The sequence below is a fragment of the Cumulibacter manganitolerans genome (assembly GCF_009602465.1).
In the GTDB taxonomy this organism is placed as follows: Bacteria; Actinomycetota; Actinomycetes; order Mycobacteriales; family Antricoccaceae; genus Cumulibacter; species Cumulibacter manganitolerans.
This window is the reverse complement of the sequence record NZ_WBKP01000022.1, coordinates 1-56,109: the sequence shown is the minus strand read 5'-3', so window position 1 is coordinate 56,109 and position 56,109 is coordinate 1. Positions and strand designations below refer to the sequence as shown.

Sequence of the window (56,109 nt, the reverse complement as noted above, 5' to 3'; positions counted from 1 at the left end):
GACCCGATCAGCGGCGAGATCACGAACGCGGACGCGACCCGGCGGCGGTTCACCGGCGCCACCCGCCGCGCCATCATGGCCCGCGACCGGGACTGCCGCGGCTGCGGCGCACCCATCCGCCACCTCGACCACATCCAGCCCCACGCCGCCGGCGGACCCACCACCATCGCCAACGGGCAAGGCCTGTGCCAACGCTGCAACCAGGTCAAGGAACAACCCGGCTGGCGCACCCAGCCCCGGATCATCCAGGGCCGGCACGTCACCGTCACCACCACACCCACCGGCCACGCCTACATCAGCACCCCACCACTACCCGTCAGCGAACCGCCACCACGACAGGTCACCAGCCTCGAGCAACACCTACGCCAGCGCCTCGAGCACACCCACCCCGAGCGGGATGGGCCGGCCTCGTACGCCAGGTGCGCTGACGGTCCCCTCGAGGCGCGCATGATCGACTGCTTCGTCCCGCCCCCGGGCCTCAGCGCCGTATAGGGGTGGATCGGGTTATGTAATCCAGCACACACCTATGTCAGAGATCGGTGCAATGATGGGGCTCGTGACGACTCCGACCAGCCAAAACACTGATCCAGCGACGCTGCTCAGCCGATACGGCGAGGTACGTGCCCATACGGAGCTCCTCGCCACGCCGCTGTCGCCGGAGGACCAGACCGTGCAGTCGATGCCGGATGCCTCCCCGACGAAGTGGCATCGCGCGCACGCCACATGGTTCTTCGAGACCTTCGTGCTCGCCGAGGCAGAGAACGACTTCACGCCGTTCCAGGACAAGTACTGGTTCCTGTTCAACAGCTACTACGAGGCGGTCGGCCCGCGCTTCGCCCGCCCGATGCGCGGGGTCATCAGCCGGCCCGGGGTACACGACGTGGGCGTGTACCGGCGCAACGTGGACGAACGGATGCGAGACCTTCTCGAGGTCCTCGACGACGGGGCGATCGCGAAGATCGCCGACACCATCGAGCTGGGCTTCCACCACGAGCAGCAGCACCAGGAGCTGCTGCTGATGGATATCAAGCACGTGCTTTCGCTCAATCCGTTGCAGCCTGCCTATGTCGATACCACCGCGATCCGCGGCGAGGCCGGCCCGCTCGGCTGGCGCGAGTACGAAGGCGGACTGGTGGAGATCGGGCGCGAGGGCGACGGCTTCTGCTTCGACAACGAGCTGCCCCGGCACCAGCAATACCTTCTTCCGTACCGGCTTGCCGATCGACTGGTGACCAATGGTGAGTGGCTCGAGTTCATGGCCGACGGAGGCTACCGGCGTCCCGAGCTCTGGCTCTCGGACGGATGGGGCCGCGTGCAGGGCGAAGGCTGGTCAGCGCCCCTCTACTGGTCCGAGGTTGACGGAGTCTGGCTCGAGCACACGTTGCACGGCACCTTCCCGGCGGATCCCGGCTTGCCGGTCTGCCATGTCAGCCATTACGAGGCGGACGCCTACGCGACTTGGGCCGGCAAGCGGCTGCCGACCGAGGCCGAGTGGGAGCACGCCGCTGGGCAGACCTCGCCCCCACGCGAGCAGCCGGCTGCCGTGCAGATGTCGACCCCGTCGTGGCATCCGAGACCGGCCGGCGCGTCCACCGGCGACCTGCGACAGCTGGCCGGGGACTGCTGGCAGTGGACCTCCTCGGCCTACCTGCCTTACCCCGGGTTCCACCCGCCGAGCGGCGCGATCGGGGAATACAACGGGAAGTTCATGTCCAACCAGATGGTTCTTCGCGGCGGATGCGTGCTGACGCCACCGGGCCACGCGCGGACGTCGTACCGGAACTTCTTCCCTCCCCACGCGCGGTGGCCGGTCACCGGTGTGCGGCTCGCCGACGACGGCGGCCGGTTGCCCAGGTGACCGGCCAGACGTCAGAGGGCGCTGCCTGCCAAGGCACCGCTCCCGCGATCTCGTCGTCAGCCAGGCTGGATTCCCACCCATCAAAGGAGACTACGTATGAGGCCCACCGCTGCCCCGCCGGCTACTGACGTCGACGTCCTGCTCGAGTCCGAGGAGCAGCGCCAGATTCTCGAGCACGACGCGCGCAGCGGGTTGACCGCCTCTCCCAAGTGGCTGCCACCGAAGTACTTCTACGACGACGCGGGCAGCGTGCTCTTCGAGGAGATCACCCGGCTTCCTGAGTACTACCCGACGCGGGCCGAGCACGCGCTGCTGAACGGCGTGGCCGCCGACATCGCTGCCGCTGCCGATGCCGAGGTGCTCGTCGAGCTCGGCTCCGGCTCCAGCGAGAAGACTCGGCTGCTGCTGGATGCGATGACGGATGCCGGGGCACTCACCCAGTACGTCCCTGTGGACGTCAGCCTCGGAGCTCTGCGGGCGGCCGTCCCTCAGTTGCGGCAGTTCTATCCCGAGCTGGCCATCCGTGGCGTCGTGGCGGACTTCGACCGTCACCTGGCCCACCTGCCCGGCGAGGGCCGCCGCCTGGTGGCACTTCTGGGCAGCACCCTGGGCAACTATCCCCCGCTTCCCCGCGGCGAGTTCCTGGGCGGACTGGCGGCAACCTTGAACGACGGCGACACGCTACTGCTCGGCCTGGACCTCGTGAAGGACGCCGGTCGACTGGTCGCCGCGTACGACGATGCCGCCGCCGTGACCGCGGCGTTCAATCGCAACGTGCTGCACGTGCTCAACGGCGAGCTCGGCGCCGACTTCGACCCGATGGCTTTCGACCACGTAGCACTCTGGGATTCCGAGAACGAGTGGATCGAGATGCGCCTGCGGGCTCAGGCACCGATGACGGTGACCATTCCCGCCTTGTCCCTCACGATCGAACTTGCGGCGGGTGAGGAGATCCGTACCGAGATCTCGGCCAAGTTCCGACGGGAACGGATCGCTCGAGAGCTCGAGGCAGTCGGGCTGCGCCTCGAGGGCTGGTGGAGCGACGACGCCGGCGACTACGCGCTCGCCCTGGCGCGACGCTGAACGCCGAGCGCACACCGCATCGCCGTCCAGCCTGGTGACCTCAGCGGATCAAGGCTGGAAGCCACGGAGGCCCTCTGCGTCGAGGATCTCCACCAGGCGTCCCGGGCCGAGCCGGATCAGGCCGCGTTCGCGCATCGCTGCCAGGCGCCGGCTGATGGTCTCCGGCGTCGTCCCGAGGTACGACGCGAGGTCCTTCTTGGTGGTGGCGAGCCGGAACCGACCGCCGCCCGCGGCGACGGACTGCTCGAGCAGGTGCCTGGCCAGGCGTTCGCCCACGGAGAGTCCGGACAGCGCGGAGAGCTGGCTCTCCGCGACGTGGAGCCGGCCGGCCACCGCCTTGAGCAGGTCGAGCGCAACGTCTGGACTGCGCTCGAGCAGGGCCGTGATGTCGTCGCGGCTGATCGAGCACACCTCGCTCGGCTGGACCGCCTCCGCGAAGTCGTCGGCTTCGACGGTCGTCAGAAGGGCGGTCTCGCCGAGAAAGTCTCCAGGGCCGACGATGCGAACGAGCTGCTCGGCTCCGCTGTCGGTCAGCCGATAGAGCTTCACCTGCCCGCGGTGGACGATGTGCAGCCCGGGGTGGTCGCCGGGGGCGAAGATCCTCTGCTGCCGGTCGTAGTAGCGCGTCCGAGCCACGGCTGCGACCCGGTGCCGGTCGTCCTCCGAGAGGGTGGCGAAGATCGGCACCAGGCTGACGCAGTGGAACCGATGGTCGTGCGCCGCGGCGGCACCCGAGGGTGCACTTGGCTGCTTGCTCATGGCGGTCCTCTCAGAGCCGGATGACCCGGCCCACCAGAGCATCCTCCCGCAGATAAGGCTGTCGCCAGCTTCGGCTGTCATCGGAGATCGGCCTGTTGTCACCGAGCAGGAACAGGCTCCGCGCGGGGACGGCGTACGTCGCCGGTCGGACCGCCTGTGGGCTGTGGCGGGCATACGGCTCGGCGAGCCGACGTCCGTCGACCCACACATGGCCTCCGGCGTCTAGCACGATGTGCTCGCCCGGGAGACCGACGGCCCGCTTGACCACCACCCGCCCGAGCTCCTCCGAGCGCACCAGCACCACGTCGCCTCGGGCCACGCCCTCGACCGAACGCAGCGGGCGGACAAGGACACGTTGCCCGGGCTGAAGGGCGGGCTCCATGGAGACCGACTCGATCCGGGCGGGCGCGGCCACCCAACGCCGGAGCACCAGGCCGGCGCCGAGGCCGATCATCATCGCGGTGGCGATGAGCATGATCGTGGTCATGGCTCCTCCGGTCCGGTGCTGCGGCAGTCGCACTGCGGCGGCTCAGGCGTGCTGACCAACCGGGTGGTGGTCCGGCTCGGCGTGCCCATGACCGTGGTCATGGTCGGCGTCCCCATGACCGTGGTCGTGGCCCTCCGCCAGCTTGAAGAACCCGATGTACGCCTCGAGGTAGGCCCGGCCGGCGTCCACGTCATCTGCCGCGAACTCCTTGCGCGCCAGCACTTCGGCGAACCGCCGCTCGATCTCCGGAAGCTGCTGCGCGGGGACCAGATCGACCAGCGGCGCCAGGCTTCCGGTAGCGACAGCCTCGTCCGCGGCCCGGACGCGATCGTCTATCGGCGCACCGGCCGGCTGCAGACCGGTGTACGGCGCTCCTTCCCCGGCGCGGTGGATGCGCACGAGGTTCTCGAGGAACCACTGGTCCGCGACGAACCGGGCATCCTCACCGAGGCGTCGTGCTGCCTGCGCTTGCGAGAAGATCCGGCGCAGCTCGGCGTCACCGTCCGGCTGCACCCACTTGAGGGCGATGTGCACATCGCCGGACTCCAGAGCCAGCCGGCCGTCCCGTACTGCGGGACCGTCCATGGTGTCGCAGTGCGCGCTCGCGGTCCTCGGCCTCAGCAGCACCACGGCAGCGAGGGTGGCCAACGCGGCGACGACGCCGAGCGTGACGATGAGGGTGGCGGTCATGATGAGCTCCTCCGTGGTCGGGATGGCTCGAACGTACGTCGGGCCTGCGTACGCGGCCTTGACCCAGATCATGATTCGTGGGCGTCCTCCGGCACCGACGGCGATACCCACGTCGGCCTGCACCAATGAAGGCGAGTCGTTGACGCCGTCCCCGACCATCGCCAAGACGCGTCCCTGAGCCTGGGGCTGCTGGACCTGATGGGCCTTGTCCTCGGGCAGCACCTCAGCGATCACGTCGTCGATGCCCAGGTCCTCGGCGATCCGATCGGCCGTCGCCCGGTTGTCGCCGGTAAGCATGACCATGCGGATGCCGGCCTCGTGCAACGCTGCTACGGCGGCCACGGACGTCTCGCGGGCCGCGTCGGCGATGCCGATGACCGCCACGACCTCCCCGTCGACGCCGACGAATACCGCCGTACGACCGCCGGAGGTGACCTTGTCGCGGCGGGCTTCGAGTGCACCGATGCTGATGCCTTCGGACTCCATCAGGCGGCGGTTGCCGATCGCCACCGCATGGCCCTCGACGTCGGCGAGGGCACCGATGCCGGTGACGTTCCGGAAGCTCGTGGCTTGGAGCCGCGGCACGCCGGTTGCGTCGACGTGGCGTACGACCGCTTCGGCGAGCGGACTCACGCTCGAGGGCTTCGGCGAGCGCGAGCACCCGGTCGTGCTCGATTCCGTCGACGATGACCTCCGTGACCTCCGGCTCGCCCTTGGTCAGGGTGCCGGTCTTGTCGAAGACGACGGTGTCGATGCGGGCGGCGGTCTCGATCGCGGTCGCGTTCTTGAACAGGATCCCGCGCCCGGCGCCCAGCGCGGACCCCACCATGATGGCGGTCGGTGTGGCCAGACAGAGGGCATCGGGACAGGTGATCACGACGACGGTGACGGCGAACAGCAGCGCGGTCTGCACGCTTGCCCCTGCCGCGAGCCAGACCAGGAAGGTGCCGGCGCCGCCGCCCAGCGCGACGAGCACCAGCCAGAACGCCGCCCTGTCGGCCAACCGCTGTCCGGGAGCCTTGGAGTTCTGCGCCTGCTGGACGAGCGCGACGATCTGGGCCAACGCGGTGTCTGCGCCCACCTTGGCGGCCCGCACCCGTAGGGTGCCGCTGGTGTTGACGGTGGCGCCGATGACCGCATCGCCGGGCGACTTGTGGACCGGAAGGCCCCGCCGGGTTCGACCCGCCGGGGCAGGGCCCGGCGTGACTGCGACCGGCGATCGTCAGCGGTCGCAGCTCACTTGAGCCGCACCATGAGCTGGCCGTTCTCCGCGACCTTCGAGACCACCTGGTCGCCACGCGATTCGACGAAGGCGCGGAACGAGGAGAAGCCGAGCGACTTCTCCTTGAACGCGGGATCCATGCGCTGCATTTGGCTCTTGACGCCACCTGCGTGGACCCAGTCGTCATCACTCTTCTGCAGGCCCACCCGCGTCGCGCGGACGAGGAGATTGGTCGCCGCGACCGCCGCGGAGTTCTTGGGCGAGCGCTTCGCCGACTTCGTCGCTGCCGGCTTGTCCGCGACGTCCGGCTTCTTCGCTTCCGAGACAGGGGCCGGTGTGACACCCGGCAGATGCGCGTAGTCGATGAACTCGTTGCAGGCCGACACCAGGGCACGGCTCGTCGACCCGGTGACCCCGATGCCGACCACGTACCGGCCGAGTTGCTTGCAGCTCTGGGCCAGCGGTACGAAGTCGGAGTCGCCGGCGACCAGGACGACGTGGGTGATCTCGGGGTGGCGCATCAGGTCCTCGACCGCGTCGACCGCGAGCCTGATGTCCGCGCCGTTCTTGACGCCGGAGGCGTGGAAGAGCTGGACCAGGTGCAGCGACCGTTCGATGAGCTCGGTGCGGTACGACGCGTTGACCGGCACCGACCAGTCCGCATACGCGCGGCTCAAGGAGACGCTTCCGAACGAGGCGGCGAAGTCGATGATCGCCCCGATGTCGACCCGCGCCGCCGTCAGCTTGACGTCGATCGGGTCCTTCGAGCCTGCCGGCTGGCCGTGCTGGCGCGGATCGTCCTTGCGCCACGCCTGCTTGCCGTGCACGTCGTCATACCGCGAGATGACCACATTGTCGAAATCGATGTACACCGCGACGCGTTCACTCATGCTCGGAGACTACGGGCAGCGGCACCGCATCGGGACGGACGGGCCGACACGCCGTCCGCCAGCAACAGACGAGCCGGGCTTCGGCCTACTCCGTGGCGAGGAGCTTCTCGACCCACGTCCAGTCGATGCGCTCCTGCTCGAGGCGAACCCGCGGACCCAGGGCGTCGGTGACCAGGTCCGTGTACAGCGCGAGCTCGTCGGCGGTCAGCCGGCCGAGGGCGGCGCTCGTCGGCTTGGTATCACTTCCCCATCGCTCACGGTGGGCGACCAGCGTGGCTCGGTCCATGAGGACCGATGTCGTCTGTGGAAGCCAGGCACGAAGCTGATCGAGCATCGCGAAGCCATGCGTGTCGAGGTCGCCCCAGTACCGCACATGCGCGTCCTTCAGCCACGGAAGCCGACCTACTCGATCGACCGCGAAGCCTTCTCCCCAGATCACGACGCCGTCGGCGGGAACGTCCACGCTGAGGTAGCTGATCTCGTTCTCGATCACCAACGCCCGACGTGGCGCGATCTCCAGGAGGCGCATCTCCACAGGGCGCAGGGCGATCTCGGTCGTGTGCCGCGGCAGTCCGAGCATCGGCGCGGGGCGGATTCGTACCAGACGCGGTTTGGCCCGCAACCCGAGCTCCGCCAGGAACTTCGGCGGGCTCGGCGATACCTCGAGGATCGCGGCAAGCACTGCCCTGTGCTGCTCGGCGAACTTGGTATCGACGCCCGGCGCGCTGATCTCACGCAGGTAGCGCCCGGATCCGCGGTGCGCGTCGAGCCAGTCGTATGCCCCGACCAGCCGGGCGAACTGCTCGTGCAGGCGGAGGGCGTCGTGCGGCTTGGCCACCACCCACCGGCGCACCGCCGTCCGGTGACCCGCTCGTGCGAGGATCTCGTCGAATCGGTGTACGGCGTCGCGGACGCCGAGCAGTTGCCACACCTGGTCGGCCCGGTCGATTATCGCGCGCAAAGGAATCTCGTTACGCCCGATGGCACGACCGCCGACGGGCTGCCAGACAAGGCCGTAGCTGCCATCGTCGCGGCGGCCGGCATCCAACGCGGCGATCCAGTCACGCACCGCGGCGAGGTCGTCGCCGATCTCTGCGGGCTTCGGACCGCGTAACCGGATCTGGATGGGCTCGAAGGGCGCAGCTCCCGCGTAACGGCGCAGCAGACTGCCGTCGTCCCACCTGCGGCGCACCACGGCCGCGATGTCCCGCGGCGTCGTCCATCCACGGGTCATGCGCTGCCGCCGTCTCGACGTGCACGGTATTCCTCGATCGTCATCGTGTACAGCCGCGAGAACGTGCCGTCCGGATTGTCAACGAAGCCGATGGCCTTCACATACGGCTCGATGATGTGCACCTTCTGCAGCGGCGTCACGATCAGCAGCTGCAGTCCCAGGCGGTCGAACAGCTCCAGCGCGTAGCGGGTCGACGCGTCCGAGCCCCTCCCGAAGGCCTCGTCGATGACGGCGAACCGGAAGTCCTTCGACTTCACCGCTCCCCATTCAAGCCCGAACTGGTACGCGAGCGAAGCGGCGAGGATGGTGTAGGCGAGCTTCTCCTTCTGGCCACCGGACTTACCGTCGGAATCGCTGTAGTGCTCCCATTCGACGTGGGTATCACGATCGCGTTCGGACGCCGAGAACACGAACCAGTTGCGGACGTCGGTGACCCGTCGGGTCCACGCCTTGTCGGAGTCGGCGAAGCCGTCCCGGCCGCGGAATCGTTCGATGATCCGCTGGACGTCCAGGAATCGTTGTTCGGAGTACTGGTCGCCGTCGACACGCAGGCTGTCGTTCGTGAGGTTGCGCAGGTCGCCGCGGAACTGCGCGACCTCCTGGTTGGATGTCGGCTCCTTCTCCAGCCGGATGTACCGCCCCGGGTTGTACGGGACGGCACCGAGCGCCTCGTTGATCCGGCCGACACGCTCGTCGATGGCGGCGGCCTGGCGGCCCAGCCAGTTGTTGAAGCCGGCGAGCTCCTGGATCGCATTCTTGTTGAGCTGATGCTTGAACTCCGTCTCGAACCGCGGAAGGTCGTCGCCGGCGACGCGTTCCCGCAGCGCCACGAAGTCGCCGCGCGATTCCACCGCGGCATCGAGGTCGGCGCGCAGCTCGGGCCAGCGGCGCAGCACCTCGCCCATGTCCTGGACCAGCCGTTGCCCGAAGCCGCCGAGCTCGCGGCCCAGTCGCTCGATCCGCCCGTACAGCTCATCGCTAAGCGCCGACTCGGCCGAAGCGCAGTCGGCCGCGCGCGTCGGCCGTCTGCCGCGAAGTCGCTCGTGGAGGGCGGCGTACGCCGATCGAGCCGCGGCGCATTCGTCCTCCGGGACGGCCGAGATCAGCTCAAGGTCACGCTGCCGCTCGCGGGTGGACGAATCGGCAGCCTGCGCAGTAGTGGCCAGCCGGCCGGTCAGCTCGTCGATGCGCTGCGTGACCCCGGTTGCCTGGCGCTCGGCGGCATCGAGCTCTCGGCCGATCTCGACGAGCCGGGATGAGCCGGCTGCCAGCCGCGCCCGCTCCTGGTCGTGCGAGGTGGCGCGATCCACTGCCTCGTCCGCGTCGAGCTCTGACCACGACAGGTACCCCTCCAGGCGGGCCAATGCCTGAAGGCGTGACTGGACGGTGTCACGCTCTCCGAGGATCCGCGCGGACTCACCCGCCGCCGCGGCCAGCTCCGCGTCGAGGTTCTCGATCTCGCCACGAAGCGCCGCGATCTTTCGTTCGTTCGCCCAGCCGAGTACCCACCGCCGCGGGTCGTTGATGTCATGCCGGTCGTCCTTGTCGTGACGGTCACCGGACCGGACCTGGCCCGCACGCGTGACCGCCCGGCGCTCGGTCCGGAACTCCTCGAGAGTTCGCGCGCAGCGGTGGTCGGCGCGCTTGCCGAGCTCGCCGGAGAGGTAGGCCGTGAACGGGCCGTCCTTGATCTGGATGCAGTCGGCGAGAGCGAGTGGACCGCCCGACGCCGGCTGCAGCGCCAGCTGACGGTCAGGAACGCGGACATAGGTGAGCCGGGCGCCTATCTCACGGTCGCCGCGCCCGCGGAAGGTCAGCCGTCGGCCGTTGACCCACCCGGCGACCGCCTCGTAATGGCGCTGGGGCACGAGCAGCGACAGCGCAAACCCACGAAGTACGCGTTCGGCGGCGCCACGCCACTCGGCGTGCTCCTCACGGAGATCGAGCTGCTCACCGGCATACGGCAGCTCCTCGACGCTGAGATCGAGGTCAGCGCACAGCTGCACCCGGACGTCGACCTGCTCGATCGGCAGGTTGCTCGTGCGCTGCTGCAGGCTCTCGAGTTCCTCGTCGACCACGGCACGTCGTCGCTTGAGGTCCTTCTCACGCGCGATCGCCTCCGCAGCGTCGTTGTCGAGTGCGCGCTTGGCCTCGGTGAGCTTCGGGAGCTCGCCCGCGACGCGAGTGGTCAACGCCTCGAACCCGCCGCTGCCGGTGATGGGATCGAGCCCGGCGTCGGAGATCGCAGCATCGAACTGGTCGCGCGCGAGACGCCGCTGCGCGGCCTGCGTGCGCGCTTCGCGGGCGAGCCGTTCGAGCTCGCCGATCCGGTCACCACCCTCCCTGGCGCGTTCTTCGATGAGCGCGTCGCGGCGGTCGGCGAGCAGTCGCTGCTGGGTCTTCGCGGCGCCCAGCTCCTCGCCCCATCGCTCTTTCTCGGACTCGAGCCGGCGGACCTCCGCCTCGAGCAGACCGGCTCGGAGCTCGGCGATAAACAGCCGCACGGCCGCCCGTTCCTGCTCAACGCCGTCGCGCTGCCGCAGGGCATCGTCGTACTTCGCTGCTGTGACCGTGATCGGCGTCAGGACCTCCAGCTGCTCGCGGGCCCTCTTGACCGCGTCGTGCGCCTTGGTGAGGTCGTCGAAGTGCGCGATGATGTCGCCGACCCGGCCGCTGGAATCGCTGGGCTCCAGCATGTGGTCGCGGACGAAGTCGTTGAGATTGCCGACGGACTTCATCGAGACGGTCTGGTGGAACAGCTCCAGGGCCTGCTCCGAGCGGATCCCGAGCAGCCGCCGCAGCGAGGTGGCGTACTTGGGAAACTCGTCGAAGATGTCGGCTCCGGTGCCCCGTAACCGCTTGCGCAGGTCGCGGAGGTCGGAACCGAAGTCCGCGAAGTCCGTCGCGATCGACAGTTCCTGTCGCGCCGTGACGAAGAATCGGTACGGTTGGCCGGTGGGCTCGCGCTGCTGGAAGACCTGTGCGAGGGTGACCGTCTCGTCATAGCCGTCGTTGCCGAACACGCCGACGATCACCGAGTAGGTACGGGAGCCCGAGCGAAGCCCGATGGCACGAGATCTGCCGGAGGACTCGACGCGCTCCGACTTGTAGTGGCCCTCGACGTACGACCGCAGTGACCGCTCGCGGGTGTCTGCCCCGGCGGCCTTGTTGTACGCGATCCTGTGTGCCGGCATCAGGAGCGTCGTCACCGCGTCGACGAGCGTCGACTTGCCCGACCCGATGTCCCCGGTGAGCAGCGCCGAGTCGGACCTGGGAGCCAGCCGCCAGACGTGCTTGTCGAACGTGCCCCAGTTGAGGACCTCGATGTGGCGGAGCCGGTAGCCGGCTCGGGAGTCGTCGCCACCCGCGAGCTCGAGCCGTGAGAATAGACCGTCAGTCATCGGAAGCCTCTCCGCCGGCGTACTCGCGTAGCTTGCCGGCGAAGTCCGACAGCGTCTCGGCGTCGACGTACGCCTTGACGATGCGCCGCACCTCCCAGTGGTCGCGCTGATCGCGCAAGGGTCGGAGGAAACCGAGCTCCGCGGTCTTCTTGATCGTCGTCTCGGCTACGTCCACGAGCCGGGCCTCGTTGGTCGATTCGGCCTGGAACGTCCGCAGCATTTCCAGCAGCTGCTCGTTGCTGAGAATGAGGCGACCCTCGCCACCGCCGGTCTCGAACTCCAACAACCGCTTGCGCAGCAGCACCAGCAGCAGGCTGACGGGATAGGTGAGGCTGCGGCGACGCACCAGCCGAGGCAGGGCCTCCTCCCCGTCGGCCTCAGGACGCGACCGAAGGTAGGCGTAGCCTTCGTCTTCATCGACGACGACGTCGACTCCGATGGTCGCGAAATGATCGCGGACGCCGGCTCCAGCCGTCTCGAGGGTGAGCCACGTCGGCTCATCGGTCTCCCGATAGACCACCCCCTGCATCAGCCGGATGATCGCGCTGGCGGTGGCGTGCTGGTCGTTCACCGGCGTCGCACCGTCACCTTCGGCAGCCGCGCCCGTACGGTCCGGCTGGAATCTGTCGGGTCGGCGTAGTCGAGCACGATCTCGTCGTCGGAATCCATCTCGACCGTGATCTCTCCGTCGTCGATGGCGAGGTAGGAGATGATCTCTGCCGCTCCTTGCTCGATGGGGTACCAGGCGACGATGTCGGACAGCAGGGCGGCCGAGCGTTCGGGGAGCACCGCGCGGATGTTCTGCATCAGCCGCGTCGAGTCCACGAATGTCTGGGAGAACAGCAGATCGGGATCGACGTCCTCGACGGCCGGCGGAATCAGGCTCTCGACCTCGGCGGTCGCAGGTGGCCGGTACAGCGGTCGCGCGAACGGCAGCGCCATCGCGATTCCTGGCTCGTCGACCTCCAGGCCCACGTTCGGTGGCGTGTCGCGCATCTTCAGCGCGAGGCCTTCTACCTCGCGCACGAGGTCGAGAACCCTGCGGTTCTCCAGCCACACCTGGTCGTCGAGAAATCTGCGCAGCTGCTCAGAGATCTGCCGGACCGTCCGTTGCACCCGCTCCGCTGCCTCGGACCAGTCGTGTTGCACGTGTGTGAGTCGCCCGTCGGCCTCCACCTCGCCGAGCGCCGCCACCCGCCGGAGCAACTCGTTGAGCTCTTGCTGCCGGGTGCCGGACAGCAGGAATTCGTAGAACGCTTGGAAGCTATGGCCTTGGTCGGGCCCGGTGATGTCGGAGCGGCTGTCGACCAGCTCGGTGAGCAGCTCGCCCTTGCTGCCGACCCACCTGGCGATCTTCTCGCGTGCGGCGCGGTCAAGCCTCCGGAAGTTCTCCTCGACCTCGCGGAAGTCGGACAGCAGGTCGCGCGCCGTCGCGGTGAACTGCTGATAGCGGTCGCGGATGCCCGTCGGCCCGAGCACCGCCAGCTCGCCGGCCTCGACCGCGGCGATCTCGGAGTCGATCTCGGCGCGCTTCCTGCGCAACGTCTCGAGCCGGCTCTCGGGATCGGTGTCCGTCCCGTGAACGATCTGTCGCAACAGGTCGACTGCGATGTGCAACCGGGATTCGGTCGCGATGAACGGCCGGGCCTGCAGCGTGCCTATCCAGCCGTATGCCTTCTCGAAAGCCGGAGTGACCTCGTAGTGGACCTCGTCATCGCGGGCCGGGTAGAACCGCCGCAAGTAGCCGGCGTCCGGCGCGGCCCAGTCCTCGAGGTAGGCACGCGGCGCCTTCGGGAAGCGCAGCTCGCCGTCGGTGGAGCTCGCGTGATTCAGCCCGTAGAGGTGGTCGTCGAGCGCGGCCGCGAGCTCGCTCGCCGGGCACGCCCCGCGATTCTGCTCGACGAAGTACCCGCCGAGGAACGACAGGACGAGACCGGCGTTCCCGGCGCGCAGCAGCCGCCACGCGGCGTGGTGCTCACGCAGCGCCTCGATCGCCTCGAAATCCACCTCGCCATCGTAGGCGGGCGCCCCGACAAGGCCGACCACATCACCCACTCCGTATACCTAGCACCGCGAGGTATGGTGGTGGTGCGCTGCTGGGCAACCCGAGGACATCTCATGCACTTCGACAAAGAGCTGGTCGCCGCGTCGGCCACCCCTCTGGTCCTGGGCATCCTGGCCGAGGGCGAGTCGTACGGCTACGCGATACTGCAGCAGGTCGCCGAGCTGTCGGGCGGCCGGATCGACTGGACCGACGGCATGCTGTACCCCCTGCTACACCGGCTCGAGCGGCTCGGGAACATCACCGCATCGTGGACCACCTCCGAGCAGGGACGGCGCCGCAAGGTCTACGCGCTGACCGACCTCGGGCGGGAGTCGCTCGCCGAGCGCCGCGCCCAGTGGGTCGTCGTCAGCGACGCGCTGGACAAGGTCTGGCGACAAGCACGCTTCGTCTCCGCGCCCGGGGTCGCATGATGGACGTCGAGGCGCAGATCGAGCAGTGGCGGAGGTTTCTCGCGCGCCATCCGGCGATCACCGACGACGACGCCGAGGAGATGGAAGGCCATCTGCGCGACCAGATCGACGCCCTCAACGACGCCGGGCTGAGCCCGGACGAGGCGTTCCTCGTCTCCGTCAAGCGCATGGGCGCGCACGACGCCATTTCCCGCGAGTTCGCCCAGGAGCACTCCGAACGGCTGTGGAAGCAGCTCGTCACACCTGGCACCGCCGCGCGGGCTCACCGCCGCGGCATACCGGCGATGCTGGCGTTCGCGGTGGCGGCCGCGGTCGTCGTCCGAGCCGGAATCGCGGTCCTCGGCCAGGACCGCGCCGTCGCGAACGCGCCGCTCGCCCTCGCGCCGCTGGTCTGCTATCTCGCGTGGACCCGACGCCTGTCGCCCACCGCGTGGGTCGCGGTGGGCGGCGCAGCGGCGAGCACGGCGCTGCTGCTGAACCTCTACCCCTTCGCGGACGCCGGCGTCACCAGGGGCATCGCCGCGGCCCACGGCGCTGTCGTGATGTGGTTCGTCGTCGGCGTCGCGTACGCCGGTGGCGAGTGGCGGCCGGCCCGGAGACGGATGGACTTCATCCGGTTCACCGGCGAGTGGGTGATCTATCTGGCGCTGCTCGCGCTCGGCGGTGGCGTGCTGGTCGGACTGGCAGCCGGGGTCTTCAATGCGGTCGACGTCGACCCGGCGACGGCGCTCGGCAGCTGGATCGTGCCGATGGGCGCCGCCGGCGCCACGATCGTCGCGGCGTGGCTCGTCGAGGCCAAGCAGTCCGTCATCGAGAACATGGCGCCGGTGCTGACCCGGGTGTTCAGCCCGCTGACGGTGCTGCTGCTCGGCGCGGTGATCGTGGCGTTCGCGGTAAACGCGGCTCGCCTGGACGCCAATCGCGACCTGCTCGTCGTGATGGCACTGCTGCTGGTCCTGGTGCTCGGCCTGTGGCTGTACGCCGTCTCCGCCCGCGAGCCGCTCGCGGCGCCTGGGACGTTCGACTGGATCCTGCTCGCCCTGCTCATCGGGGCACTGATCGTCGATGCGATCGTGCTGACCTCGATGGTCTCGCGGATCGCCGAGTTCGGCTTGAGTGCCAACAAGGTATCCGCGCTGGGCCTCAACGTCGTCGTGCTGGTCAACCTCGTACGGTCGGCGTGGCTGTGCGGCGGATTCCTGCGCGGGACTCGACCGTTCGCCACGATCGAGCGGTGGCAGACCGACTACCTGCCGGTCTACGCCGCCTGGGCCGCGCTCGTCATGGTGGTCGTCCCGCCCGTCTTCGGCTTCGTCTGAGCGGTAGCGGGACGCCGCGGCCCGGGCGCCACCGCGACCTCGCCCGGTCCGGAAGACGTCGACCTTCCCGGCGTCTGGGCACCCCGGATGTCCTGCGGCCCGGATTCGCGTCGTTTTCGGAGACCACCGCCGTCCTCCCGCCGGGAGCCGGGGATGAGGTCAAGTCCACGTGGGTGGAATCTTCCGTCGAGCACGGGGATCCGAATCGCCTCGCACGACAGCACGCACGAGCCCGGCCGGCGGGTCGCCGCGACGAATCTGGTAGCGCCGCCCGGTCCTTGGTCGATGGCTCCGGCTGCTTTCGTCGGTGGCGCTGGCTACGGTGATTCCCAGGACAGCGGTCAGGGGGATACATGGGTGCGCGCGTGATCGTCACACCGTACGGGCGGTCTGCCCTCGACGCGCTGCGCAGCGTCGTCAGCGAGGCCAAGCGCGACGACCCCATGGGGCCGGTCACCGTTCTGGTGCCCAACAACATCGCCGGAATCGTCGCTCGCCGCTACCTCGCCCACGGCCTCGACGGCCGCCGCAATGGCGTGGCGGGCCTCTACCTCAGTACTCTGCCACGGCTCGCGGAACAGATCGCCAGCCCGGCTCTTCACCCTCGCCGCCCAGCGACCAGCGCGATCACCGCGTCCGCCTGGCGAGCCGCTCTCGACGCCGACCCCGGCTGCTTCGAGAAGGTCAAGGACCACCCCGCAACGGTTCGCGCCCTGGCGAACGCCCACCGGGAACTGCGCGACGTGTCGCCAGAGGCACGGGACCGCGCACGGGCATCGACCACGCTCAGCCCGGACCTGCTCCGACTGCACGAGTCGGTCACCAGCCGGCTGGCCGAGAGCTGGTACGACGCGACCGATCTCCTGCTTGCCGCAGCGGAGCTCGTCGAAAGGGAGCCGGGCCGGCTTCACGAGCAGGGCGAGATCGTCCTCTACATCCCTGAGGCCCTCAGCCAGGCAGAAGCCGCCTTCGCCCGAGCGCTCGGGCACGAACGGCTGACCGTCATTGCTGGGACGACGGGCGTGCAGCGTGCCGACAAGGCGGTGCGGCGCACGCTCACTCGTCTCGGCGCCGAAGCTCCGGACGAGATGACCAAGCCCCCGATCGCAACCCGGGTCCTCCACGCCTCCGACTCGGACGACGAGGTTCGCTGCGTCGTCCGCGAGGTGGTGTCCGCCCTCGCGGACGGCGCCCCCGCCCACCGGGTAGCCGTGCTCTACGGCGCCGCACAGCCCTACGCCCGCCTCCTGCACGAGCACCTCGGCGCCGCAGGCCTGCTCGTCAACGGCCCTGCCACTCGCGCCGTGCACGAGCGTGCCATCGCGCGCGGCTTCCTCGGGATGCTGGAACTGGCGAGCACCGGACTCCCACGCGGTGCGACTTTCACCGCGCTCGCGGAAGCGCCCACCCGTGATCTCGACGGTGGCACCGTCAAGGTCGCCCGGTGGGAGCGCGCGTCGCGGGCCGCCGGGGTCGTCGGCGGGCAGGACTGGCTCCCCAAGCTCGAGCTCTACATCGCCCACGAGCAGGCGGTGATCGACGAGCAGGCCAGCTCGGAGGACCCGTCCCTCTCGCGCACGGAGGCCGCCCAGCGGGAAATCGACTCCGCCCGCGCCCTCGCGGGTTTCGTGACCCGGCTCCAGGCCCGTCTCGACGAGGGTCTGAGCCGCACCTCCTGGCCGGACCTCAGCGCCTGGGCGCTCGGCCTCTTCCACGACCTCTACGGCACGCCGGCCGAGCTGACCAGGCTGCCCCTCGAGGAGCAGTACGCCGCCGCGGTCATCGAGAGAACGGTCCAGGGGCTCGCGGGTCTCGCGGCATTCGAGTCGACCACGAGCCTGAGCCAGCTGGTCGGCGTGCTCGTCCTCGAGCTCGAGTCCGCGCTGCCCCGCGTCGGCCGGTTCGGCGAAGGGGTCTTCGTCGGCCCGATCTCGGCAGCGCTCGGCCTGGACCTCGACGCGGCCTTCGTCGTCGGCCTCGCCGAGGACGGGTTCCCCGGCCGGTTGCACGAGGACGCTTTGCTCAACGAGCGCCTCCGCAGCGCCACGGAGGGCGAGCTCGAGGAGATCCGCGACCGGCTCGACGCCAAGCAGCGCCACCTGCTCGCCGCCTTCTCCAGCGCGCCGCGCGTCACCGCCAGCTTCCCCCGCGGCGACTTGCGCCGGAGCACCGAGCGCCTGCCTAGCTGTACCCGGCCAGGACGTTGGTAGCAGCGTGCCTGCTTGAACGAGCGAGAACCTCCGTGTGGGATGTGGCTTGTCTAAGGCCCACTCTCACCCGGAGGTTCTCGTGTCCCACGGTAGTGCCCGGCTGACCGTTCATGGTCGCCGCCTGATCGTTCAGCGTCATCAAGCCGGCTGGCCTCAAGCCCATATCGCTGCCGCAATGGGCGTGTCGCGCAAGTGCGTGCGGACCTGGATCGACCGGTACGCCGCTGAAGGTGAGGACGGGTTGGTGACGCGGTCCTCGCGCCCCCACACAGTGCCCACCAAGACCAGTGACGACATCGAGAGGAAGGTCCTGGCCGCCCGCACCCAGCACCGGGAGGGGCCCGACGTGCTGGGCCCGAAGGTGGGTGTGCCGGCCCGGACGGTGTCTCGGATCCTGCGCCGCCACCGGGTGCCCTATCTGCGCGAGTGCGATCCGATGACCGGTGAGCTCATCCGGTCCTCGAAACAGGCCGCGGTGCGCTACGAGCGCGAGCGGCCGGGCGAGCTGGTGCACATGGACGTCAAGAAGATCGGCCGCATCCCTGATGGCGGTGGCTGGCGTGCTCTGGGCCGAGGGTCCGGTTCCATCCAACGCGACCGCTCGATGAAGGTCGGGTTCGAGTACGTGCACTCACTAGTCGATGACCACTCCCGGCTGGCTTACAGCGAGGTCTTGCCCGATGAGAAGGGCACGACCTGCGCCGCGTTCCTTCAGCGGGCGATCGCGTACTTCGCGGTTCACGGCATCACGCGGATCGAGCGGCTGATGACCGACAACGCATGGGCCTACCGCTGGTCGCTGCGCGCCGTGTGTGCTGAGCACGGCATCGTCCAGAGGTTCATCAAGCCGCACTGCCCCTGGCAGAACGGCAAGGTCGAGCGCCTCAACCGCACCCTGGCCACCGAGTGGGCCTATCGGCAGGCCTTTACCACCAACGACCAGCGCGCCGCTGCCCTTGCGCCGTGGCTGGAGTACTACAACACTGAACGCCGCCACAGCGCACTCGGAGGCAACCCGCCGATCAGCCGACTGCTACCAACCTGATGGCCGGGTACACCTAGCCGCTTTCTACTGCCCACCCTGCGCGAGATCACCGGCAACCGCGACCTGGCCGCGACGGAGTGGGACCAGGCCTCCGAGCACTCCCGCGACACGACCGACCTGCTCATCAGCAGCGAGTCCTTCGCCGACACCCTGCGCCGCACCGACCGGCCGGCGTCCGAGCAGGAGTGGCGGGTGCGGGCCGCCTGCAGCGGTGTGGACCTCGCCGAGGATGCCGTCGCGGCCGCTCGCGTCCTGATCCAGGCCCGGGAATCGATGGAGTTCACGCGCTTCGACGGCAACCTGGGCAACGTCTCCGGGCTTCCCGACTACGCCGCCGGGAAGCTGGTCGTCTCCCCCACCGCCCTGGAGGCGTTCGCGACGTGTCCGCAGCGCTACTTCGTCGAACGGCTGCTCCGGGTGGAGCCGCTGCAGGACCCCGAGGAGATCATCCAGATCCGGGCAGTGGACATCGGCACGCTGATCCACGAGGCGATGGACGCGCTCATCACGGAAGCCGAGCGTGACGGCACGCTCCCGACGTACGGCGAACCGTGGAGCATCGATCATCACCGGCGGCTGCGCGAGATCGCGCTCGAGAAGGCCGAGGAGTTCACCAGACGAGGCGTCACCGGACACCCGCGGCTGTGGCAGGCCGATCGCGCCCAGATCCTCGTGGACCTCGAGCGCATGCTCGCCGACGACGACGCCTGGCGAGCCGAGCGCCGGGCCGCCGTCCTCGGCAGTGAGCTGATCTTCGGCATGAAGGGCGCGCCCCCAGTCACCGTGCCCATCGACGGAGGCGAGGTCCTGATGCGCGGCAGCGCGGACAAGGTCGACCAGGCCCTCGACGGCACGCTGCTCGTCACCGACATCAAGTCCGGACGAGCCGACAAGTTCAGGCCACTCAAGGACGACCCCGTGGTGGCGGGCACGAAGCTGCAGCTCCCGGTCTACGCCTACGCCGCGCGCAGGGAGTTCCATGGCGACGCCGTGGAGGCGCAGTACTGGTTCGTCCGCCGCGGCGATGCCGGCAGGCGGATCCCTGTCGTGCTCGACGCCGGGCTCGAGCGACAGTACGCCGCGACGTTGTCGACCTTGGTCACTTCGATCGCGCGCGGGATGTTCGTCGGCAAGCCGAGCGAGAAGCCCGGCTACGGGTACGTCGACTGCCCGTACTGCACTCCCGACGGGATCGGCCACGAGGAGGCCCGATTGCGCTACGTCCGCAAGCGAACCGCACCTGTCCTCGAGCCGCTCATCGCGCTCGTCGACCCCGACGCCCTGGCCGGTGATACCGAGTGAACCGGAGCCTCGCCGACGACGCCGCGCGCCGGCGCATCGCTTGCGAAACCAACGAAAACCTCTTCGTGGACGCCGGTGCCGGCTCCGGGAAGACGAGATCCCTGGTGAACCGCGTGCGGACGCTGGCCCTTCGCGACGGCGTCCGGCTGGCGAACATTGCCGCCGTCACCTTCACGGAGAAGGCGGGCGCCGAGCTGCGCGACCGGCTTCGCGGCGAGTTCGAGGCCGTCTGGCGAAACAAGGACACGTCGGAGCCCGAGCGCCGGCGTGCGGCGGAGGCGCTCGAGGACCTGGACTCCGCGGCGATCGGTACCCTCCACTCCTTCGCCCAGCGGATCCTCACGCTGCACCCGATCGAGGCCGGTCTCCCGCCGCTGCTCGAGGTACTCGACGAGGTGGCCTCGTCGGTCGCCTTCGAGGAGCGCTGGTCGGTGCTGCAGCGCGAGCTGCTCGACGACCCCGACATGGCCGATAAGGTGGCCCTCGCGCTGTCCGCCGGCGTCAAGCTCGATCATTTGCGCTCGGTGACGCGGGCTTTCGGCGCCGACTGGGATCTGATCGAGGACCGGGTGCTTCCCGGTGGGCCGCCCGCGCTCCGCCCACCGGACGTCGTACACCTGGCGGAGGAGGCGGCACGGCTCGCCGCGCGGGCGGCTGAGTGTCGAGACGACGACGACAAGTTCCTGCCCAACCTCGCCGAGCTCGGCAAGTGGGGCGAGCGGCTGACGGCTGCCGCAGACGACCGTGAGACCTACGCCGCCCTGCTCGCTGCCAGCACGTTGAAGTTCCTCTATGGGCGTAGGGCCAATTGGCGCGACCTGGACGACGTCAAGACCGCCTGCAGGGGCCTTCAATCGCGCGCCACGCAGGCGGCGGCCGAGTTCACGGAAGCCACGCTGCGCCCGCTCGCATACTGGATCGCCGAGCGCGTCGTACGCGCTGCACGGAAACGCGCGGCCGAGGGACGGCTGGAGTTCCACGACCTGCTCGTCCTGGCACGCGAGCTGCTCCGGGAGAACCGCGACGTTCGCGAGGCGCTCCAGCAGCAGTTCCCGCTGCTGCTGCTCGACGAGTTCCAAGACACCGACCCCATCCAGATCGAGCTGGCCGTGCGGATTGCCGGAGGCCGCGACGCCGACGCGCCGGACTGGCGGGACATCGAGGTCCCGGAGGGGTCGCTGTTCGTGGTCGGTGATCCGAAGCAGTCGATCTACCGCTTCCGGCGCGCGAACATCGCGGTCTATCTCGGTGTGCAGAAGTGGTTCGGCCAGGCCGCGCAGGTCAAGCTCACCACGAACTTCCGGGCGGCAGACCCGATCCTGCGGTGGGTCAACGACGTCTTCGACCACCTGATCGACTACGTCCCCGACGCCCAGCCCCCTTACGAGCCGCTCGACAGTGACGTCTTCGAGACCGGCGATGGGCCCGCGGTCGCTGTACTCGGCGCCGACGCGCACGACTACCAGGCGCAGGGCAACGCCGACCTGCTCCGGACGGAAGAGGCGGCAGACGTCGCTGCCGTCATCCGGAAGGCGCACGCAGAGGGGTGGACCGTCCACGACGCACAGACGAAGGAGTGGCGACCGCTGCGGCTGGGAGACATCGCCATCCTCATCCCGGCACGCACCTCGTTGGACCAGCTCGAGGAGGCGCTCGACGCTGCCGGGATCTCCTATCGCGCCGAGTCCAGCTCGCTCGTCTACCAGGCGTCCGAGGTGCACGACCTGCTGCTCGCCGCGCGCGCCGTCGCCGACCCGGGCGACCAGTTCGCGTGTGTCATGGCGCTCCGATCCGCGTTGTTCGGCTGCGGTGACGACGATCTGTGGACGTGGAAGCACGGCGGCGGCCGGTTCAACATCCTCGCTCCGATCGACGAGGAGCGCCGATCGCACCCGGTCGGGCAGGCGATCGAGTATCTGCGGCGCCTGTTCTACCGCTCCCGGTGGATGACGCCGAGCGAGGTCCTCGGCGCCCTGATCGCCGAGCGACGCATGTTCGAGGTGGCGGTCGACGGCCCGCGCGTTCGTGACCAGTGGCGCCGGCTGCGGTTCGTGGCCGACCAGGCGCGCGCCTGGTCCGAGGTCGAGCACGGCGGCTTGCGCTCGTACCTGGTCTGGGCCGCGAAGCAGGGCGAGGAGTCCTCGCGAGTCGCGGAGGCGATCCTCCCCGAGACCGACGTGGACGCCGTACGCATCATGACCATCCACGGCGCCAAGGGTCTGGAGTTCCCCATGGTCGTGCTGTCGGGCATGACGTCACAGCCGCGCAATCCCAACGGCGTGCAGCTGCTGTGGAAGCCGGATGGGTACGCCGTCAAGCTGACCAAGACGGTGCAGACCAACGACTTCAAGGACGTGCAGCCGCTCGACGAGCAGATGGACGCGTACGAGCGCCGCCGGCTGTTGTACGTCGCCGCCACGCGTGCCCGGGACCACCTCGTGGTGTCGCTGCACCGCGGGCAGACCAAGGGCGACGCGACAACCAACGCCGGGCTGATCGCCGAGGCCGGAGGAGCCTCGGCTGCAGGCGCGGTCAGGCTCGACGACCTGGCAGAAGCACCCTCCGAGGCCACCGGAGCGCCGACAGGCGCCACCGCACCGACAGCCCCTCCTCCGGACTTCGAGACCTGGCTCGCGCGCCTCCAATCGGTGCGAGACACCACACGCCTTGCGCCTTCTCGAAGTGCCTCGGGCCTCGAGGGGACGGACCCCGAGGTAGTGCTCGACGAGAACCAGGTCGTCATCGCCGGCGAGCACAAGGGCGCACGCGACGTGGAGCTGCCACCGTGGAGGAAGGGCCGCTACGGCGACGCCATCGGCCGTGCCGTTCACGGCGTACTGCAGATCGTCGACCTCGCGACGGGCGAGGGACTCGACGATGCGGTGGCGTCGCAGTGCCTTGCGGAAGGTGTCGTCGACCACGCCGACAGCGTCCGAGCGCTGGTCCAGTCGGCGCTCGATTCCGACGTCGTACGACGTGCCGCTGCGCGCCCGCACTGGCGCGAGTCGTACGTCGGCATGGTGGACGACGACGGAATCGTGCTCGAGGGCTTCATCGACCTGATCTACCGGGAGGATGACGGCACGCTGGTCGTCGTGGACTACAAGACCGACCGCATTCCGCTTGCTGCCATACCTGCGAGACAGGCCTACTACGCACCTCAGCTGCGTGCCTATCACGAAGCACTGGAAGTCGGCGCACACGTTGCGAGCGAGGGAAGGCTGCTCTTTCTGAACGCACAGGACGCAGGCTCGTGAGGTCGCTGGGCCGCTTCTCCCGTCACTGAAAGTGCGCTCCGCGTGCCGGTGCAGGTAGTGCCGGCGCAGGTATAGGAGCCACCAAGGGCTCGCCCAGTCAGCTTGTGTTCCGGAGAGCGCCGTCCGAAGAAAGGCTTCAGGCCCGGGATCCGAAGATCCCGGACCTGATATCAGTAGCGGGGACAGGATTTGAACCTGCGACCTCTGGGTTATGAGCCCAGCGAGCTACCGAGCTGCTCCACCCCGCGCTGCTCTGAATATGTTACGCCAGTCGCCCCATCCGTGCAACCGAGGGTGTGCGACGTCACCTTGTGGCCGGGGACGAGGCCCGCGGCGTACGGCGTCTCGACGTCGCCTCCGCTGGCGCTCCGGCTCGCTCGACGACCGTGGAAGGGGCGCGCACACCCTGGGGCTCGACGCCGTCTGCGGCTAGTTGCCGCCGGAGGTCGGGGCGGCGGACTGGCCGGCCTGCTCCTCCTTGACCGCGGCGTCCAGCGCCTTGCCCGCGTCGATGATCTGCTGCTGAGCGGCACCCATCGCGGCATAGTCGCCGTTCTTCGCCGCGTTCTCGTAGGCGGTGATGGCCGCCTGCAGCTGGGAGTTCGCGTCGGCGATCTTCTGCTGCGCCGACGACTGTCCGGTCGAACCGGAGCCGTTGCTCGACCCGCCGTTGGATCCGCCGGTCGAGCCTTCCGTCGTTCCGCCGGTCGCCGCCTCCTGGTTGGCGGTGTTCTGCGCATTGTCGCCCGCCCCGGCGCCGAAGAGCTTGTCGAGGCCCTCCTTGATCGTCGGTGCCCACGCGAGCTTGCCGCCGTACTGCAGCAGCACGAACTGCAGCGTCGGGTACGACGACCGCACGTACACCGGCTCCACGTACAGCAGCCCGCCGGCGATGGGGACGGTCAGCAGGTTGCCGAACTCGACCGCGTCCGGATTGCCGCCCTGGCGCAGCAGGTTGAGCTTGGTCTTGATCTCCTCGTCGTTGGTGAACTGGTTCTGCACCTGCTTGGGTCCGAACGTGTTCTCCGACGGCGGCATCGTCAGCACGGTGATCTTGCCGTAGTTCTCGGGGTCGCTCTCCGCCGACATGTAGGCCGTGATGTTGTCCTTGTTCTGCGCGGTCAGCGGCGACGTGATCTTGAACGTCGAGTCCGGCTCGCCGGGCAGCTGGGAGCGTACGTAGTACGCCGGCTGGTCACCGGCTCCCCCGGTCGGATCGGCCGCTACCTTCCAGAAGCTGTCCTCACTGTAGAACTTGCTGGTGTCGGTCACGTGATACTGCGTGAGCAGCTGTCGCTGGAGCTTGAACATGTCCTCGGGGTACCGGAAGTGCGACTGCAGCTCCTTGGAGATGTCCGCCTTGGGCTTGATCAGGCCCGGGTAGGCCTTCTCCCAGGTCTTCAGCACGGGGTCCTTCTTGTCCCACTCGTACAGCGTCACCGTGCCGTCGTACGCGTCGACCGTCGCCTTCACGGAGTTCCGCACGTAGTTGACCTGCTCGTCCGGGAGCGCCGCGGTGCCGGTGCCGGTCTGCGCGTCGGCCGTGGTGTCGCGCAGGCTCGTCTGCGCGGCGTACGGGTAACCGTCGCTGGTCGTGTAGCCGTCGACGATCCACACGATCCGGCCGTCGACGACCGCGGGATAGGGGTCGCCGTCGGCGGTGATGAACGGCGCCACCGACTCGACGCGCTCCCGCGGGGTGCGGTTGTAGATCACCTTCGAGCTGTCGCCGATGCTGCTGTTGAGGATGAAGTTGCCCTCGGCGTAGTTGATCGCGAACACGGCCTTGCGGAAGAAGCTGTTGACGGGGACGCCGCCCTTGCCGTCGTACGTCGTCTTCTTCTCACCCTTGTTCTGGCCGTCGTCGCTCTCGGGCCGGTCGTACTCGCGGTCCTTGCCGTCGGCGCTGCCGACGATGGAGTACTCGTCGTTGAGCTCGCCGTAGTAGATCCGCGGCTGCTTGACGGGGATCAGGCCGCCGTCGAAGCCGGAGTTCACGAACTTCGGCATGCCCTTGTCGTCGACCTCGTTGGCCGGCGCCGCGATGAACCCGTAGCCGTGGGTGTAGTACGTGTGCAGGTTGATCCAGTTCTGCTGGGCCTCGCTGAACTTCGACGGGTCGAGCTCGCGGACCGCGACGACGTACTCCTCGCTCTTGCCTTCGACCGTGTACCGGTCGATGTCGAGCTTGCTGGCGAAAGAGTACACCCGCACGACCTGCTCGTTCTGCTGCACGACCTCGCTGATCACGTTCGGGTCCAGCAGCCGCAGGTGCGGGATGGTGCCGGCGTCCGAGCGGATCTCCGACGGCTCGGCGGTCGACTTGGCCGGATAGGACTGGTAGTCGACGTTGTTCAGGCCGTACGCCGCCAGCGTCGCGTCCATCGCCCGCTCGATGTACGGCGCCTCCTTCACGTTGGCGTTCGGCAGGACGACGAACCGGTTGTAGATCGCCGGGTAGGCCATGCCGATGGCGAGGGAGGCCACCACCATCAGCGCGAGCGCCATGGCGGGCACGGCGAAGTTCTTCATCAGGATCGTCGCGAAGAACGCGAGCGCGCAGATGATCGCGACCACGGCCAGGATCGACTTCGCCGGCAGCATCGCGTTCACGTCGGCCGCCGCCGCGCCGTAGAAGTTCTTGCCGCGCGTGGAGAACATCAGGTCATACCGGTCGAGCCAGTAGCCCAGCGCCTTGAGCAGCACGAACACGCCGAGCAGCACGGCCAGGTGCGCCAGCGCGCCGGTCGCGAACCGCTCCCCCGGCGTGTTGAGCCGGATGCCGCCGTACAGGTAGTGGATGCCCGCGGCGACCAGCAGACCGAGCGCGACGACCACCATCAGGAAGCTCAGGGCGAACCGCCAGAACGGCAGCTCGAAGGTGTAGAAGGAGACGTCCAGCCCGAACTGCGGATCGGTCCGCCCGAACGGCGTCGCGTTGGACCACAGCAGGTACGAGCGCCACTGCGACTGCGCGGCGTACCCGCCGATCAGGAACGCCGCCAGCGACAGCCCGATCAGCGCGAGACGGCCGCGCGGCTCGATGGCCCGGCGGTACTGCTCGAGGTTCTGCTGCTCCGCGGTGAGCGGCCGGAACGCCGGGCGCAACCGGTAGGCGAGATAGGCGTTCAGGCCGATCACGACCGCAGCGAGGACGCCGAAGACCAGGAACAGCACCGCGCGGGTGCGCCAGGTCGTCCAGAAGACCGACGTGTAGCCCGTCTCCTGGAACCACCAGTACCGCACCAGCAGCTTGGCCACCAGGCTGCCGAGGATCGCGAGCACCGCGATCACGGCCGCGATGGTGAGCAGCACTCGCGCCCGCTTGCTCAGTCCCCAGGTCCCCGGGGCCGGCGGTCGAACTGCCACCCTTGCACGCTCCTATTTTCGTCGGCGGCCGGCATGACCGGCCGCGCACTGCTTCCCCAACGCCCGGTGCCCGCGTGTGGTTCCTGTCATGAGCAGCCTATGAGGCCTCCGCACCTCCGGCCACCTGGCCGCCGGCGCCGCTCGTCACGAGCACGTCGCGATCTTCTTCCCGGCGCGGAAGCCCGCGATCGCGTCGATCGCGTCCTGCAGTTTCTCGACCTTGGCGAGCACCGGGGCGCCCGCGGGCGGGTCCGTCATGGCCTCGGCGCAGTTCTCGGCGGGGGTGAGGAACAGCTTCGCGCCCACCTCGGTCGCCTTCATCAGCTTGAAGCGGATGCCGCCGATCGGACCCACCTTGCCGCCGGAGTCGATGGTGCCCGTCCCGGCGATGAACTCCCCGCCCACGATCGGGCTGGGGCCGACGAGGTCGATGATGCCGAGGGTGAGCATCAGCCCCGCCGACGGACCGCCGATGTCGTTCTGGGAGAAGCTCACGCTGAACCCGCCGTAGCCGCGCACGTTGACGGTCATCCCCATGACGGACCCCGAGCGTCCCTTCGGGGGCGGCTGCGTGGTGAGCTGCGTGCTCACCGGCTGCCCGTCGTGCAGGTAGTCCACCGTGATCGTGGTGCCGGGCGCGATCTCGGCCATCACCGCGGCCAGCTCGTCGGTGGTCGCCACCGCCGTGCCGTCCACCTTCTCCAGGGCGTCCCCCGCCGCGATCTGGGCGTCCTTCGGCGGCTGGACGACGATGATCTTCTTCGGGTAGCCGAGATAGTTCATCGCCGCCTGGATCGCCGAGCTCTCGCTCTGCACGTAGTCGGCCCGGTTCGCCTGGTCGATCTGGTCGCGCGACTTCGTCGGCGGGTACACGACCTCGCGCGGCACGATCGCGGTGTCGCTGGAGAACCAGCCGGTGATCGCCTGGATGATCGTGATGTCGTCGACCACGCCCACCGTGGTCAGGTTCAGGTGGCCATCGGTCTGGTTGGGGGTCTTGCCGTCGACGACGATGACCGGTTTGCCCTCGTAGGAACCGAGCGTGTTGACCGTGGGACCGGGGACCCACGCGACGTACGGCACCCGGATCAGCGCCAGCAGCCACACCAGGATCGCCAGCACGACCGTCCCGCTGAGCAAGGTCTGCGCCCGACGAGTCATTGCCCTAGCCTAGGCGAGCGAGCGGCCGCACCCATCGCCGCCCGCCGCACCCCCAGCGAGGGAACAACCCTCGGGCGGCAGAACGTTGTCGTACAGAGCGCCCATCATTGGAGGCAGCATGACCAAGCCACCTTTCGGCTTCAACGGCCCTGGTCCGGACGACGACGATTCCTCCGACGACCAGTCGCCTTCTCAGCAGAACCCGTTCGGTTTCGGCTTCCCCGGGATGCCGGGTCTGCCCGGCGGCCAGCTGCCCGCCGACATGAGCGCGCTGATGCCGATGATCCAGCAGATCCAGCAGATGCTCGCCGGGCAGGGCCAGAGCTCGGGACCGGTGAACTGGGACCTCGCCAAGCAGACCGCGATCCAGGCCGCCCGCGCGGGCGAGAAGCGCACCGCGACCACCCGCGACCAGGCGCTGCAGGCCATCCCCATCGGTGACCTGTGGCTGGAGGACTCGACCACCTTCCCCAGCGGCATCAAGCGGGTCGAGGTCTGGAGCCGCACCGAGTGGATCTCGCAGACCCTCGACGTGTGGGCGAAGCTGTGCGACCCGGTGGCCGCGAAGATGGTCAGCGCGATGACGTCCCTGATGCCCGAGGGCGGCCTCGCGCAGATTCCTGGGATGCCCGCCATCCCGGGCTTCGAGAAGGTGCTCGCCGGGATGGGCGGCATGATGTTCGGCGGTCAGGTCGGCCACGCCCTGGCGCAGCTGTCGACCGAGGTGCTCACCTCGACCGACATCGGGCTGCCGCTGGGCCCCGACGGCACCGCGGTCCTCGTCGGGCAGAACGTCGACGCGCTCATCGACTCGCTCGGCATGATCCCCGACGAGGTCCGGCTGTATCTCGGCATGCGGGAGGCCGCCTACCACCGGCTGTTCAGCCACGTGCCATGGCTGCGCAAGAAGCTGCTGAGCACCATCGAGGCGTACGCCTCCGGCATCAGCATCGACAAGAACGCGATCGAGCAGTCGCTGTCCGAGGTCTCGCCGGAGGATCTGCAGACCAACCCGCAGAAGATCCAGGAGATCATGTCCAGCGGGGTGTTCGAGCCGCAGGAGACCGAGGCGCAGAAGCAGCAGCTGGCGGCCCTCGAGACGCTGCTGGCCCTCATCGAGGGCTGGGTCGACCGGGTCGTCACCCACGCCGCGAACGACCGGCTGCCGGTCGCCGGCGCGCTCAGCGAGATGATGCGCCGTCGGCGCGCCACCGGCGGTCCCGCGGAGCAGACCTTCGCCACGCTGGTGGGTCTGGAGCTGCGCCCCCGCCGCCTGCGCGACGCGGCCGCCATGTGGGAGCGCATCGAGGCGGCGGAGGGCATCGCCGGCCGCGACAAGCTGTGGGAGCACCCGGACCTGCTGCCCACCTCCGAGGACTTCGGGACGCCGGCGGTCGAGCCCGGGGAGCACGCCGGCGGCGAGCCCACCCTCACGGACGCCGACTTCGAGGCGCTGCTGTCGTGGGACGGCGGGGCAGCCCGGGGCGGCGACGCCGCGGAACCGCAGCCGCCGACCGGCGAGGATCCGGAGGCCGACGGTCCCGGGGACGACGAGCCCGGGCCGCGGGGTACCGGCTCCTAGGCCTTCCCGAGGATCCGGTTCATCTTCGTCCCGCACACGGGGCAGGTGCCCTTCGCCATCCGGCGACCGCTGTCGCTGGTGTGCACCTCGCCTTCGAAGTCGCGCTTCTCCTTGCACTTCACGCAGTATCCGTTGTACGTCTCAGCCATCCGTGCTCCTTCGGTCGGCGGCCGCGTACCGCGGCCGGTTAGCCCGAAAGATACCCATCGCGGGTCCCTCGACGCATGAGATTCGTGCTGGATTCCGGCGTACTGCCGCAGTCCCCCGGCTGTGGACAAGCCTGTGCACAGCCTGCGGACAACCCGCCGCCGCCCTGGGGACATCGCTGTGGACGGCTGTGCACAGCCCCCGAGGACGGCCCGGACGCATGCTCTGACCTGGCGCGATCCCGAATCCCGTAGAAGTACGGGGGTGTGGATACCGGCCGGTAGCCTCGATCGCCGCGGGTGTGCACAACGCGCCCTGTCGCCGGCACGGGCTAGCCTTCCCCCGTGGCAGATACCAGGTTCGGCACCGAGCGACGCGTCGTGGACGGGCAGCAGGTCGAGATCCGGCGCAGCACGCGCCGCAGGCGCAGCGTGCAGGCGTATCGCGACGGCGAGCAGATCGTCGTCCTGATGCCGGCCGCGCTGGCGGCCCCCGAGCGCGAGGAATGGACCCGCCGGATGGTGGGGCGGGTGCTCTCCCAGGAGCACCGGCGGCGGGCCGCCGCGCCGCGGAGCGACGCGGCCCTGGAGGAGCGCGCCAGAGCGCTGTCCGCGGCGCATCTGGGCAACCGCGCGCGGCCGACCAGCATCCGGTGGGTGACCAACCAGAACTCGCGATGGGGCTCGTGCACGCCGTCCACCGGCGCCATCCGGCTCTCGCACCGCCTGCAGGAGATGCCGTCCTGGGTCATCGACTACGTGATCGTGCACGAGCTGGCCCACCTGCTGGTCCCCGGCCACGGCCCGGACTTCACCGAGCTGTGCGCGCGGTACCCGCTGACCACCAAGGCGGAGGGCTTCCTCGAGGGGGTGGCGCACGCGGCCCGGCTGCCTGTGGACAGCTGACTCGTCGACGGTGCGAAGCGTGCCAGGCTGCCACGACGACCGGCGAGAGAGGCAGGCATGACCGAGCAGCAGCACCCGCGCGCCGTGGCCGGGCCCGACGACGCACTCCCCGCCGTCCCCTGGCTGCCTTCCGTGCTGCGGCGGGCGTGGCGCGCCCCCGGCGTCCTGCAGATCGGTGTCGAGGACCGGCGGGCGGTCGTCCTGCGCAACGTCACCGCCGCGGCGGCCACGTTCATCGGACGGCTGGACGGCAGCCGCGCCGTCGACGACGTGATCGACGAGGGGCCGCTCGCCCCCGACGAGGCGGTCCGGCTGCTGACGGCGCTCGACGCGCACGGCGTGCTGGTCGACCTCGCGGACGAGCACGCCGCGGGCAACGGACGCGCCCGGCACCCGGCGCTCGCCGGCGCCTTGTCGCCGGAGATCCACGGGCGCGCGCTGGGTCGGCTGTCCGTGAGCCCGAGCGCCGTTCTCGAGCAGCGCGCCCGCGCGCACATCGTGATCGTCGGGGGCAATCGGCTGGCGACCGCGATCGCCGCCGTCCTCGCCGGAAGCGGCATCGGCCGCCTCGGGCTGGTGCACGCGGGCGCGGTCACGCCGACGGACCTCGTGCCCGGCGGCCCCGCCGCCGACGACGTGGGGCGTCCTCGGCAGGACGCGCTGCGCCGGTCGATCACTCGCGCGTACCCGAGGGTGACCGTCGGCCCGGTCGGCGCCAGCGACTGCCCCGACCTCGTCGTGCTCGCCGAGGCGGTCGACCCGTGCGGCGACCGCGCCCGCATGCTGATGCGCTCGGGCACCCGGTTCCTCAACGCGGTCATCCGCGAGCGCCGGGGCATCGTCGGGCCGTTCGTCGTGCCCGGCGAGTCGAGCTGCCTGGAATGCCAGGACGCCGTGCGCCGCGACCTCGACCCGCACTGGAGCCCGCTGGCGTCGCAGCTGCGGGCCTATCCCCCGACGCCGGCGGACGGCGGCGAGCTGTGCCTGGTGATGCTGTGCGCGTCGCTCGCCGTGACCCAGGTGCTCCAGTGGCTCGACTCCGAGCGGCTGCCCGAGACCCTCAACGCCACGCTGGAGATCGCGCTTCCCGAGCTCGTCGTCGAGCGGCGCTATTGGCCTCGGCACACCGAATGCCCGTGCCGGATCCCTTGATCTCGTGGACAATGGCATGGTGTCCGACCTGCCTGAGCGCTCCGCGCGCCGTACCGCCAAGCTCGCGTCGCTGCCGCTCAGTGCCGCGGGGCGTGCGGCGTCCGGTGTCGGCCGCCGGCTGAGCGGGCAGAGCGCCCAGGAGGTCTCCGAGAGCAACCGCGAGCGCGCGGCGGCGCAGCTGTTCGAGGTGCTCGGCACCCTCAAGGGCGGGGCGATGAAGCTCGGCCAGGCGCTGTCGGTGTTCGAGGCCGCGCTGCCCGACGACATCGCGGCGCCCTACCGCGATGCCCTGGTCAAGCTGCAGGAGGAGGCGCCGCCGATGCCCGGCGCCACCGTGCGCCGCGTCCTCGACGAGCAGCTCGGCACCCGCTGGCGTGAGCGGTTCCAGCGCTTCGACGAGCAGCCGACCGCGGCGGCCAGCATCGGGCAGGTGCACCGCGGGACCTGGCACGACGGCCGCGAGGTGGCGGTCAAGATCCAGTACCCCGGCGCGGGGCCGGCGCTGATGGCCGACCTCAACCAGCTGTCGAGGTTCGCCCGCCTGTACGGGATGGTCACGCCCGGCCTGGACATCAAGCCGCTGATCTCGGAGATCCGCGAGCGGGTCATCGACGAGCTCGACTACCGGCTCGAGGCCGATGCCCAGCGCGCGTTCGCGACCGCGTTCGCCGGCGACCCCGACTTCGCGGTGCCCGCCGTGGTGGCCAGCGCTCCGAAGGTGGTCATCAGCGAGTGGCTGGACGGCACGCCGCTGCGGCGCATCATCAGCTCGGGAAGCACCGCCGAGCGCGATCGGGCGGGCGAGCTTCTCGCGACGCTCACCTTCGCCGGACCGGCCCGCGCCGGCTACCTGCACGCCGACCCGCACCCGGGCAACTACCGGCTGCTGGACGACGGCCGGCTCGGCGTGCTCGACTTCGGCGCGGTGAAGTCGCTGCCCGACGGCCTGCCGGAGTTCATCGGCTACTGCATCCGCCTGGTGATCGAGAGGCGGGCGGACGAGGCGCTCGTCGCGCTGCGCGAGAACGGGTTCATCCAGCCGCAGATCAGCGTCGACGCGCGCGAGATCGTGGACTATCTGGGTCCGATCCTCGAGCCACTCACCGCCCCGCGGTTCCGCTTCACGCGCGACTGGCTGAAGGCGGAGGCGGCGCGGCTGACCAACCCGCGCGGTCCCGCGATGCGCTTCGGCCGCCAGCTCAACCTGCCGCCGGAGTATCTGATGATCCACCGGGTGTTCCTCGGCTCGGTCGGCGTCCTCGCCCAGCTCGGCGCCGAGGCCGACTACGGGCGCATCGTCCGCGAGTGGCTTCCCGGCTTCGCCCCGCCGTCATGACGGCGAGGCGGACCCCGTCGCCGGGGCCCGCCTCGTGGTGCGTGTCAGTACAGCAGTGACTGCGCGTGAATCGCCCGTGCAGTGGCGATCTCGGCTCGTCGACGGTTCCGACGGAGGGCCTTGATACGCCGGGTGGTACGGCGTCGTCCGGCGTCCTCGCGGAGCTCCTCGACGAGATAACGCGCACCCTGCTCATGCAGTGGGTACATGTCGTGTCTCCAGGTCGTCTTCGGTGGCCCGGCCGCGGTGCGGCCGAGGCGGGAGGGGCGTCGCGCGCCCCTAGGCGGCGACGTTCTTGCGGGGGCGGCCCCGGCCGCGCTTGCGGGCGATCACCGAGCCGTGCTCGAAGATCTGCCCACCCCACACGCCCCACGGCTCGCGCCGCTCGAGGGCGCCGACCAGGCATTCGCTCAGCACCGGGCACTGCTCGCACAGCGCCTTGGCGGCCTCGAGCTTCGCGGGGCTCTCGGCGAACCACAGGTCGCCGTCGCCCTGCCGGCAGGGCAGGTCGTCGCGCACGCCGAAGTCGGGGGCGAACAGGTCGGTGAAGGGTGGGTGGGCGGCCTCGGGGCGAGTCAGCGTTGCGGTCATGTCGTGTCTACCTTGCTCGGAGTGGTCTTCTTGAGATGGGCCGGGCCAAACGAAAAAGCCGCGAATCCCGGTCTGGGATTCGCGGCTGCCGCTGAGGCTGGTTCGGTTATGCCGAACCAGGGTGCGGAGAAGGCTTACCCAGAGTGCTGCGCTTGGTCTGCGGCGCGGTGCCGCCGGCGGCGAACCCACCGGTGGTGCCGACAGAGCCGACGGCCGGGAGCGCAGGCACGGCAACGCGGTCGCGGAAGGCGACGACGGTGGCGTTCAGGTCGTTGTTCACAGCTGCGCTCCTTTCGTTCCGGGTTGATCGATGACGCATCCGAGGCTAATGTCGCGGCCCGCGGCTTGGCAACCTATTTATTCGCGACGTCAGGAATCGCTCGTGGCGCCCGCTCCGATGACCTCCAGGACGTCCGATCCGTAGCGTCCGAGCTTGGTCTCGCCGACGCCCTTGACCGCGAGCAGCCCCATGAGGCTGGACGGCGCTCGCGTGGCGATCGCGGCGAGCGTCTCGTCGTCGAAGACCACGTACGGCGGCAGCTGGTTCTCGCGCGCGACGCCCAGTCGCCAGCTGCGCAGCCGATCGAAGAGGTCCTTGCCCGAGCGGCGGCACGTGTCGCAGGTGCCGGCCGCGGCGTCGCCGGGTGCCAGCGGCTGCCCGCAGCCGGCGCAGCGGCTCACCTTCGCGCGGCGCCGGACCGACGGCGCGGACGTGCCGCCCTGACCGCCGCCGAACACGTCGAGGAACCGGCTCTGCTTGCGGGAGCCACGGCCCCCGGGCGAGCGGGACAGCGCGAAGCTCAGCTGCAGGTGCTCGCGGGCCCGGGTGATCCCGACGTACAGCAGCCGCCGCTCCTCCTCGATCTGCTCGTCGGTGCGGGCGCGGCTGATCGGCACCATGCCGTCGTGCAGGCCGACCAGCATGACGGCGTCCCACTCCAGGCCCTTGGCGGCGTGCAGCGAGGCGATCGTGACGCCCTGGATCGTCGGCGCGTGCGCGGCCGCCGCCCGCTGGTCGAGCTCGGCGACGAACGACTCCATCGTCGTGGCGGGATCGGCGGCACGCATCTCCTCGGCCAGACCGACCAGCGCGTTGATGGATTCCCAGCGCTCGCGGGCGGCACCCTGCCCGACGCTGCCCTCCGGGTCCCAGCCGCTGGAGACCAACACCCGGGTCACCTGCTCGTCCAGCGGCAGCTCCGATCCGGCCGCGCTGCGTACCGAGGCTCGCAGGAAGACGATCGCCTCGCGGATCTCCTCGCGCTCGAAGAACTTCTCCGCGCCGCGTACGACATACGGCACCCCGAGGTCGGCCAGTGCCGACTCGTACACCTCGGACTGGGCATTGATCCGGAACAGTACGGCGATCTCCGCCGGCGCCGTCCCGCCGTCGATGAGCTCCTTGCAGCGCGCGGCGATCGCGGCCGCCTCGGACGGCTCGTCGTCGAAGGTGCGAAACAGCGGCTCCGGACCGGCCGGTCGCTGTCCCACCAGCCGCAGCCGGGCCTTCGACAGCTTGCCGGTGCTGCCGGAGATGACCTTGTTGGCGAGCGCGACCACCTGCGGCGTCGAGCGGTAGTCGCGCTCGAGCTGGACGACGGTGGCCTGGCGGAACCGCTCCCCGAAGTCCAGGAGGTAGTCCGGGCGCGCACCGGTGAAGGTGTAGATCGTCTGGCTGGCGTCCCCGACCACGCACAGGTCGTCGCGCTCGCCCAGCCACGCGTCGAGCAGCCGCTGCTGCAGCGGGTTGACGTCCTGGTACTCGTCGACGACGAACCCGCGGTATTGCGAGCGCACCTCGCGCGCCACCTCGGGCACCGACTCGAGCATGTACGCCATCGACATCAGGATGTCCTCGAAGTCGATCACCTCGGCGTTCTTCTTGATCGCCTCGTAGCGGGCCAGCACCTTCGCGACCTGCTCCGCCGGAAGCGGCGTCTCGCGCGACGCCGCGCGCACCGCCTCCGGGTAGGCGTCCGGACCGATCAGGCAGGAGCGCGCCCACTCGACCTCGGACGCCAGGTCGCGCACCGTCTCGGTGGTGGTCGAGATGCGCTCCCGCGCCGCGGCCTGGCCGACCATGCGGAACTTCGACGGCGCCAGCTCGGGCAGCCGGCCACCGAAATGACGCGGCCAGAAGTAGGACATCTGGCGCAGCGCCGCGGCGTGGAAGGTGCGCGCCTGCACGCCCTGGACGCCGAGGGAGCGCAGCCGGCTGCGCATCTCGCCGGCCGCCCGCGCGGTGAACGTGACCGCGAGCAGCTGCTGCGGGGCGAACTCGCCGGTGGCCACCAGATAGGCGATTCGGTGGGTGATCGTGCGGGTCTTGCCGGTGCCGGCGCCGGCCAGGATGCACAGCGGCCCGCGCGGGGCCAGCACCGCCTCGGTCTGCTCCGGATCCAGGCCGCTGACGATGCGGCGGACGTCGGGGGGCAGGTCGGGGCGATCAGTCACCCGACCAGTGTCCCAAAGGTCACCGACACGTGCCGTCGGGCGGGGCTATCGTGAACGCCATGCCAACGGAGTCCTTCACGATGTACACCACGACCTGGTGCCCGTTCTGCCGGCGCCTGACGTCGGACCTGGCCGCGGCCGGCATCGACTACACCAATGTCGACGTCGACGACGACCGCGAGGCCGGCGAGCTCGTGAAGTCGCTCAACGGCGGCAACCGCGTGGTGCCCACGCTCGTGTTCGCCGACGGGTCGTCGATGACCAACCCGTCGATCGACGAGGTGCTCGAGAGGCTCGCCGGCTAGCTAGCCGATCTCGCCGTCCGCCCACGCCTTGATGATGTGGTGCGCGATGGAGATGGCGCCCGGCATGCTGCGCGCGCCCGGCGTCTCGGCCCCCGGCTCGCCCCAGCCGTACAGCTCGCGCACCTCCTGGCGGGTGAACCAGTGCGCCTCGGCGATCTCCCCGTCGAGCGGCCGCAGCTCCTGCGAGCCTTCGACCTGCGCGACGAACCCGAGCATGATGGACGCCGGGAACGGCCACGGCTGGCTGCCGAGGTACTCCACGCCCGAGACCTGCAGCCCGACCTCCTCGTAGACCTCCCGGGCGACGGCGGCCTCGAGCGGCTCGCCGGGCTCGACGAACCCGGCCAGCACCGAGAACCGGCCCTCCGGCCACATGGCCTGCCGCCCGAGCACGCAGCGGTCGTCGCCGTCGTGCACCAGCATGATCACAGCGGGATCGGTGCGCGGGAAGTGCTGCGAGCCGTCGGCCGGGCAGACCGTCGTCCACCCGCCGTCCCGCGGCGTGGTCTGCTCCCCGCAGATCGGGCAGCGCTGGTGCCGGGCGTGCCACTGGGCGAGCGCGACAGCCTCCACCAGGAGCCCGCGGTCACCGATCGGCAGGTCCGCGCCGATGGTGCGCAGGTCCAGCCACTGGTCCGCCTTGAGGTCGCGCCGGCCGCGCACGGCGAACCGCGGGACGTCGTCGAGCAGCCCGAGGTACATGCGCTCGGCGCCGGCGGGCACCGCGGCAGCCGCGCGCCACGCCAGCCGCGGCTGCGGCCCGCTCTCGTCGATCGGCGCCTCGAACCGGTCGGTGATGACGATCGCCTGGCCGCGCTCGAACGCCTCCTCCAGCCAGGTGCCGTCCTTGCGGTGCTCGGCGTCGCGGTCGTGGGTGAACTCCCCGAACAGGGGTGCTACGCGTGCCATTCCAGCTCCTCCCGGCGCTACTGCGCCCGTTCGACGGGTCCGAGAGTGCTCAGCTCGGAAGCGATGCGTTCGGCGTCGCCGACGACGACGATCCGGCCGGCGGCCGGGGTGATCAGCCGTGCCGCGAGGTCGCGTACCGCGTCGGCGGTGACCTGCGAGACGGCCTTGAGGTTCTTCGTCAGCCAGTCGAGCCCGAACCCGGCGACCTCGAGGGTCGCCGCGGTGCTCGCGAGACCGGCCTGGGAGGACAGCGAGATCAACGACGAGCCGACCAGGAACTGCCGCGCATCGGCGAGCTCGACGTCCGACACCCGGGTGCTGGCCAGCCGGCCGAGCTCATAGCGGATCTCGTTGACGGCGGCGGCGGTCACCTCGGTGGACACGTCGGCGCTGACCGTGAGCAGCGACGCCTCGCGCCCGAGGTCGATGCCGGAGCGCGGGGTGTAGGTGTAGCCCTTGTCCTCGCGCAGGTTGCGCACGAGCCGGGAGGAGAAGTAGCCGCCGAACAGCATGCTGGCCACCTGCTGCACCGGGTACCCGGGATCGCCGCGGCCGACCGCCGGCATCGCGAACCGGATCGCCGACTGCACCGAGCCGGGGCGGTCGACGACGGTGATCGCCGGGGAGTCGTCGAACCGCACCGCGGGGACCCGCGGCGCCGCGGGCGTCCCCTGCCAGGGGGACAGCGCGGCCTCGGCCGCGTCGAGGGCCTTGCCGGGCTGCAGGTCGCCGACGAGGACCAGCACGGCACCGTCGGGCAGCACCCGCGCACGGTGCAGCGCACGTACCTGCGCCGGTGTCACCGACTCGATCTGCTCGGGGGTGGGCAGCACGTGCGCGTAGGGATGGTCTCCGTACAGCTTGGCCGCGATCGCCCGCGCCGCCGCGGTGCCGGCGCTCGACGCGGCGATCACCAGATGCTCGGCGACCCGGCCGCGCTCGTCCTCGACGTCGCGCTTGGGGTAGCCGGCGCTGGTGAGCACCTCGTTCAGCAGCGCGAGGTAGTCGCGAAGGTGCGTCGAGAGGGTGCTGCCGCCGACCAGCAGCTTGTCGCGGTCGGCGCCCACGTTCAACTGGCCGCCGAGCAGCCCGATCGCCTGCTCCAGGGCGATCCCGTCGTGCTGCGCCGTGCCCTTGAGCATCGTCTCGCTCAGCAGGGTGGTGCGCGCGAGGGACTGCGCACCGGTCATCGGCGCCGGGATCCGCAGCCGCACCTCGACCATCGGCACGGACGGCCGGCGGATCGCGATGACCGTCAGCCCGTTGGCGAGCGTCCGCCGGTGGCTGCGCGGGGTCGCGGCGGTGCGCGCCGGCGCGAGGTCGGGGATGGTCGAGGCGGCGGCCGTCATGAGGTCTCCTTCGCGCGGGCCGTGGCGGGGTTCAGCGCGACGACCGCGCGGGACTGCGGTGTCAGCCGCGCCGCGGCCGCGCGGACGTCGTCCGCCGTGACCGCCAGCAGCATGCCCGGCAGGTCGTTGACGAGCTCGGCCTTGCCGTAGAGCAGCTCTAGAGTGCCCATGCGCAGCGCCCGCTCGGTGGTCGAGTCGTACTCGCGCAGCAGCTGCGCCACCATGCGGGTGGTGACCCGCCGCAGCTCGTCGTCGGTCGGCCCGGCGGCGGCGAGGTCGCCGAGGATCTCGTCCACCGCGTCGATCGCGGCAGCGCGCTGGTCGTCGGACGAGTGGTGCATCTGCACGGTCAGCGTGCTCGCCCCGCGCTGGTCGAAGGGGTCACCGAAGGTGCCGCAGTAGGCGTAGGCGCTCATCGCGAGCCCGCGGAGGACGAGCTGCTGGTGCAGCCGCGACGCGTCGCCGTCGTAGAGGACGTCGGCCAGGACCACCGAGCCGAGGTACTCGCGCAGCGACCGCACCGGGTCGGGGGTCTGCCAGCCGAGCGCGGTGGCCGGCATCGGCGCGTGCGCGTCGGCCACCTCTCCGTGGGCCGGCTCGGTGCGCAGCGGCTCGGAGAAGTCCGGCCGCGCAGGGACGGCGCGGGCCGGGACGGCGCCGAAGTGCCGGCGGACGAGCTTGCGCGCCTCATCCAGGTCGAAGTCGCCGGCCAAGGTCAGCACCGCGTTGCCCGGTGCGTAGTACCGGTCGAAGAACTCCCGCGCGTCGGCGACCGCCGAGGTCTCGAGGTCGACGAAGTCGCCGTATCCGTTGTGCGTGTTGGCGAACGTCTCGAACAGCACCGGGGGCAGCGCCAGCCACGGGAACCCGCCGTAGGGGCGGTTGAGCACGTTGACCCGGATCTCCTCCTTCACCACGTCGATCTGGTTGCGCATCGTCGCCTCGGTCAGCGACGGTGCACGCATCCGGTCGGCCTCGAGGAACAGCGCACGCCCCAGCGCGTGCGGCGGGACCACCTCGTGGTACTCGGTGTAGTCGGGGTGCGTCGAGCCGTTGAACGTGCCACCGACCCCCTGCACGAGCCGGGCGTGCTCGTGGGTCGCGACGTTCTCCGAGCCCTCGAACATCAGGTGCTCGAAGAGGTGCGCGAAGCCGGTCCGCCCCTCGGGCTCCGATCGCATGCCGACGTCGTAGTGCACGCTGATGCCGACCGCCGCGGTGCCGGGAGCGGGTGACAGCACGACGCGCAGTCCGTTGCGCAGCCGCATGCGGTGGACCGGATAGCTGGGGGATCTCACCTGTGTGACCCTACCGGCGACGCTCGTCGTCGGCCCGCCGGCTACTGATCGACCTTGATCGAGGCGATCACCTGCTCGATCAGCGGATACAGCTCGGCGTGCGTGTTGGGGAACGAGCAGTAGAAGAACACCGGCGCGGACTTGCCGGTGTCGATCAGCAGCAGCACCACCCGCTCGCCGGTGGAGTCGTACCCCTCGACGTCCCACGTCAGATCCATCGAGCGCTGGTAGGCGGCGTGCCCGTCGACGGTCAGCGCCTTGGCGGCCTCGTTGGTGGGCTTGTTGGGCTGCGGGTAGTAGTTGCCGCGCACCGACTGCTCGACGTCGGCCAGCACCGAGGGGTACGACGAGGGGCCGGCCGCCGGGAACTGGCTCGAGAGCAGCCCGGAGGTCACCTGCGCGATGAACTCGCCGCCGCCTGGGATGGTCGGCTGGGTGACGATGAACTCGCCCACCGTCGTCGAGTACTCGGCCATCACCCCCATCTGCCAGTCCTTCCACCCTTCGCCGAGGTAGTCGTAGCTGACGCCGGAGTCCTTGTCGACGATCCGCAGCTTGCTGTTGGGCACGGACGGCGCCGAGTACTGGCCCGTGGCGTTGTTGTTCGCCCCGGGGTCCTCCTCGTCCGTGGCGCTGAACACGCCGGTGACCACGAGCAGGACGACGACCAGGGCGGCCGCGATCAGGCCGCCGATCCCCCACCAGGCGCCGGTCGGCAGGCCGCCGCGCGCCCGCGGAGGCCGCGTCGGGGCGTCGGCCCACTCCGCGTACGCCGAGGGCTCGGTCCGGTGGCCGGCCCGGACCGGGTGGCCGCTGTCCGGGGGTGGCCCGTACGGGTCGCTCCACCGGCCGCCCGGACCGCCGGGGGCCGCCCCGGACCAGTGCGCCGAGTGCGTGGCCATCGGCCGGTCCGGCACGACGACCTCGTACTGCTCGTCGGCGGGATCGTGCTCGGACGGCTGGCCTGGGGTGCTCACATGTGCTCCGACGGTCGAGGACGGTGGGCTGGTCCCATTCTGGCAGCCACGTCACGGGTTACGGTGTGCGCATGACCGCGACCCTGCAGCCGGACTCCGTGACCATCCAGACCGCGGACGCCGGTCCACTGACCCTCGACCTGCTGCGATCCGATCTCGCCGGGACGACGGACCCGGCCGACGTCGTCATCGCGCTGCACGGCTTCCCGCAGGGCGCCCGCGCCTGGACCCGGGTCGCCGACCTGCTGGCGGCCGACGGCATCGCGGTGGTCGCGATCGATCAGCGCGGCTACAGCCCCCGCGCGCGCCCGGTGGGCGTGGAGCACTACCTGGACAACCTGCTGTCCGCCGACGTCCTCGCCGTGGCGGACGCGCTCGGCCTGGAGCGCTTCCACCTGGCCGGGCACGACTGGGGATCGCACGTCGCCTGGGTGACCGCGGCGCACCATCCCGGCCGCGTGCGCACCCTGACGGCGGTGTCGGTGCCCCATCCGTCGGCGTTCGGCCGGGCCATTCGCGGGGACGCCGACCAGGCGGAGCGCTCGCAGTACATGAAGCTGTTCCGTCAGCCCGGCGTGGCCGAGGAGACGCTCCTGGTGGACGACGCGGCCCAGCTGCGGGCCGCCCTCGACGACGTCCAGGCCGAGGACGCCGAGCACTACGTCCGCCGGCTGCAGGAACCGGGGGCGCTGACCGCGGCGCTGTCCTGGTACCGCGGGATGGGGATGAACAAGGCCGAGACGCCCTCCGTCACCGTCCCGACGACGTTCGTCTGGAGCGACGGCGACCGCGCCCTGGGGCGCGCGGGCGCCGAGCTGTGCCGGGAGTACGTCGATGCCGACTACCGGCTGGTCGAGCTGCACGGGGTCTCGCACTGGATCCCCGAGCGCGCTCCGCAGCCGCTGGCGGAGGCGATCGCCGCGCGGGTCCGCGGCTAGGCCCCCGCGCTCGCGCGCACCGCGTCGAGCAGCACCTCAGGCACGACCGGTGCCGCGCAGCTCGAGGTCGTCGAGCGAGCCCTCCTCGCGCCACGCCGCCAGCAGCGCGTTGAACTTGACGATGCCGGGGCCGAACCGGCCGGTGCCGCGGCCGGGGCCCTTGCCCTCGTCGTTGTAGTAGCCCGGCGTGCAGGTGTCGAAGTAGTCGTCGACGAGCTGGACGTCCTCGATCACCCGGACCCAGCCGTCCTGCCCCTGCTCCGTCGGCTCGACGGAGGCGGCGCCGCGTCGCCGGGTCTCGGCGATGATGTAGGAGATGTGCCGAGCCTGCTCGTCGAACATGAACGTCATGTTGACGCTGAACGCGTTCTGGGTCAGGCCGATGTAGAACCAGTTCGGGTAGCCGCGGCTCATGAACCCGTGCAGGGTCCGCATGTCGGTGGTCCACTCCTCCAGCAGCGACTGCCCGTCGCGCCCGAGGACCTCGTACCCGATCCGGCGCTTGAACTGCGTGGTGATCTCGAAGCCCGAGGCGTAGATGATGCAGTCGACCGGGTACTCGCGGCCGTCGGCCACCACCCCGCGGGGCGTGATCCGCTCGACGCCCTGCGCGTCGCTGACGTCGACGAGGGTGACGTTGTCGCGGTTGAACGCCGGCAGGAACTCGTCGTTGAACGTCGGTCGCTTGCAGAGGAACTTGTAGTACGGCTTGAGCCGCTCGCCCACCGCGGGGTCGGTGACGACCTGGTCGACGCGGTCGCGGATCTCGTTCATCTTGCGGAAGTCGGCGATCTCCAGCAGCAGCGCCAGCTCCTCCTTGGACTCCACCTTGGGCAGGTGCCGGAGCTTGGCGGCCATGTCGGTCCAGCCGTCCTGCACGAGGTCGATCTCCCGGCGCTCCCCCATCACGATCGCGCCGAAGTTGTCGCGACGCTGCTGCTGCCAGCCCGGCTGCAGGCTCGCCCACCAGTCGGGGTCGGTCGGCTTGTTGCCGCGCGGGCCGACCGCGGACGGCGTGCGCTGGAAGACGTACAGGTGCTCGGCGTACTCGGCGGTGCGCGGCACGCACTGGATCGCGGTGGCGCCGGTGCCGATGATGGCCACCTTCTTGTCGCGCAGGTTGGTCATCCCACCGCTCGCGTCGCCGCCGGTGTAGCCGTAGTCCCACCGGCTGGTGTGGAACGAGTGGCCCGCGAAGTCGTGGATGCCGTCGATCCCCGGCAGCTTCGGGCGGCTCGCCGGGCCGACCGCGTTGACCACGAACCGGGCGCCGATCGCGTCGCCGCGGTCGGTGGTGACGGACCAGCGCTGGTCGGCCTCGCTCCAGCGCATCTCGCGGACCCGCGTCTGGAAGAGGGTGCGCTCGTACAGCCCGTAGTGCCGGCCGACGCGCTGCGCGTGCTCGAAGATCTCCGCACCGTAGGAGTACTTCTCCTTCGGCATGTAGTTCAGCTCCTCCAGCAGCGGGAGGTAGCAGTAGGACTCGATGTCGCACTGCGCGCCCGGGTACCGGTTCCAGTACCACGTGCCGCCGAAGTCGCCGGCCGCCTCGATGATCCGGAAGTCCTCGATGCCCGCCTCCATCAGGCGGGCGCTGGCCAGCAGGCCGCTGAACCCGCCGCCGATCAGCACGACCTCCACCTGGTCGGTGACCGGCGCGCGGGTGAAGCCCGGGTCGGCGTAGGGATCCGTCTCGTCGTACCGCGCCAGCGTCCCGCTGACCTCGAGGTACTGGTCCGACCCGTCCGCGCGGATCCGCCGCTCGCGCTCGATGCGGTACTTCTCGCGCAGCGCGTCGATGTCGAACTCGATCTCTGGCTTTGTCGCAGTCATGCTCGCCGTCCCCGCTCGATTAAATGGAGCGCCCACTCTAGAAGCTGGTTGCTGCGATCTTGTCTCGCCGATCGCGGCGGCGTCAAGACGGGCGCCCCGGCGAGCCGCGTGCCGGCCGGCTACGGCAGGGTCGCCTCCGGGAGCGAGCGGACCAGGTCGATCAGCGCGGACTCGTCGAGCACCTGCTGCGGGCGGTGCGTGATGCCGTCGGCGACGTAGAAGAAGGCCGCCCGCACCCGGCCCGGATCGATCTGCTTGATGCGCGCCCACGCCAGCCGGTAGACCGCGAGCTGGACCTCGGCCGCCAGCAGCGCCTCGCCGGACGGCCGGCGACCGGTCTTCCAGTCGATGACGTCGTAGTCGGCGTCGTCGCCCGGCCAGTCGAAGACCGCGTCGAGACGTCCGCGCAGCGGCACCCCGTCGACCACCAGGTCGAAGCCGGTCTCGGTCTCCAGGGGACGCCGGTCGGACCACTCGCTGGCCTCGAACGCGGCGATCAGGTCGTCGATGCTCTCGTCCGCCTCCACCCCCTCGTCGCCGGCGCCGGGCAGCTCGTCGATGTCGATCAGCGACTCCGACCCGAAGCGGTGCTCGACCCAGGAGTGGAACAGCGTCCCGCGGTCGGCCGCGCGCGCCAGGCCACGCGGCACCGGCCGGCGGACGTCGAGGGCGAACTGCACCGGGTCGCGCCGGATGGCCACGAGCTGGGACGCCGAGAGCCGCGCGGGCGCCTCGACCTCCACGACGGTCGAGCGGCGCCGGGCCGCGCGCTCCTCGAGCAGCAGCCTCGTCGCCTCCAGGAACGGATGCTCGCCGCCGTCCTCCTCGCGCCCGTCGGCGGTCGCCACCGCGGGCTGCGCGCTCAGGTACTCGGCGGCGCAGCGGGCCGCGACCTGCTCCTTGGTGAGCTCGCTGGCCGGCCACCGGATCGCCGCGACGTCCTGCGCCGCGGGGTTGTCCGCGTCGTCCTCCGGCGGGGCCGCCCACGCGACCACGTCGCCGCCGGTCGCCTCGACGTGGGCGCGCATCAGCTCGAGGTACTCCGAGGGCTGCCGCGGCCGCTTGGCCGTCGGCTTCCACTGCGCGCCGCTGAGCCAGAGCCGGTGCCGGGCGCGCGTCACCGCGACGTACACCAGACGCCGCTGCTCCTCGTCATGGCGAGCGCGCACCCGGGACTTGAAGTCGTCGATGAACTCCGCGGAGATCCTGGAGGGCTTGGCCACCTCGAAGACGGTGTTCTGAGGGAGCACGCGACGGTCGCCGCGCAGCTCGTACGGGAGCGTGCCGATGTCCCCCACCCAGCCGGTCGCGGGCGTGACGGGGCCCGGCAGCGCCCGGTCGGTCGCCGCGACGATGTATACGGCGTCCCACTCGAGGCCCTTGGAGGCGTGCATGGTGAGCACCTGCACGGCGTCGGTGCGCGGCACGGTGCCCTCGATGGTGATGCCGCGGTCGGCCTTCTCGGCGGCGTCGAGGTACTGCAGGAACGCCTCCGCGGACTCGGTGCCGGCGCCGCCGGAGAACGAGTGCGCGACGGCGATGAACTGGTCGAGGGCCGCGCGCGGCGGAGAGCCGCGCCGGAGGTCGCGGACCGTGGACTCGACGTCGGCCCCGATCTGGTGCTCGATCGCGCCGACCAGCTCGGCGAGCGGCTCGCCCATCAGCTCGCGCAGGTCGGACAGCTCCGCGGCGAACGCCCGCAGCCGGGCCCAGCCGCGCGCGGAGAACCGGTCCGGGCCGGCGGACTCGATCTGGTCGAGCGCGTCGACCAGGCTCGCGTCGTCGACCTCGTCGGCGTCGGCGTCGTCGCCGCGCCGCGCCCCGGCGAGGGCGCGCGCATGGCCGCGCAACGCCATCAGGTCGCGCGCGCCGATCGCCCAGCGACGGCCGGCGAGCAGCTGCACGAGGTCGGCACCGGAGTCCGGACGGGTCAGCACGCGCAACATCTGCACGACCTCGCGGATCTCCGGCAGCGCGAGCAGGCCGCTGAGGCCGACGACCTCGACCGGCAGGCCCTCGTCGATCAAGGCGTCGATCACCGCGCCGAACTCCTCGGTGCGCGCGCGGGTCAGCACGGCGATGCTCGTGCTGCCGTCGGGCTGCCAGCGCCGGGCGATGTCGGACGCCACCGCGCGGGCCTCGTCGTCGACCGTCTCGAAGAACCCGCACGCGAGCTCGCCGTCGGACGCCGCCGGGCTCGGTGCCAGCACGGCCACGTCGGCGCCGCCGTCGCGCAACGGCGCCGACACGGTGTTGGCGATCTGCAGGATCGCCCGGTCGTTGCGGAAGCTGGTCTGCAGGCGTTGCAGCGCGACGGCCTGCCCGCTGCCGAAGCTCGTGCGGAAGGCCGGGAGGGTGTCGGCGCTGGCGCCGCGGAAGCCGTAGATCGCCTGGCACGGATCGCCCACCGCGGTGATCGGGTGGCCCGCGAACAGGTCGAGCAGCAGCCGGGCCTGTGCGCTGGAGGTGTCCTGGTACTCGTCGAGCAGCACCGCGTCGTACCGGGCGCGCTCGCCCTCGCCGACGTCGGGGAACTGCGCGGCGAGCCGGCACGCGGCCTGCAGCGTGTCACCGAAGCTCATCAGGTCGCGCTCGGCCTTGGCCGCGGCGAACGCCTCCAGCAGCGGCGCGATCGCCAGCCGGCCGCTCACCCCGCACAGCGCGCCGCGGACGCTGGTGGCGACCGGCTTGCCGGTCTCCCGCTCCAGGGCGGCGAGGTGCTCGAGGATCTGGGTCGAGTGCTCGCGCAGCTGCTCGATGCCGACCAGGTGCGCCGCCATCTCGTCGCTGAGCGAGACCACGGCCTGCACGATCGTGGCCGGCACCCGGTCGAGCTCCTCGAGGGGGCCGTCGTACGCCGTGACCACGCGATGCGCGAGCTGCCACAGCGACGCCGCGTCGGCGGTCTGCACCGACGGCTCGATGCCGAGGCGCAGCCCGTGCTCCTGCACGATCCGCCGCGCGTACGAGTCGTACGTCAGCACCGTCGGCTCGGCCCGCAGCATCGCCTCCGCGTGCTGCGGATCGAGGCCCGGGATCGCGTGCGCGGCCTGCCGCAGCCGGATCCGGATGCGTTCGGCGAGCTCGCCGGCCGCCTTGCGGGTGAAGGTCAGCCCGAGCACCCGGTCGGCGTCGACATGCCCGTTGCACACCAGCCAGACCACCCGGGCGGCCATCGTCTCGGTCTTGCCCGAGCCGGCGCCGGCGACGATCGCGCCGGGGCCGACCGGCGCGCCGATCACGGCGCCCTGCTCGTCGGTCGGCCGGTGCGCGCCGGTGTGCGCGGCGACCGCGTCGGGCGTGAACAGCGCGACCATCAGTCCTCCTCCCCGATCACCCGGACCGCCGGGCACAACGCCTCGAACTCGCATGTGCGGCACACCGCTCCGGGCTGCGCCGCGAAGGACGACGCGGACATGCCCTCGGCCAGCCGGGTGGTCAGCTCGGCGGCCCACTGCGGCTCGTCGTCGGCGGACAGCGCCGGCTGCCGGGATTCGCTCGCCTTCTTCTTGTTCTTGACGAACAGCAGCGCCGCGCCGGCCGAGCGCTCGGGCGCGCCGAAGCCGCCGGCCTCCACCGCGAGCTGGTAGAGCCCGAGCTGCGGGTTGCGCGCGACGTCGCTGATCGTGCTGCCGGTCTTGAGGTCGACGGTGAACAGGCCGCCGGTGTCCGGGTCGCGCTCGAGCCGGTCGACGGTGCCGCGGATGATCGCGTTCCCGACCGCGACGTCGAAGGGCTGCTCGTTCGCCACCCACTCTCGCGGGTTCTGCACGAGCCAGCCGGCGAGCCGGTCGATCAGCCCGTCGACGGTGCGGCGCCAGCGTCGATCGTCCCACGGCGACTCGATCTCGAGGTCCCCCCAGCCGGCGTCGACGACGGCCCGCATCGTGCGGTACAGCTCGGCGTGCGAGCGTCCGGCCACGTCCCCGATCGCCTCGAAGGCCTGGTGCACCAGGGTGCCCACCGCCGCGTTGGCGGTGCCGCGGGACTCGCCGACGCGGCCCAGGAACCACCGCAGGGGGCAGTCGCCGAAGGCGGTCGCCGCCGAGGGGGACACGGCCACCGGGGTGCCGTCGGCGACGATGGGGTCGTCGGACGACGGCTGGCGCAGCGCGTACCAGTCCTCCGGCGCGGCGCCCTCGACGCCGGCCTCGGCGAGCGTGCGCAGCGCCCGGGCCGCGGCGGCGCGATCGGTCTCGGGGGCGGCGGCGTCGAGCAGGCAGGTGCGCAGCGTCGCGACGTGATCGAGCAACGACAGCTGCCGCCGGACGGCGCGCTCCGCGCGATGCACCCCCGGCTCGACACCGACCCGCTCGCACAGCTCGACGAAGAACCGGGACGGCCGCTCGCCGCCGCCGTCCACCGCCGACAGCACGACCTGGCGGCTCGCCCGGGCCAGCGCGACGTAGAACAGCCGGCGCTCCTCCTGCAGCAGCGCGGCACGCCGGTCGATGGTCGGCACGTCGAGGCCCGAGGCCAGGTCGGCGAGGTCCTCCGTGCGCAGGATCGTGTTCCGCGGGACGAGGTTGGGCCACGCGCCGTCCTGCACGCCCATGACGGCGACGATCTGCCACTGCCGGCCCTTGGCGTTGTTCGCGCTCAGCACGCGGACCGTCTCGCCGATGCGCTCGCCGCGGCTGAGCCGGTCGGCCGGCAGCTCCTGGCGCTCGATCTCCATCGCGATCGTCTCGAACGACGCCTCGCGCAACCGGCTCGACAGCGCGGACGCGATGTCGAAGGCCGCGATGACGGCGTCGAGGCGCTGGTCGGCGTCGGCGCCGCGCGCGCCGCCGAGCAGCGCCTCCGAGCGCCAGCGGGCCTCGGCACCGGTCTCGCGCCACGCGGCGTGCAGCAGCTCCTCACCGGTCGCCCCGCCTTCCTCCAGCGACCGCAGCAGCCGCACGATGCGCACCAGCTCGCGCAGGCCGGCGGTCGCGTCGCCGCCCGGGATGGCGAGGCCGCCGGCGATCGCGGCGGCCAGCAGCGCGGACGACGACCGGCCGCCGCCCTCCCGCAGCTCGGCCGCACGCAGCGCCTTGCGCAGCCGGCGGATGCGCAGCGCGTCCAGCCGGAAGTAGGGAGAGCGCAGCACCTCCTCCACGTCCGCGGCGTCCGCGCGGCTCGCGCGGGAGAGCCGCACGAGCTCGAGCAGCGACCGCACCGCGGCGGCACGCCCGACCGCCTGCTCGTCGATGCCGGCGTCGAGCGGCACGCCGGCGGCCGAGAACGCCCGGCGGATCACCGGCATCGCGGCGGCGACGGACCGGACGACGACGCACATCTCGCTCCACGGGACGCGGTCGAGGAGGTGCCGTTCGCGCAGCACGGCGGCGACGTCGGCCGCCTCGCGGGCGGGGCTGCTGGACTGCAGCGCCACCAGCGGGGTGAGGTCGTCGTCCGCGTCCCGCGCGCTCCGCTCGGGCCGGGGGGCGCCGATGACCTCGCCCCAGGCGCCGACCACCCCGGCGACGCCAGGCGTCGCGCGGTAGCCGGTGCGCAGCGTGCAGACCGACTCGGGCGCGAACTCCATCAGGCCACGCCGGTCGGCGCCGCGGAACCCGAAGACCGCCTGGTGCGGGTCGCCGGAGATGACGACGGACCGCAGCCCGCCCGCGAGCAGCTCGATCATCTCGAGCTTGGCCGGGTCGAGCTCGGCCGCCTCGTCGACGTACAGATGGCGCAGCCGCTGGTGCTCGCGGCGCAGCTCGGCCGGCTCGCGCTTCCAGAGGTCGACGACCGCGCGCACCAGCTCGGCCGGGTCGTAGGAGTCGTCGAGGCGCATCGCCGTCACGCCGGAGTACTCGCTGAGGAAGCTCGCGAGCGAGTCCCAGACCGGCCGGTCGAAGCGCGCCGCCCACTCGCGGATGTCGGCGGCGCTGATCCCCCGCTGCGCGCACCGCATCAGGGCGTCGCGCAGCTCCTGCGCGAACCCGCGGGTGGGCAGCGCGGCGCGCAGGTCGTCGGGCCAGCGGGTGGCCCCGACGCCGGAGAGCGCCCCGGCGAGCAGGTCGCGGATGATGGCGTCCTGCTCGGGACCGGTGATCAGCCGCGGCGCGGACCACTCGCTGTGCCGGCGCCGCGCCCGGTCGAGCACCGCCCACGCGTAGGACTCGAAGCTGCGGACCGGGACCTCCCGCAGCGCCACGGTCGTCTCGGCGACGACCGCATCACGCAGGCCGGCCGCGCCGCGCCGCGAGAAGGTCAGCAGCAGCACCTCGTCGGCGAGGGCGCCGGCGTTCAGCCGCGCGGCGGCGGCCCGGGCCAGCACCGAGGTGGCGCCGGTGCCGGGGCCGCCGACGACCCGCAACGGGCCGTCGGTGTGCGCGATGACCCGCTGCTGCTCGGCGTCCGGCAGCCACGCCGTGGCGGCGGTGCGGGACGGGCGCACCAGCCGGACGGACGGGCGGGGCGCTGTGGGCATCGCGGACTCCTTCGATCGATGGCGGCGTCGGCTGCCAAGGTAACCACGCGGCGCCGACAGGCTCGCCGCGCGCGGGGCGTGGCTCAGCGGCCGACGAAGAGCGACCGGGCGACCCGGTCGCCGCGCACCGGCACGCCTTCGGCGACGAGCAGCTCGCCCTGGCGCGCCGCGACCTCCGGAGCGAACGACCCGTCGGCGCGCAGCACCCGCCACCACGTCGCGCTCGCGCCGTACTCGCGCAGCACCCGGGCGACCTGCCGGGGGCCGCCGCGGTCGAGGCGGCGCCCGACGAGCGCGGCGACCTGCCCGTACGACATGACCCGCCCGGGCGGGATCGCGTCGACGACGTCCAGGACCGCCTCGGCGTACTCGTCGAGCTCGCGCATCAGTAGGGCGTGAGGGAGGAATCGACGTCCCGGATCCAGGCCAGGATGCCGCCGTCGATGTGCCAGACCCGCTCGTACCCGGCGGCGCGCAGCGTCTTGAGCGCGTGGCCGGACCGCCCGCCGGACTTGCAGTAGAGCAGGACGTCGCGGTCGGCGGGCAGGTGGTCGGCGGGCGCCTCGGTGAGCTGCTCGTGCGGCACCAGGCGAGCACCCTCGATCGCGCAGATCCGCGCCTCGAACGGCTCCCGCACGTCGATCAGCTGGATGCCCCGGTGCGCGATCCAGCGCTGCGCCTCGCGGGCGTCGATCGTGCGGTCGGCGATCGGGTCGGACGCGGCGGCCGGGTCGCCGGCCAGCTCACGGATCGGCGGGAGGCCGCGCGACCCGAACGGGATCTGGCGCATCGACATCGCCAGCAGGTCGCACACCAGCACCCGGCCCAGCAGCGGCGCGCCGATGCCGACGATCAGCTTGACCGCCTCGGTCGCCATGAGGGAGCCGACGACCCCGCAGATGGAGCCGACCACGCCGGCCTCGGCACACGACGGGATGAGGCCCGGCGCCGGCGCCTGCGGGTGCAGGTCGCGGTAGGTGCGTCCCAGCCCGCCGGGGGCGTCCTGCCAGAACACGCTGACCTGGCCCTCGAAGCCGAGGATCGAGCCCCACACGTACGGGATCCCGGCGATCGCGCAGGCGTCGTTGACCAGGTAGCGGGTCGCGAAGTTGTCGGATCCGTCGATCACCAGGTCGTACGCGGCGACGATGTCGACGGCGTTCTGCGCGGTCAGCCGCTCGCGGTGTCGCCGGACCGCGACGCCGGAGTTGAGCCGGGCCACCGCCGAGGCCGCGGAGTCGACCTTGAACGAGCCGACGTCCGGCTCGCCGTGGATGACCTGGCGCTGCAGGTTGGAGTGCTCGACCCGGTCGTCGTCGATCACCCCGATCGTCCCGACCCCCGCCGCGGCGAGGTACTGCAGGACCGACGAGCCCAGGCCACCGGCGCCGATGCTGAGCACCCGCGCCGCGCCGAGCCGTCGCTGCCCGTCCTCGCCGACGCTCGAGAGCGCGAGGTGGCGCGAGTACCGCACCCGTTCGTCGCTGGTCAGCGGCAGCGCGGGTTGCACGATGGGGTCGATGTCCGCCACCTCCTTGCCGTACGCGGGCGGGACCGGCGGCGCCGTACCGCCCGAGGCCACCAGATTATGCCGGTGCCTCCGGATCGTCCGCCGGACCGTTGGGGTAGGGCCACGAGTTGGTGGTGCACGCGCCGACGTCGAGGGTCTGCTGCATCATCACCGGCGCCTTGCGCGCCGCCGCGGGGCACTCGGCGTGCCCGTGCCCGAGGTAGTGGCCGACCTCGTGGTTGATCACGTACTCGCGGTACTCGTCGAGGCGTCCGGCGTAGAACCCGACGCCGACCGACCAGCGGGCGAGGTTGATCACGGCGCGGTCCTGGTAGCGGCATGACGTGTACCCGTTGGTGCCGTATCCCGGGCACAGCCCCTCGACGTGGTCCGGGCTCACCAGCGCGACGTGCAGGTCGGCGTCGCGGTCGACCCGCTGGAAGCTCAGCCGGCCGCCGGCTCCCCACGAGCGCGGGTCGCCGAGCACCTGCTCGACGTACTGGGCGAAGTGCACGCCGTCCAGGCCCAGGCCGCCCTCGACCTCGACGTCGAAGGTGGTCACCGGACCGCCGGTGCCGAGCATCCCGCTCTGGCCCGGCACGACGTGCAGGTTCCCGTCACCGGCCTGGGCGTACGCCGAGGTGGGGGCGGCCGGGTCGCCGGCGTACGGCGCGGCCTGCTCACCCTCCGCGGTCGCCGGCGCGCCGTCGGGGGTCGGCGGCGCGGTCCCCGACGGGGTGGTCTCGGCGGACGCCGAGCTGCCGGGGTCGGGGGGCGCGGCGAGCGCGATCACCAGCGCCACGACCGCCAGCAGGGTCAGCGCCGGGACGGCGTAGGCGCGCCAGCCGTGCCGCCGGGCGAACCGCCGGAGCCGCCTCGGGCGCCCCCGCCGGGGTGCGCCGCGCGCCGGGTCGTCGACGGCCACGACCTCAGGCGGCCGTGGTCGTGTCGCGCTCTCGGGTGCCCACAAGCGACAAGAATGCCGCAGCGGTCGCCTCGGGTGCCTCAAGCTGGGCGGTGTGTCCGACGTCGTCGAGCACGTGCAGCCGCACGTCGGGGATGACCGCGGCCAGCTTCGGTGCCCGCTTCACCGGGACCAGCCGGTCGCGGTCGCCCCACACCAGCGCGACGGGCTGCGGCAGCCGGGCCGCGAGCCGCCACGGGTTGTCCTTGCGCCGGTGCAGGTGCACCGCGACGATCGAGCGCAGGCTGCCGCTGAAGGCGGGGACCGCCCACGGGAAGCCCGAGCGGACGGCGATCTCGTCGGCCTGCTGGGCGAGCCGGTAGTCCGGGATGGACGACGGGTCGGCGAAGCAGATGTCCGCCGACATGCGGGCGCGGGCCAGCGCGTCGGCGCCGTTGAGGCGGGCCTGCAGCCGCGAGCCGAGGTACGGCACGGCCAGCAGCGCCATCCGCGGGTCGGCGTCCGTGCTGGCCTCGAAGCCCGGGACCGCCGGCGAGACCAGGGTCAGCGTGCGCACCAGGTCCGGCCGGGTCGCGGCCACCCGGATCGACACGAGGCCGCCGAGGGAGTTGCCGACCAGGTCGACGGGCGCGTCCGCGAGCGCCTCGATGGCCGCGATCACCCAGCGCGTGAAGGCGGCGATCGAGTAGTCGCCGTCCGGTGCCGGGTCCGACAGCCCCCAGCCGGGCAGGTCGATCGCCAGCGAGCGGTGGCTGCCGCTGATCGCCGTGGCGAGATCGGTCCAGTTGGCCGCCGAGCCCCCGAGGCCGTGCACGTGGAAGGCGACTGGCGCGTCCGGCGGCCCCGGGGTCTCGCGCACGTGCACCCGGGCGGTGCGCGGCGTCCGGCCGGGGACGGTGAGGTCGTGGAACCGCCCCGGCCACGGGCTGGTGCGGGTCAGCGGGTCGATGATCGAAGCGGACACGGTGGATCTTCCTCTGTCGGTGGCTGCCGGCGGCGGGCATGATCGCGCCGAGCGCATCGCTCAGGATAGCCCGCGGACGTGAGCGTGCGGTACGGCCGCGGCGGCCGTGGGCTCGACCGCCGCAACCGAACCGGTCAGTAAGGTGGACCGTCAGCGATGCGTCGTCCGCATCACCGGGGAGGGACAGGATGAGCACTGAGCGCGACACGGGCCCGCGGGCCGCGCGGAGCGAGCCCGGCGCGAGCTCCACCCCCCGGGGCCGGATGCCGCGCTCGGAACGCCGCCGGCAGCTGCTGGACGCGGCCCGCGAGGTGTTCGTCGGCTCGGGCTACCACCAGGCGGCCATGGACGACATCGCCGAGCGGGCCGGCGTGAGCAAGCCGGTGCTCTACCAGCACTTCCCCGGCAAGCTGGAGCTCTACCTCGCGCTGCTCGACCTGCACATCGAGGACCTGGTGACCAGGATCGAGCACGCGATGGGCGGCACCACCGACAACAAGGAGCGCGTGCGGGCCGCCGTCGACTCCTACTTCGACTTCGTCGCCTCCGGCAGCCAGGGGTACCGCCTGGTGTTCGAGTCGGACCTGCGCAACGACCCGCAGGTCGGCGCCCGGGTCGCGGCCGCGCAGGACGCCTGCGTCGAGAGCATCGCGCGCGCGGTCGCCAGCGACACCGATCTGGGCGCGGAACGGGCCCGGCTGCTGAGCGTGGGCCTGGTCGGGCTGTGCGTGTCCAGCGCCAGCGCCTGGCTCGCCAGCAGAGAACAGATCTCCCGCGAGGAAGCAATCAGCCTCATGTCGGCGTTGCTCTGGCGGGGAATCTCCACGTTTCCCACCTCAAGCACCACCACCACCGCCTAAGGAGCACCGTGGACATCAAGATCGGCATCATCCATACCCCGCGCGAGCTGGTCATCGACACCAAGGAGGACGCCGCGACCGTGCGCTCGAGCATCGTCGAGTCGCTGAAGAACGAGGACAACGTGCTGGAGCTGGCGGACAAGCGCGGCCGGCAGTACCTCGTCCCCGTCGCGCGGATCTCGTACGTCGAGATCGGCGAGGGTGACGCACGCCGCGTCGGGTTCACCGCCGCCGACTAGCCGGTTCACGCCGTACCAGGTGCCCGCGCGCTAGACTGAGGTCGTTGATGTGCGCGGGCACTGTCGTCGGATCACCGCCGGCGAACCCAGCTGAGCAGAGTAGAGCCACCATCGGTCGCTCCTCCTTTACCGGCAGTCGTGTCCGTGCGTGAGCGCCGAATCACGACACCGAAGGACACCAGTGACCGACACCCCTGCCGAGCAGGCAACCGAAGAAGCCACCGCCGCCCACCCGGCGACCGACCAGCCCGCCGCCCCGGCCGAGTCGGAGGTGGTCCCCGGCGCCGAGGTCGTCGAGGTCGACGACGACAAGACCAAGCCGGCCCAGCCGACGTTCGCCGAGCTCGGCGCCCGGCCGGAGACCGTCGCCGCGCTCGAGAAGCTCGGCATCGTGCACTCCTTCCCGATCCAGCAGATGACCCTGCAGATCGCGATGAGTGGGCACGACCTCATCGGGCAGGCGCGCACGGGTACCGGCAAGACGCTGGGCTTCGGCGTGCCGATGCTCGAGCAGGTGCTCAGCGTCGACGAGGGCGCCGACGGCACGCCGCAGGCGCTGGTCATCGTCCCGACCCGCGAGCTGTGCGTGCAGGTCGCCCGCGACATCAAGCAGGCCGGCAGCGAGCGCGGCGTCCGCGTCGAGGCGATCTACGGTGGCCGTGCGTACGAGCCGCAGATCGCCGCCTTGGAGAAGGGCGTCGACATCGTCGTCGGCACGCCGGGCCGGCTGATCGACCTCGCCGAGCAGGCCAAGCTGGTGCTCGGCAAGATCAAGATCCTGGTGCTCGACGAGGCCGACGAGATGCTCGACCTGGGCTTCCTGCCGGACATCGAGAAGGTGCTGAGGATGGTGCCGGACAAGCGCCAGACGATGCTGTTCTCGGCGACCATGCCCGGCCCGATCGTCACGCTGGCCCGCCAGTTCATGACGCAGCCGACGCACATCCGCGCCGAGCACCACGACGACAACCAGACCGCGCCGCAGATCCGGCAGATCGTCTACCGGGCGCATGCGCTCGACAAGCCCGAGCTGCTCGCGCGCGTCCTGCAGGCGCCCGACCGCGAGCTGACCCTCATCTTCACCCGCACCAAGCGCACCGCGCAGAACGTCGCGGACGAGCTGGAGTCGCGGGGCTTCGCGGCGGCGGCCGTGCACGGCGACCTCGGGCAGGGCGCCCGTGAGCAGGCGCTGCGCGCATTCCGCTCGGGCAAGGTCGACGTCCTCGTCGCGACCGATGTGGCCGCGCGCGGGCTGGACATCTCCGGCGTCTCGCACGTCATCAACTACCAGACCCCCGAGGACGAGAAGACCTACGTGCACCGCATCGGGCGCACGGGGCGGGCCGGCCGCGAGGGCATCGCGATCACCCTCGTCGACTGGGACGACATGCCGCGCTGGGCGCTGATCGACAAGCTGCTCGACCTCGGCATCCCGGAGCCGGTCGAGACCTACTCGACCTCCAAGCACCTGTACGAGGAGCTGGGCATCCCGGAGTCGGCGACCGGCCGGCTGCCGCGCAGCCAGCGCACCCGTGAGGGCCTGGACGCGGAGCAGATCGAGGACCTCGGCGAGCGCAAGCGCGACCGGGACGGCGGACGCGGTCGCGACGGTGGGCGGCGCCGCGGCGGCGCGCCGGGCCACGGCCGCGACG

The 56,109-nt window shown here is 71.1% G+C and carries 43 protein-coding genes, 1 tRNA gene and 1 pseudogene; 18 read left to right on the top strand and 27 right to left on the bottom strand.

Translation table 11 applies throughout. From position 1 onward, the window contains the following. The 3 genes from F8A92_RS09935 to egtD all read left to right on the top strand — a co-directional run. Positions 1–492 (top strand): HNH endonuclease (locus tag F8A92_RS09935; RefSeq protein WP_194291436.1); only part of this gene is annotated, 492 nt, incomplete at its 5' end. Positions 493–556: 64 nt separating this feature from the next. Continuing rightward, complete coding sequence (gene egtB, locus F8A92_RS09930; RefSeq protein ID WP_228389341.1) at positions 557–1,858, top strand: ergothioneine biosynthesis protein EgtB; 1,302 nt, start codon at positions 557–559, stop codon at positions 1,856–1,858. 96 nt (positions 1,859–1,954) lie between these two features. Further along, positions 1,955–2,941 carry an L-histidine N(alpha)-methyltransferase gene (egtD, locus tag F8A92_RS09925; protein WP_153504999.1) on the top strand — a complete coding sequence of 329 codons (987 nt, stop codon included), beginning with the start codon at positions 1,955–1,957 and terminating at the stop codon, positions 2,939–2,941. Between the two features lie 48 nt (positions 2,942–2,989). On the opposite strand, the gene F8A92_RS09920 is transcribed toward egtD, so the two are convergent. The 9 genes and pseudogenes from F8A92_RS09920 to F8A92_RS09885 all read right to left on the bottom strand — a co-directional run bounded on the left by F8A92_RS09920 (position 2,990) and on the right by F8A92_RS09885 (position 13,631). Then, positions 2,990–3,700 carry a Crp/Fnr family transcriptional regulator gene (locus F8A92_RS09920; RefSeq protein ID WP_153504998.1) on the bottom strand — a complete coding sequence of 237 codons (711 nt, stop codon included), beginning with the start codon at positions 3,698–3,700 and terminating at the stop codon, positions 2,990–2,992. A gap of 10 nt (positions 3,701–3,710) precedes the next feature. Beyond that, positions 3,711–4,187: a signal peptidase I gene (gene lepB, locus F8A92_RS09915; protein WP_153504997.1), complete on the bottom strand. Its 477-nt coding sequence runs from the start codon at positions 4,185–4,187 to the stop codon at positions 3,711–3,713. 42 nt (positions 4,188–4,229) lie between these two features. Continuing rightward, positions 4,230–5,510 carry a DUF6448 family protein gene (locus F8A92_RS19280; RefSeq protein ID WP_323368429.1) on the bottom strand — a complete coding sequence of 427 codons (1,281 nt, stop codon included), beginning with the start codon at positions 5,508–5,510 and terminating at the stop codon, positions 4,230–4,232. Between the two features lie 76 nt (positions 5,511–5,586). Then, a pseudogene (locus tag F8A92_RS19340) lies at positions 5,587–6,009 on the bottom strand (HAD-IC family P-type ATPase); the annotation flags it as partial. Between the two features lie 104 nt (positions 6,010–6,113). Next, on the bottom strand, positions 6,114–6,989 hold the full coding sequence (locus F8A92_RS09905; protein ID WP_153504996.1) for an NYN domain-containing protein: 876 nt from the start codon (positions 6,987–6,989) through the stop codon (positions 6,114–6,116). 85 nt (positions 6,990–7,074) lie between these two features. After that, positions 7,075–8,223 carry a Wadjet anti-phage system protein JetD domain-containing protein gene (locus F8A92_RS09900; RefSeq protein WP_153504995.1) on the bottom strand — a complete coding sequence of 383 codons (1,149 nt, stop codon included), beginning with the start codon at positions 8,221–8,223 and terminating at the stop codon, positions 7,075–7,077. Continuing rightward, entirely contained in the window at positions 8,220–11,624 is a 3,405-nt protein-coding gene (locus F8A92_RS09895; RefSeq protein WP_153504994.1) for an ATP-binding protein, read from the bottom strand. The genes F8A92_RS09900 and F8A92_RS09895 overlap by 4 nt, the downstream gene beginning before the upstream one ends. Next, positions 11,617–12,195, bottom strand: a complete 579-nt coding sequence (locus tag F8A92_RS09890) for a DUF4194 domain-containing protein (protein WP_153504993.1) — start codon at positions 12,193–12,195, stop codon at positions 11,617–11,619. The genes F8A92_RS09895 and F8A92_RS09890 overlap by 8 nt, the downstream gene beginning before the upstream one ends. After that, positions 12,192–13,631, bottom strand: a complete 1,440-nt coding sequence (locus F8A92_RS09885; RefSeq protein ID WP_153504992.1) for a DUF3375 domain-containing protein — start codon at positions 13,629–13,631, stop codon at positions 12,192–12,194. Before F8A92_RS09885 ends, F8A92_RS09890 begins: the two co-directional genes overlap by 4 nt. A 111-nt stretch (positions 13,632–13,742) precedes the next feature. Between F8A92_RS09885 and F8A92_RS09880 the strand changes: the two genes are divergently transcribed. From F8A92_RS09880 to F8A92_RS09855, 6 genes are all read left to right on the top strand, one after another. Next, positions 13,743–14,099, top strand: coding sequence for a PadR family transcriptional regulator (locus F8A92_RS09880; protein WP_153504991.1), 357 nt, complete (start codon positions 13,743–13,745; stop codon positions 14,097–14,099). Further along, positions 14,096–15,418, top strand: coding sequence for a permease prefix domain 1-containing protein (locus tag F8A92_RS09875; protein ID WP_228389340.1), 1,323 nt, complete (start codon positions 14,096–14,098; stop codon positions 15,416–15,418). Before F8A92_RS09880 ends, F8A92_RS09875 begins: the two co-directional genes overlap by 4 nt. A gap of 365 nt (positions 15,419–15,783) precedes the next feature. Continuing rightward, positions 15,784–17,628 (top strand): PD-(D/E)XK nuclease family protein, encoded by a 1,845-nt coding sequence (locus F8A92_RS09870; RefSeq protein ID WP_153504990.1) that lies wholly within the window; start codon positions 15,784–15,786, stop codon positions 17,626–17,628. A 79-nt stretch (positions 17,629–17,707) separates the two neighbouring features. After that, positions 17,708–18,673, top strand: coding sequence for an IS481 family transposase (locus F8A92_RS09865; RefSeq protein ID WP_153504989.1), 966 nt, complete (start codon positions 17,708–17,710; stop codon positions 18,671–18,673). A 192-nt stretch (positions 18,674–18,865) separates the two neighbouring features. Next, complete coding sequence (locus F8A92_RS09860; protein ID WP_153504988.1) at positions 18,866–19,975, top strand: PD-(D/E)XK nuclease family protein; 1,110 nt, start codon at positions 18,866–18,868, stop codon at positions 19,973–19,975. Beyond that, complete coding sequence (locus F8A92_RS09855) at positions 19,972–23,232, top strand: UvrD-helicase domain-containing protein (RefSeq protein ID WP_153504987.1); 3,261 nt, start codon at positions 19,972–19,974, stop codon at positions 23,230–23,232. The genes F8A92_RS09860 and F8A92_RS09855 overlap by 4 nt, the downstream gene beginning before the upstream one ends. 174 nt (positions 23,233–23,406) lie before the next feature. Here the strand turns inward: F8A92_RS09855 and F8A92_RS09850 are convergent. The 3 genes from F8A92_RS09850 to F8A92_RS09840 all read right to left on the bottom strand — a co-directional run bounded on the left by F8A92_RS09850 (position 23,407) and on the right by F8A92_RS09840 (position 27,762). After that, positions 23,407–23,480: transfer RNA gene (locus F8A92_RS09850), tRNA-Met, on the bottom strand. Positions 23,481–23,661: 181 nt separating this feature from the next. Continuing rightward, entirely contained in the window at positions 23,662–26,601 is a 2,940-nt protein-coding gene (locus F8A92_RS09845) for a UPF0182 family membrane protein (RefSeq protein WP_153504986.1), read from the bottom strand. A gap of 144 nt (positions 26,602–26,745) precedes the next feature. Next, complete coding sequence (locus F8A92_RS09840; protein WP_153504985.1) at positions 26,746–27,762, bottom strand: YlbL family protein; 1,017 nt, start codon at positions 27,760–27,762, stop codon at positions 26,746–26,748. 118 nt (positions 27,763–27,880) lie between these two features. Here F8A92_RS09840 and F8A92_RS09835 point away from each other — a divergent pair, with 118 nt between their 5' ends. Continuing rightward, complete coding sequence (locus F8A92_RS09835) at positions 27,881–29,344, top strand: zinc-dependent metalloprotease (RefSeq protein WP_153504984.1); 1,464 nt, start codon at positions 27,881–27,883, stop codon at positions 29,342–29,344. Here F8A92_RS09835 and F8A92_RS18590 read toward each other — a convergent pair. Then, the gene (locus F8A92_RS18590) at positions 29,341–29,493 is read right to left on the bottom strand and encodes a DUF5679 domain-containing protein (RefSeq protein WP_194291435.1); all 153 of its coding nucleotides are present in this window, start codon (positions 29,491–29,493) and stop codon (positions 29,341–29,343) included. The genes F8A92_RS09835 and F8A92_RS18590 overlap by 4 nt on opposite strands. Positions 29,494–29,835: 342 nt before the next feature. On the opposite strand from F8A92_RS18590, the gene F8A92_RS09830 reads away from it, so the two are divergent. The 3 genes from F8A92_RS09830 to F8A92_RS09820 are packed head-to-tail and all read left to right on the top strand — an operon-like array spanning position 29,836 to position 32,884. Continuing rightward, positions 29,836–30,396, top strand: a complete 561-nt coding sequence (locus F8A92_RS09830; protein ID WP_228389339.1) for a M48 metallopeptidase family protein — start codon at positions 29,836–29,838, stop codon at positions 30,394–30,396. Between the two features lie 57 nt (positions 30,397–30,453). Further along, positions 30,454–31,548 (top strand): ThiF family adenylyltransferase, encoded by a 1,095-nt coding sequence (locus F8A92_RS09825; protein ID WP_153504983.1) that lies wholly within the window; start codon positions 30,454–30,456, stop codon positions 31,546–31,548. 19 nt (positions 31,549–31,567) lie between these two features. Then, positions 31,568–32,884 carry an ABC1 kinase family protein gene (locus F8A92_RS09820; protein ID WP_194291434.1) on the top strand — a complete coding sequence of 439 codons (1,317 nt, stop codon included), beginning with the start codon at positions 31,568–31,570 and terminating at the stop codon, positions 32,882–32,884. 279 nt (positions 32,885–33,163) lie between these two features. On the opposite strand, the gene F8A92_RS09815 is transcribed toward F8A92_RS09820, so the two are convergent. The 3 genes from F8A92_RS09815 to F8A92_RS09805 form a co-directional block, all read right to left on the bottom strand. Then, a complete protein-coding gene (locus tag F8A92_RS09815) occupies positions 33,164–33,475 on the bottom strand; it encodes a WhiB family transcriptional regulator (protein WP_153504982.1) in 312 nt (103 codons plus the stop codon). A 106-nt stretch (positions 33,476–33,581) separates the two neighbouring features. After that, positions 33,582–33,755: a hypothetical protein gene (locus F8A92_RS09810; protein ID WP_153504981.1), complete on the bottom strand. Its 174-nt coding sequence runs from the start codon at positions 33,753–33,755 to the stop codon at positions 33,582–33,584. Between the two features lie 89 nt (positions 33,756–33,844). After that, positions 33,845–35,929, bottom strand: a complete 2,085-nt coding sequence (locus F8A92_RS09805) for an ATP-dependent DNA helicase UvrD2 (protein ID WP_228389338.1) — start codon at positions 35,927–35,929, stop codon at positions 33,845–33,847. A 59-nt stretch (positions 35,930–35,988) separates the two neighbouring features. Between F8A92_RS09805 and F8A92_RS09800 the strand changes: the two genes are divergently transcribed. After that, entirely contained in the window at positions 35,989–36,234 is a 246-nt protein-coding gene (locus F8A92_RS09800) for a mycoredoxin (RefSeq protein ID WP_153504980.1), read from the top strand. Here F8A92_RS09800 and nudC read toward each other — a convergent pair whose 3' ends face one another. Genes nudC through F8A92_RS09780 form a run of 4 tightly spaced genes read right to left on the bottom strand, consistent with a single transcriptional unit; the run spans position 36,235 to position 40,767 of the window. After that, the gene (gene nudC, locus F8A92_RS09795) at positions 36,235–37,143 is read right to left on the bottom strand and encodes an NAD(+) diphosphatase (protein ID WP_153504979.1); all 909 of its coding nucleotides are present in this window, start codon (positions 37,141–37,143) and stop codon (positions 36,235–36,237) included. It lies immediately after the preceding gene. Positions 37,144–37,160: 17 nt separating this feature from the next. Beyond that, positions 37,161–38,492: a M16 family metallopeptidase gene (locus F8A92_RS09790; protein WP_153504978.1), complete on the bottom strand. Its 1,332-nt coding sequence runs from the start codon at positions 38,490–38,492 to the stop codon at positions 37,161–37,163. Further along, positions 38,489–39,790: a M16 family metallopeptidase gene (locus F8A92_RS09785; RefSeq protein WP_228389337.1), complete on the bottom strand. Its 1,302-nt coding sequence runs from the start codon at positions 39,788–39,790 to the stop codon at positions 38,489–38,491. Before F8A92_RS09785 ends, F8A92_RS09790 begins: the two co-directional genes overlap by 4 nt. Before the next feature lie 41 nt (positions 39,791–39,831). Beyond that, entirely contained in the window at positions 39,832–40,767 is a 936-nt protein-coding gene (locus F8A92_RS09780; protein ID WP_153504977.1) for a DUF2510 domain-containing protein, read from the bottom strand. 71 nt (positions 40,768–40,838) lie between these two features. Between F8A92_RS09780 and F8A92_RS09775 the strand changes: the two genes are divergently transcribed. After that, positions 40,839–41,705, top strand: coding sequence for an alpha/beta fold hydrolase (locus tag F8A92_RS09775; protein ID WP_153504976.1), 867 nt, complete (start codon positions 40,839–40,841; stop codon positions 41,703–41,705). A gap of 36 nt (positions 41,706–41,741) precedes the next feature. Here the strand turns inward: F8A92_RS09775 and F8A92_RS09770 are convergent, their stop codons facing one another. The 7 genes from F8A92_RS09770 to F8A92_RS09740 form a co-directional block, all read right to left on the bottom strand. Beyond that, entirely contained in the window at positions 41,742–43,538 is a 1,797-nt protein-coding gene (locus tag F8A92_RS09770; RefSeq protein ID WP_153504975.1) for a flavin-containing monooxygenase, read from the bottom strand. A 119-nt stretch (positions 43,539–43,657) separates the two neighbouring features. Continuing rightward, a complete protein-coding gene (locus F8A92_RS09765; RefSeq protein WP_194291433.1) occupies positions 43,658–46,855 on the bottom strand; it encodes an ATP-dependent helicase in 3,198 nt (1,065 codons plus the stop codon). Beyond that, positions 46,855–49,959 (bottom strand): ATP-dependent helicase, encoded by a 3,105-nt coding sequence (locus F8A92_RS09760; RefSeq protein ID WP_153504973.1) that lies wholly within the window; start codon positions 49,957–49,959, stop codon positions 46,855–46,857. The genes F8A92_RS09765 and F8A92_RS09760 overlap by 1 nt, the downstream gene beginning before the upstream one ends. Before the next feature lie 83 nt (positions 49,960–50,042). Further along, on the bottom strand, positions 50,043–50,345 hold the full coding sequence (locus tag F8A92_RS09755) for an MGMT family protein (protein WP_153504972.1): 303 nt from the start codon (positions 50,343–50,345) through the stop codon (positions 50,043–50,045). Then, positions 50,345–51,541 (bottom strand): molybdopterin-synthase adenylyltransferase MoeB, encoded by a 1,197-nt coding sequence (gene moeB, locus F8A92_RS09750; protein ID WP_228389336.1) that lies wholly within the window; start codon positions 51,539–51,541, stop codon positions 50,345–50,347. Before moeB ends, F8A92_RS09755 begins: the two co-directional genes overlap by 1 nt. Before the next feature lie 4 nt (positions 51,542–51,545). Then, a complete protein-coding gene (locus F8A92_RS09745) occupies positions 51,546–52,394 on the bottom strand; it encodes a DUF3152 domain-containing protein (RefSeq protein ID WP_153504971.1) in 849 nt (282 codons plus the stop codon). A 4-nt stretch (positions 52,395–52,398) separates the two neighbouring features. Continuing rightward, the gene (locus F8A92_RS09740; RefSeq protein ID WP_194291432.1) at positions 52,399–53,358 is read right to left on the bottom strand and encodes an alpha/beta fold hydrolase; all 960 of its coding nucleotides are present in this window, start codon (positions 53,356–53,358) and stop codon (positions 52,399–52,401) included. A gap of 188 nt (positions 53,359–53,546) precedes the next feature. Here F8A92_RS09740 and F8A92_RS09735 point away from each other — a divergent pair, with 188 nt between their 5' ends. From F8A92_RS09735 to F8A92_RS09725, 3 genes are all read left to right on the top strand, one after another. Beyond that, the gene (locus F8A92_RS09735) at positions 53,547–54,218 is read left to right on the top strand and encodes a TetR/AcrR family transcriptional regulator (RefSeq protein WP_153504969.1); all 672 of its coding nucleotides are present in this window, start codon (positions 53,547–53,549) and stop codon (positions 54,216–54,218) included. A gap of 8 nt (positions 54,219–54,226) precedes the next feature. Continuing rightward, entirely contained in the window at positions 54,227–54,457 is a 231-nt protein-coding gene (locus F8A92_RS09730) for a DUF3107 domain-containing protein (RefSeq protein WP_153504968.1), read from the top strand. Positions 54,458–54,638: 181 nt separating this feature from the next. Next, positions 54,639–56,109: DEAD/DEAH box helicase (locus F8A92_RS09725; RefSeq protein WP_153504967.1), on the top strand; the 1,471-nt coding region annotated here is incomplete at its 3' end.

Bases quoted from the DNA above. Each gene is read 5' to 3' on its own strand.
- nudC (WP_153504979.1), bottom strand. From the start codon at position 37,143: ATGGCACGCGTAGCACCCCTGTTCGGGGAGTTCACCCACGACCGCGAC.
- F8A92_RS09835 (WP_153504984.1), top strand. From the start codon at position 27,881: ATGACCAAGCCACCTTTCGGCTTCAACGGCCCTGGTCCGGACGACGAC.
- F8A92_RS09815 (WP_153504982.1), bottom strand. From the start codon at position 33,475: ATGACCGCAACGCTGACTCGCCCCGAGGCCGCCCACCCACCCTTCACC.
- F8A92_RS09755 (WP_153504972.1), bottom strand. From the start codon at position 50,345: ATGCGCGAGCTCGACGAGTACGCCGAGGCGGTCCTGGACGTCGTCGAC.
- F8A92_RS09790 (WP_153504978.1), bottom strand. From the start codon at position 38,492: ATGACGGCCGCCGCCTCGACCATCCCCGACCTCGCGCCGGCGCGCACC.
- lepB (WP_153504997.1), bottom strand. From the start codon at position 4,187: ATGACCACGATCATGCTCATCGCCACCGCGATGATGATCGGCCTCGGC.
- F8A92_RS09775 (WP_153504976.1), top strand. From the start codon at position 40,839: ATGACCGCGACCCTGCAGCCGGACTCCGTGACCATCCAGACCGCGGAC.
- F8A92_RS09840 (WP_153504985.1), bottom strand. From the start codon at position 27,762: ATGACTCGTCGGGCGCAGACCTTGCTCAGCGGGACGGTCGTGCTGGCG.
- F8A92_RS09770 (WP_153504975.1), bottom strand. From the start codon at position 43,538: ATGACTGCGACAAAGCCAGAGATCGAGTTCGACATCGACGCGCTGCGC.
- F8A92_RS09895 (WP_153504994.1), bottom strand. From the start codon at position 11,624: ATGACTGACGGTCTATTCTCACGGCTCGAGCTCGCGGGTGGCGACGAC.
- F8A92_RS09800 (WP_153504980.1), top strand. From the start codon at position 35,989: ATGCCAACGGAGTCCTTCACGATGTACACCACGACCTGGTGCCCGTTC.
- F8A92_RS09900 (WP_153504995.1), bottom strand. From the start codon at position 8,223: ATGACCCGTGGATGGACGACGCCGCGGGACATCGCGGCCGTGGTGCGC.
- F8A92_RS09765 (WP_194291433.1), bottom strand. From the start codon at position 46,855: ATGGTCGCGCTGTTCACGCCCGACGCGGTCGCCGCGCACACCGGCGCG.
- F8A92_RS09880 (WP_153504991.1), top strand. From the start codon at position 13,743: ATGCACTTCGACAAAGAGCTGGTCGCCGCGTCGGCCACCCCTCTGGTC.
- F8A92_RS09905 (WP_153504996.1), bottom strand. From the start codon at position 6,989: ATGAGTGAACGCGTCGCGGTGTACATCGATTTCGACAATGTGGTCATC.
- F8A92_RS09920 (WP_153504998.1), bottom strand. From the start codon at position 3,700: ATGAGCAAGCAGCCAAGTGCACCCTCGGGTGCCGCCGCGGCGCACGAC.
- F8A92_RS09735 (WP_153504969.1), top strand. From the start codon at position 53,547: ATGAGCACTGAGCGCGACACGGGCCCGCGGGCCGCGCGGAGCGAGCCC.
- F8A92_RS18590 (WP_194291435.1), bottom strand. From the start codon at position 29,493: ATGGCTGAGACGTACAACGGATACTGCGTGAAGTGCAAGGAGAAGCGC.
- egtD (WP_153504999.1), top strand. From the start codon at position 1,955: ATGAGGCCCACCGCTGCCCCGCCGGCTACTGACGTCGACGTCCTGCTC.
- F8A92_RS09875 (WP_228389340.1), top strand. From the start codon at position 14,096: ATGATGGACGTCGAGGCGCAGATCGAGCAGTGGCGGAGGTTTCTCGCG.
- F8A92_RS09760 (WP_153504973.1), bottom strand. From the start codon at position 49,959: ATGCCCACAGCGCCCCGCCCGTCCGTCCGGCTGGTGCGCCCGTCCCGC.
- F8A92_RS09825 (WP_153504983.1), top strand. From the start codon at position 30,454: ATGACCGAGCAGCAGCACCCGCGCGCCGTGGCCGGGCCCGACGACGCA.